Annotated in this window: 52 protein-coding genes (1 of these 52 running past the window's edge); 26 read left to right on the forward strand and 26 right to left on the reverse strand. The window is 45.6% G+C overall.

Annotated features, from left to right (window positions below):
• The first annotated feature begins 218 nt into the window (after positions 1–218).
• From B5F91_RS10410 to B5F91_RS10500, 19 genes are all read left to right on the forward strand, one after another.
• Positions 219–2,723: a Smr/MutS family protein gene (locus B5F91_RS10410; protein WP_087429033.1), complete on the forward strand. Its 2,505-nt coding sequence runs from the start codon at positions 219–221 to the stop codon at positions 2,721–2,723.
• Positions 2,724–2,863: 140 nt separating this feature from the next.
• Positions 2,864–4,072, forward strand: coding sequence for an L-serine ammonia-lyase (locus tag B5F91_RS10415; protein ID WP_087429034.1), 1,209 nt, complete (start codon positions 2,864–2,866; stop codon positions 4,070–4,072).
• 232 nt (positions 4,073–4,304) lie between these two features.
• Entirely contained in the window at positions 4,305–5,156 is an 852-nt protein-coding gene (locus B5F91_RS10420; protein ID WP_087429035.1) for a calycin-like domain-containing protein, read from the forward strand.
• Positions 5,157–5,174: 18 nt separating this feature from the next.
• Entirely contained in the window at positions 5,175–5,861 is a 687-nt protein-coding gene (locus tag B5F91_RS10425) for an HmuY family protein (protein ID WP_087429036.1), read from the forward strand.
• A gap of 10 nt (positions 5,862–5,871) precedes the next feature.
• The gene (locus B5F91_RS10430; RefSeq protein ID WP_087429037.1) at positions 5,872–8,025 is read left to right on the forward strand and encodes a TonB-dependent receptor; all 2,154 of its coding nucleotides are present in this window, start codon (positions 5,872–5,874) and stop codon (positions 8,023–8,025) included.
• Positions 8,026–8,438: 413 nt separating this feature from the next.
• On the forward strand, positions 8,439–12,812 hold the full coding sequence (locus tag B5F91_RS10435) for a cobaltochelatase subunit CobN (protein ID WP_087429038.1): 4,374 nt from the start codon (positions 8,439–8,441) through the stop codon (positions 12,810–12,812).
• A 1-nt stretch (position 12,813) separates the two neighbouring features.
• Positions 12,814–13,524, forward strand: coding sequence for a hypothetical protein (locus tag B5F91_RS10440; RefSeq protein ID WP_087429039.1), 711 nt, complete (start codon positions 12,814–12,816; stop codon positions 13,522–13,524).
• A 31-nt stretch (positions 13,525–13,555) separates the two neighbouring features.
• Positions 13,556–14,149, forward strand: a complete 594-nt coding sequence (locus B5F91_RS10445; protein WP_087429040.1) for a MotA/TolQ/ExbB proton channel family protein — start codon at positions 13,556–13,558, stop codon at positions 14,147–14,149.
• Positions 14,146–14,490 carry a DUF2149 domain-containing protein gene (locus B5F91_RS10450; protein WP_087429041.1) on the forward strand — a complete coding sequence of 115 codons (345 nt, stop codon included), beginning with the start codon at positions 14,146–14,148 and terminating at the stop codon, positions 14,488–14,490. Before B5F91_RS10445 ends, B5F91_RS10450 begins: the two co-directional genes overlap by 4 nt.
• Before the next feature lie 116 nt (positions 14,491–14,606).
• Entirely contained in the window at positions 14,607–15,218 is a 612-nt protein-coding gene (locus B5F91_RS10455; RefSeq protein ID WP_087429042.1) for a TetR/AcrR family transcriptional regulator, read from the forward strand.
• Positions 15,219–15,348: 130 nt separating this feature from the next.
• The gene (locus B5F91_RS10460; protein WP_087429043.1) at positions 15,349–16,170 is read left to right on the forward strand and encodes a class I SAM-dependent methyltransferase; all 822 of its coding nucleotides are present in this window, start codon (positions 15,349–15,351) and stop codon (positions 16,168–16,170) included.
• 10 nt (positions 16,171–16,180) lie between these two features.
• Positions 16,181–17,983 carry an ABC transporter ATP-binding protein gene (locus B5F91_RS10465; RefSeq protein ID WP_087429044.1) on the forward strand — a complete coding sequence of 601 codons (1,803 nt, stop codon included), beginning with the start codon at positions 16,181–16,183 and terminating at the stop codon, positions 17,981–17,983.
• 18 nt (positions 17,984–18,001) lie between these two features.
• Positions 18,002–19,732, forward strand: coding sequence for an ABC transporter ATP-binding protein (locus B5F91_RS10470; protein WP_087429092.1), 1,731 nt, complete (start codon positions 18,002–18,004; stop codon positions 19,730–19,732).
• A gap of 82 nt (positions 19,733–19,814) precedes the next feature.
• Positions 19,815–20,321, forward strand: a complete 507-nt coding sequence (fldA, locus tag B5F91_RS10475; protein ID WP_087429045.1) for a flavodoxin FldA — start codon at positions 19,815–19,817, stop codon at positions 20,319–20,321.
• A gap of 91 nt (positions 20,322–20,412) precedes the next feature.
• Positions 20,413–20,763, forward strand: a complete 351-nt coding sequence (locus tag B5F91_RS10480; RefSeq protein WP_087429046.1) for a DUF2023 family protein — start codon at positions 20,413–20,415, stop codon at positions 20,761–20,763.
• A gap of 58 nt (positions 20,764–20,821) precedes the next feature.
• Entirely contained in the window at positions 20,822–21,460 is a 639-nt protein-coding gene (locus tag B5F91_RS10485; RefSeq protein ID WP_087429047.1) for an HAD-IA family hydrolase, read from the forward strand.
• Between the two features lie 343 nt (positions 21,461–21,803).
• Positions 21,804–22,121 (forward strand): 50S ribosomal protein L21, encoded by a 318-nt coding sequence (gene rplU, locus B5F91_RS10490; protein ID WP_087429048.1) that lies wholly within the window; start codon positions 21,804–21,806, stop codon positions 22,119–22,121.
• 23 nt (positions 22,122–22,144) lie between these two features.
• On the forward strand, positions 22,145–22,417 hold the full coding sequence (gene rpmA / locus B5F91_RS10495) for a 50S ribosomal protein L27 (RefSeq protein ID WP_087429049.1): 273 nt from the start codon (positions 22,145–22,147) through the stop codon (positions 22,415–22,417).
• Between the two features lie 162 nt (positions 22,418–22,579).
• Positions 22,580–22,879 (forward strand): Dabb family protein, encoded by a 300-nt coding sequence (locus B5F91_RS10500; RefSeq protein WP_087429050.1) that lies wholly within the window; start codon positions 22,580–22,582, stop codon positions 22,877–22,879.
• An 86-nt stretch (positions 22,880–22,965) separates the two neighbouring features.
• On the opposite strand, the gene B5F91_RS10505 is transcribed toward B5F91_RS10500, so the two are convergent.
• The 15 genes from B5F91_RS10505 to B5F91_RS10570 form a co-directional block, all read right to left on the reverse strand.
• Positions 22,966–23,880: a DUF368 domain-containing protein gene (locus B5F91_RS10505; RefSeq protein ID WP_087429093.1), complete on the reverse strand. Its 915-nt coding sequence runs from the start codon at positions 23,878–23,880 to the stop codon at positions 22,966–22,968.
• Positions 23,881–24,018: 138 nt separating this feature from the next.
• Entirely contained in the window at positions 24,019–25,083 is a 1,065-nt protein-coding gene (locus tag B5F91_RS10510; RefSeq protein ID WP_087429051.1) for a mannose-1-phosphate guanylyltransferase, read from the reverse strand.
• Between the two features lie 178 nt (positions 25,084–25,261).
• Entirely contained in the window at positions 25,262–26,734 is a 1,473-nt protein-coding gene (xylE, locus tag B5F91_RS10515) for a D-xylose transporter XylE (RefSeq protein WP_087429052.1), read from the reverse strand.
• A gap of 120 nt (positions 26,735–26,854) precedes the next feature.
• A complete protein-coding gene (gene xylA / locus B5F91_RS10520; RefSeq protein ID WP_087429053.1) occupies positions 26,855–28,171 on the reverse strand; it encodes a xylose isomerase in 1,317 nt (438 codons plus the stop codon).
• A 43-nt stretch (positions 28,172–28,214) separates the two neighbouring features.
• Complete coding sequence (locus tag B5F91_RS10525) at positions 28,215–29,702, reverse strand: FGGY-family carbohydrate kinase (protein ID WP_087429054.1); 1,488 nt, start codon at positions 29,700–29,702, stop codon at positions 28,215–28,217.
• A gap of 16 nt (positions 29,703–29,718) precedes the next feature.
• Entirely contained in the window at positions 29,719–30,465 is a 747-nt protein-coding gene (locus B5F91_RS10530; protein ID WP_087429055.1) for an NUDIX domain-containing protein, read from the reverse strand.
• A 303-nt stretch (positions 30,466–30,768) separates the two neighbouring features.
• Complete coding sequence (locus B5F91_RS10535; RefSeq protein WP_087429056.1) at positions 30,769–30,990, reverse strand: immunity 17 family protein; 222 nt, start codon at positions 30,988–30,990, stop codon at positions 30,769–30,771.
• Positions 30,991–31,002: 12 nt separating this feature from the next.
• A complete protein-coding gene (gene tsaE / locus B5F91_RS10540) occupies positions 31,003–31,428 on the reverse strand; it encodes a tRNA (adenosine(37)-N6)-threonylcarbamoyltransferase complex ATPase subunit type 1 TsaE (RefSeq protein WP_204244679.1) in 426 nt (141 codons plus the stop codon).
• Between the two features lie 12 nt (positions 31,429–31,440).
• Entirely contained in the window at positions 31,441–32,289 is an 849-nt protein-coding gene (locus B5F91_RS10545; RefSeq protein ID WP_204244680.1) for a metal ABC transporter permease, read from the reverse strand.
• Between the two features lie 75 nt (positions 32,290–32,364).
• Complete coding sequence (locus tag B5F91_RS10550) at positions 32,365–32,796, reverse strand: phospholipase (protein WP_087429059.1); 432 nt, start codon at positions 32,794–32,796, stop codon at positions 32,365–32,367.
• A 3-nt stretch (positions 32,797–32,799) separates the two neighbouring features.
• Positions 32,800–34,035 carry a 3-phosphoshikimate 1-carboxyvinyltransferase gene (aroA, locus tag B5F91_RS10555; RefSeq protein WP_087429060.1) on the reverse strand — a complete coding sequence of 412 codons (1,236 nt, stop codon included), beginning with the start codon at positions 34,033–34,035 and terminating at the stop codon, positions 32,800–32,802.
• A 7-nt stretch (positions 34,036–34,042) separates the two neighbouring features.
• The gene (locus tag B5F91_RS15210; protein WP_158099913.1) at positions 34,043–34,207 is read right to left on the reverse strand and encodes a hypothetical protein; all 165 of its coding nucleotides are present in this window, start codon (positions 34,205–34,207) and stop codon (positions 34,043–34,045) included.
• Positions 34,201–35,163 (reverse strand): PepSY-associated TM helix domain-containing protein, encoded by a 963-nt coding sequence (locus tag B5F91_RS10560; protein WP_087429061.1) that lies wholly within the window; start codon positions 35,161–35,163, stop codon positions 34,201–34,203. The genes B5F91_RS15210 and B5F91_RS10560 overlap by 7 nt, the downstream gene beginning before the upstream one ends.
• A gap of 206 nt (positions 35,164–35,369) precedes the next feature.
• Positions 35,370–36,821, reverse strand: coding sequence for a DUF4374 domain-containing protein (locus B5F91_RS10565; protein WP_087429062.1), 1,452 nt, complete (start codon positions 36,819–36,821; stop codon positions 35,370–35,372).
• Positions 36,822–36,866: 45 nt separating this feature from the next.
• Positions 36,867–39,188, reverse strand: a complete 2,322-nt coding sequence (locus B5F91_RS10570; RefSeq protein WP_087429063.1) for a TonB-dependent receptor — start codon at positions 39,186–39,188, stop codon at positions 36,867–36,869.
• A gap of 309 nt (positions 39,189–39,497) precedes the next feature.
• On the opposite strand from B5F91_RS10570, the gene B5F91_RS10575 reads away from it, so the two are divergent.
• Together B5F91_RS10575 and B5F91_RS10580 are read left to right on the forward strand one after the other, a co-directional pair.
• Complete coding sequence (locus B5F91_RS10575; protein WP_087429064.1) at positions 39,498–40,583, forward strand: HpaII family restriction endonuclease; 1,086 nt, start codon at positions 39,498–39,500, stop codon at positions 40,581–40,583.
• 11 nt (positions 40,584–40,594) lie between these two features.
• A complete protein-coding gene (locus B5F91_RS10580; protein ID WP_087429065.1) occupies positions 40,595–42,286 on the forward strand; it encodes an alpha-amylase family glycosyl hydrolase in 1,692 nt (563 codons plus the stop codon).
• 274 nt (positions 42,287–42,560) lie between these two features.
• Here B5F91_RS10580 and B5F91_RS10585 read toward each other — a convergent pair whose 3' ends face one another.
• The 7 genes from B5F91_RS10585 to dnaE all read right to left on the reverse strand — a co-directional run bounded on the left by B5F91_RS10585 (position 42,561) and on the right by dnaE (position 51,438).
• Positions 42,561–43,946 carry a PH domain-containing protein gene (locus B5F91_RS10585; RefSeq protein WP_239416406.1) on the reverse strand — a complete coding sequence of 462 codons (1,386 nt, stop codon included), beginning with the start codon at positions 43,944–43,946 and terminating at the stop codon, positions 42,561–42,563.
• 97 nt (positions 43,947–44,043) lie between these two features.
• Positions 44,044–44,559, reverse strand: coding sequence for a PH domain-containing protein (locus tag B5F91_RS10590; protein ID WP_087429094.1), 516 nt, complete (start codon positions 44,557–44,559; stop codon positions 44,044–44,046).
• A 233-nt stretch (positions 44,560–44,792) separates the two neighbouring features.
• On the reverse strand, positions 44,793–45,677 hold the full coding sequence (gene fabD, locus B5F91_RS10595) for an ACP S-malonyltransferase (RefSeq protein ID WP_087429067.1): 885 nt from the start codon (positions 45,675–45,677) through the stop codon (positions 44,793–44,795).
• A 209-nt stretch (positions 45,678–45,886) separates the two neighbouring features.
• Entirely contained in the window at positions 45,887–46,720 is an 834-nt protein-coding gene (gene thiD, locus B5F91_RS10600; protein WP_087429095.1) for a bifunctional hydroxymethylpyrimidine kinase/phosphomethylpyrimidine kinase, read from the reverse strand.
• Positions 46,721–46,809: 89 nt separating this feature from the next.
• Positions 46,810–47,145, reverse strand: coding sequence for a hypothetical protein (locus B5F91_RS10605; RefSeq protein WP_087429068.1), 336 nt, complete (start codon positions 47,143–47,145; stop codon positions 46,810–46,812).
• Between the two features lie 133 nt (positions 47,146–47,278).
• A complete protein-coding gene (gene trxA, locus B5F91_RS10610) occupies positions 47,279–47,596 on the reverse strand; it encodes a thioredoxin (RefSeq protein WP_087429096.1) in 318 nt (105 codons plus the stop codon).
• A gap of 44 nt (positions 47,597–47,640) precedes the next feature.
• Entirely contained in the window at positions 47,641–51,438 is a 3,798-nt protein-coding gene (dnaE, locus tag B5F91_RS10615) for a DNA polymerase III subunit alpha (protein WP_087429069.1), read from the reverse strand.
• Positions 51,439–51,638: 200 nt separating this feature from the next.
• On the opposite strand from dnaE, the gene B5F91_RS10620 reads away from it, so the two are divergent.
• From B5F91_RS10620 to B5F91_RS10630, 3 genes are read left to right on the forward strand one after another with little or no spacing between them, the layout of a single operon-like run.
• Positions 51,639–52,328 carry a phosphatidylserine decarboxylase family protein gene (locus tag B5F91_RS10620; protein WP_087429070.1) on the forward strand — a complete coding sequence of 230 codons (690 nt, stop codon included), beginning with the start codon at positions 51,639–51,641 and terminating at the stop codon, positions 52,326–52,328.
• A 22-nt stretch (positions 52,329–52,350) separates the two neighbouring features.
• The gene (locus B5F91_RS10625; protein WP_087429071.1) at positions 52,351–53,055 is read left to right on the forward strand and encodes a CDP-alcohol phosphatidyltransferase family protein; all 705 of its coding nucleotides are present in this window, start codon (positions 52,351–52,353) and stop codon (positions 53,053–53,055) included.
• A 57-nt stretch (positions 53,056–53,112) separates the two neighbouring features.
• Positions 53,113–53,367: a DUF4834 family protein gene (locus tag B5F91_RS10630; RefSeq protein WP_087429072.1), complete on the forward strand. Its 255-nt coding sequence runs from the start codon at positions 53,113–53,115 to the stop codon at positions 53,365–53,367.
• A 61-nt stretch (positions 53,368–53,428) separates the two neighbouring features.
• Here the strand turns inward: B5F91_RS10630 and B5F91_RS10635 are convergent, their stop codons facing one another.
• Positions 53,429–53,911, reverse strand: coding sequence for an Lrp/AsnC ligand binding domain-containing protein (locus tag B5F91_RS10635; protein ID WP_087429073.1), 483 nt, complete (start codon positions 53,909–53,911; stop codon positions 53,429–53,431).
• Positions 53,912–54,041: 130 nt separating this feature from the next.
• Here B5F91_RS10635 and B5F91_RS10640 point away from each other — a divergent pair, with 130 nt between their 5' ends.
• Both B5F91_RS10640 and B5F91_RS10645 read left to right on the forward strand, forming a co-directional pair.
• Positions 54,042–55,331, forward strand: coding sequence for a M64 family metallopeptidase (locus tag B5F91_RS10640; RefSeq protein ID WP_087429074.1), 1,290 nt, complete (start codon positions 54,042–54,044; stop codon positions 55,329–55,331).
• 12 nt (positions 55,332–55,343) lie between these two features.
• On the forward strand, positions 55,344–55,874 hold the full coding sequence (locus B5F91_RS10645) for a GNAT family N-acetyltransferase (RefSeq protein WP_087429075.1): 531 nt from the start codon (positions 55,344–55,346) through the stop codon (positions 55,872–55,874).
• A gap of 65 nt (positions 55,875–55,939) precedes the next feature.
• On the opposite strand, the gene B5F91_RS10650 is transcribed toward B5F91_RS10645, so the two are convergent.
• The 3 genes from B5F91_RS10650 to B5F91_RS10660 all read right to left on the reverse strand — a co-directional run.
• Positions 55,940–56,374 carry a DUF5606 domain-containing protein gene (locus B5F91_RS10650; protein ID WP_087429076.1) on the reverse strand — a complete coding sequence of 145 codons (435 nt, stop codon included), beginning with the start codon at positions 56,372–56,374 and terminating at the stop codon, positions 55,940–55,942.
• Positions 56,375–56,440: 66 nt separating this feature from the next.
• Entirely contained in the window at positions 56,441–57,040 is a 600-nt protein-coding gene (gene coaE / locus B5F91_RS10655; protein WP_087429077.1) for a dephospho-CoA kinase, read from the reverse strand.
• Positions 57,034–57,671, reverse strand: partial view of a YbbR-like domain-containing protein gene (locus B5F91_RS10660; protein WP_087429078.1) — the 3' portion only. It continues 382 nt past the right edge of the window; only the last 638 of its 1,020 coding nucleotides appear in the window; its start codon lies beyond the right edge, outside the window; its stop codon occupies positions 57,034–57,036. The genes coaE and B5F91_RS10660 overlap by 7 nt, the downstream gene beginning before the upstream one ends.

Below are 57,671 nucleotides of genomic sequence, written 5' to 3' on the forward strand. Positions count from 1 at the left end.
ATTCGAACCCCGGGTACCTCGCGGTACAACGGTTTTCAAGACCGCCGCAATCGACCACTCTGCCACCTCTCCAAACTTCTTTGTCAAGTGCTTTTGTTTTTCAAAAGCGGTGCAAAGGTACGGATTATTTTTAAATAAGCAAATATTTCACTGCTTTTTTTGATTGTTTTTCTCATTATCGTAACTTTGCACACGGAAACGATATAGAAAAACAAGGCATGATATATCCGCAAAACTTTGAACTGAAAATCGGGTTCGACCAAATACGGACCCTCTTAAAAGCCAAATGCCTCAGTACATTGGGCGAAGAAAAAGTAGACGACATGGATTTTTCCACAGATTACGAAGAAATCAATTGCCGCTTGGAAGAAGTGGTGGAATTTATCCGAATCATCCAAGAGGAAGATGATGAATTTCCCTGCCAATACTTTTTCGATGTGCGCTCATCGCTGAAACGCATCCGTGTGGAAGGACTGTATATGAACGAACAGGAACTATTCGACCTGCGCCGTTCCCTGGAAACCATCCGCGACATCGTACGCTTTCTGCAAAAAGAGGATGAGGAAGACGAAGAAGTCTCTTCGCCCTACCCTGCCCTGCACGCATTGGCTTCCGACATCCTGACATTCCCGCAACTTATCGCGCGCATTGACAATATCCTCGACAAGTTCGGCAAAATAAAAGACAACGCATCCACCGAACTGTTGCGCATCCGCCGCGAGCTTTCTGCCACTACAGGAAGCATTTCACGCAGCCTGAACAGCATCCTCCGTTCGGCACAAGCCGAAGGATATGTAGACAAGGATGTCACGCCTACCGTACGCGACGGACGGTTGGTCATCCCCGTTGCTCCGGGAATGAAGCGCAAAATACGAGGCATTGTGCACGACGAGTCAGCTACCGGGAAAACGGTCTTCATCGAACCTGCCGAAGTGGTGGAAGCCAACAACCGCATCCGCGAATTAGAAGGCGAGGAACGACGCGAGATTATCCGAATCCTTACCGAGTTTTCGGCAACCATCCGCCCGCAAGTGCCTGCCATCCTGCAATCGTATGAGTTTCTTGCCGTCATCGATTTCATCCGTGCCAAGTCACTCCTTAGCATCGACATCAAAGCCGTAAAACCAGCTTTCGAAAACCAGCAAGTCATCGACTGGATAGAAGCCGTACACCCCTTGCTTCAGAAATCGCTTGCCAAGCATAATAAAAAGGTAGTGCCGCTCGACATCGAACTGAACCGCCGACAGCGCATCCTGCTCATCTCTGGTCCGAACGCAGGCGGAAAGTCTGTCTGCCTGAAAACAGTAGGACTCCTGCAATACATGCTCCAGTGCGGGATGCCGATTCCGCTGAACGAACGGAGCCATGCGGGCATCTTCGAAAGCATCTTCATCGACATCGGTGACGAACAAAGCATCGAGGACGACCTGAGTACATATTCTTCACACCTCACGAACATGAAGAATATGATGAAAAACTGCAACGACCGCAGCCTCATCCTGATAGACGAATTCGGAGGCGGAACCGAACCGCAAATCGGAGGCGCCATCGCCGAAGCGGTATTGAAACGCTTTAACCTGAAGCAGACATTTGGTGTCATCACCACCCACTACCAAAACCTAAAACATTTCGCCGAAGACCACGAAGGCGTAGTCAACGGAGCGATGCTGTACGACCGGCACGAAATGCGCGCCCTCTTCCAGTTGCAGATAGGCAATCCCGGAAGCTCGTTCGCTGTAGAGATAGCCCGCAAGATAGGGCTGCCCGAAGACGTGATAGCCGATGCTTCGGAAATCGTGGGCAGCGAATACATACAGAGCGACAAATACCTGCAAGACATCGTGCGCGACAAACGCTACTGGGAGACCAAACGCCAGAACATCCGAAAGAAAGAAAAGCAAATGGAAGATACCATTGCCCGCTATCAGCAAGAAATAGACGAACTGGAACGCAAACGGAAAGAAATCTTACAGAAAGCCAAAGAAGACGCCGAGCACCTGCTACAGGAATCGAACGCGAAAATAGAGAACACCATCCGTACCATCAAGGAAGCGCAGGCTGAAAAGGAACGCACGCGCACAGCCCGCCAAGAACTTGCCGACTTCAAGCAGGAAGTGGAAACCATCGACACGGCAGCCATCGAGGAACAAATAGCCCGCAAGATGGAGCAACTGCGCGAAAAACAGAAGCGGAAAGAAGAACGGAAAAAGAAGAAAGCGGAAGAAGCCGCCCAGCCCATCCAACCCAAAGTGAAGCCAATCCAGGCAGGAGACTATGTACGCATCAAGGGACAAACCAGCGTAGGACAGATATTGGAACTGAGCGAACGGAATGCCGTAGTGATGTTCGGCCTGATGAAAACCAACGTCAAACCCGAACGGCTGGAACGTACAGACCCGCCCAAGACTTCGAACGTCATGGCAAAAGCCACCTTTGTCAGCAGCGAGACGCAAGACCGGATGTACCAAAAGAAGCTTAACTTCAAGCAAGACATCGACGTGCGCGGCATGAGGGGCGACGAAGCGGTACAAGCGGTAACGTATTTCATCGACGATGCCATTCAGGTAGGTGTGAGCCGAGTCCGCATCCTGCACGGGACAGGAACTGGCATTCTGCGCACCCTGATACGCCAATACCTCGCCACCGTGCCCGGCGTAGCCCACTTCCAAGACGAGCACGTACAGTTCGGCGGAGCAGGAATCACAGTAGTAGACCTAAAATAAGTTTGTCTCACTAAAACGCAGATTAACGCAGATTTTCGCAGACATATTTTTTTATTATAATCAAAATTGTTTTCTGCGTTAATCTGCGAAAATCTGCGTTTCAAGAATAAAAAGAACAACATATAAGAATCTTTACGAATATGAAATCAATCAGAGAATTATACCGAATCGGCACAGGACCGTCGAGCAGTCATACAATGGGACCGCGGAAAGCTGCCGAACAATTTCTTGAACGCCACCCCGAAGCAGCCTCCTTCGAAGTGACGCTATACGGAAGCCTTGCCGCCACAGGCAAAGGACACATGACGGATGTCGCTATCCTCGACGTGCTCCAACCGCACGCACCAGTAGAAATCTTATGGAAACCTCATGTATTCTTCCCCTTCCACCCCAACGGAATGACCTTCAAATCGTTTGACGCCGAACGGCGGAAAACCGACGAGTGGACTGTGTTCAGCGTGGGCGGAGGAGCGCTTGCCGAAGAAGGACACCCGCAAGGCTCCACTCCCGACATCTACGAAATGAACACGATGAGTCAAATCCTGTACTGGTGCGAACACACGGGGCGCAGCTACTGGGAATACGTGGAACAATGCGAAGGCAAAGAAATCTGGGACTATCTTGCCGAAGTATGGAAAACCATGCAAGCGGCTATCCTGCGCGGACTGGATGCCGAAGGCGTGTTGCCCGGTCCGCTGAACTTGCGGCGCAAAGCGTCTGCCTACTACATCAAGGCGAAAGGATACAAAGACTCGCTCCGTTCGCGCGGATTGGTGTTCGCCTACGCCTTGGCAGTCAGCGAAGAGAACGCATCAGGTGGGAAAATCGTTACGGCTCCTACCTGTGGCGCATGCGGCGTAGTGCCTGCCGTACTCTATCATTTGCAGCAGACCCGTGAGTTCAGCGATGCACGCATCCTCCGTGCACTTGCCACCGCAGGACTGGTAGGAAACATCGTGAAGCACAACGCCTCCATTTCGGGTGCCGAAGCGGGATGCCAAGCAGAAGTGGGCGTAGCGTGCTCTATGGCTTCGGCGGCTGCCAGCCAACTCTTCGGCGGAAGCCCCGCACAGATTGAATATGCAGCCGAAATGGGATTGGAACATCACTTGGGCATGACGTGCGACCCTGTATGCGGGCTGGTACAGATTCCCTGCATCGAGCGCAACGCCTACGCAGCCGCCCGTGCCTTGGACGCCAACACCTATTCCGCCTTCACCGACGGACATCACCGCGTGTCGTTCGACCGTGTAGTGGAAGTAATGAAGCAGACGGGACACGACCTGCCATCGCTTTACAAGGAAACCAGCGAAGGCGGACTTGCCAAAGACTATCATCCAATGGACTGACACGGCTTAATTATCTTGTTCTAACACATTGTGACTATCCGAGACGTTGGGAACTACCCGTTCCTAACGTCTCTTTTTTATCTAAAATACCTAAAAATGCTGATTTTTTTCACGCATTATCCGCACAGAAAGCATCCTGCACCCTCCCTTCTTTTCACTGATTTTAGGTATTGACCACCCGCAGAAACCGCTCTACCTTTGCATCGTCAAACAAAATTAATATAAAAGCACTATGAAACTAAAGAATCTACTCGCGATGACTGCCATCGCCTTACTTACTGCATCGTGCAGCGATGATGACAACAACGAAAACGAAAGCATCAACCCGGCGGTAAACATAGCGGGAACCTACGCAGGCTATTCGGAAGCCGCCTTTCAGTACACCGATACCCCTCTCGTTTCGGCTGACGAATCGCTTACCATACAGACCGATGCCGATAACACGACCGCCACTATCACTTATACATCAAGTAGCTTCGGCGAATTTACCATCAGCGGAACGAAAGTGACTTACGCAAGCGGCACTTACACCCTGAGCGGAGAAGGAAGCACGATGATGGGAATGAGCGGAAACGTAAACGAATACGAATGCACGCTGAAAGGCACGCTAAACGAAGCAAAGAACGAAGGCACATTCACATTCAATGTTCCAGCCGTAATGGGCGGCATGAACATCACCTTTACTTTAGGCGAAATACCCGTATCCAAGCTATTGGCAGGTTCGTATGAAGGATGGACCGAAGCTTCGTGCGCTTACTTTGAAGGAATGCAGGCTACAGACCAAACCCTCTCGCTAACCGCCAATGCCGATGACACCTTTACGCTTGCCTACACTTCGGACAGTTGGGGTGAATTTTCATTCGAAAGCCTCAGCGTGACTTCGGCAAATGGCATATATACCCTGAGCGGTAAAGGCGTGACAATGATGGGCATGGACGGAAACGTAAGCGAATATCCTTGTACAGTCACCGGAAGTATCGACGCAAACAAAGAAAACGTCAGTTTCACATTTACCGTTCCCGGCGTAATGGGCGGCCTGACCATCACATTCACACAAGGAGAAGCACCTGCTGCCAACGAATAATCACACGAACGTACAACAATGAAACTGTTTCGTTTTTATCAAATATTGGGGCTGGGAGCGATGCTGATGTCGCTCCCTGCTTGCGACGGGATTCTTGACGGCATTTACGACACACCTCGCACTACGAACGGTTACGGATTTAACCCCAACAGCGACGGTGTGACGGGGACACTCTTTATCGATGCCACCGACTATGCCCAATGGACCTACATCAACCTGCACACCGAAGAGATAGACTCTACCCGCATCACCGATGAAAGCGGAACGGAAGTGCCGATGGGCGAAAATGCCTCGCTCCCCGAAGAATGGGATTTCGCACTCCACCGCTACGATGTGAAAACCAATGGCGGTGCCGTACTGGAAACCGAAGCCACCAGCATAAACGCCGTGCTGCTGATGAGCAGCATCCCGGCGGGCAATTACGTGGAAGATACCGAAACCGAAATCACCATTGACATGTCGGGCATGATGGACGGGAATATCCTTTATGCCACTTCTGACTATAATGCCGAACTAGCAAAATGGCTGAACGTAGACACCAGCACGATGCCTCCCGTTTATACCTTATCTAATAAGGTGTATATCGTGCGGCTGAAAGACGGTACTCATGCGGCTTTGCGGCTCAACGCTTTCCGCAACGCACAAAACACATCGGGACACCTCACTATCGAATACGCCTACCCGTTAGAGAAGGCAATGAAATAAATAAAGAACTATGCAACAACCTATACTGAAACACCTCATCGTGCTGGCGGGATGCCTCCTGCTCACTGCAACGGCTGCCGCACAACGCTATGTGTCGGGAAAAGTAGTCGGTCCGGGCAACGAACCGTTAGCAGGAGCAGCCGTTGTGGTCAAAGAAAACAAGACCATCGGAATGACCACCGATGCCGAAGGCAATTACCGGCTGCGCATCCCCGACAACAAAGAATACACCCTACAGGCTTCCTTCATCGGCTACGTAACCCAAAGCCACCCGCTTCAAACAGGACAAGACCGCATGGATTTCGCCATGGAAGAAGATGCCATCGGCATGGAAACCGTAGTGGTGACGGGTACACGCACGCCCAAGCTGCTGAAAGACGTGCCTATCGTGACACGCGTCATCACCGCCGACGACATCCGCAAGGTAGACGCCACACACATCGGCGACCTGCTGCAGGCAGAGCTGCCGGGCATCGAGTTCTCCTACTCCATGGACCAGCAGACCTCGCTCAACATGCAGGGCTTCGGAGGAAACGCCGTCCTCTTCCTTGTCGACGGCGAAAGGCTGGCGGGCGAAACGCTGGACAACATCGACTACAGCCGCCTGAACCTGGACAACGTGGAACGCATCGAAATCGTAAAAGGGGCGGCATCGTCGCTCTATGGCTCGAATGCCGTGGGCGGAGTAGTCAACCTCATCACCAAGGAAGCCACCGAACCGTGGACACTGAACCTGAACGGAAAGTACGGCGCGCACAACGACCAGCGTTACGGAGGCACCTTCACCTTCCGCGCGGGCGACTTCCAGAACAGCCTCAACGTTCAGCACACCTCCACCGACCCCATCGAAGTGGGCACCGTGGGCAAGGACGGCGAGGAGAACGACTTCAGCCGCATGTACGGCAACCGCACGTGGAACTTCAAGGAACGCCTCGTCTATACCCCTACCGACCGGCTGAAGCTGACCGGACGGCTGGGATACTTCTTTCGCGAACGTGACAAGAGCACATCGAGCAAGGACCGCTACCGCGACTTTTCGGGAGGGCTCCGGGGCAACTATACCTTCAACAAGCGGAGCGACCTGGAACTGTCGTACAGCTTCGACCAGTACGACAAGAGCGACTACGACCCTGCGCAAGACTATGACCTGCGCGACTATACCAACGTGCAGCACACCGTACGCGCCCTCTACAACTATGCGATGAACGACAAGAACACCCTTACCGTGGGAGGCGACTTCATGCGCGACTACCTGATGAGCTACCAGTTCACCGACAACGGCGACCACGAACAATACACCGCCGACGCCTTCGCCCAGTTCGACCTGAACCCCATCCGCAACCTCAACGTGATGTCGTCTATCCGCTTCGACTATTATTCCGAAGCCGACGTGAAGAACACCTCATCGAAACTCGGCATCATGTACAAATGGCGCAACTGCTCGCTCCGCGCCTCCTACGCCGGCGGATTCCGCGCCCCCACGCTGAAGGAAATGTACATGGACTTCAACATGGCGAACGTCTTCATGATATACGGCAACGAGAACCTGAAACCCGAAAGCAGCCAGAACTTCTCGCTCTCCGCCGAATACCTGAAGAGCCGCTACAATGTCACCCTGACCGGATATTTCAACCTGGTGGACAACCGCATCACTACCGTGTGGGACCAGAGCCGCAACGGAATGGTCTACTCCAACATCGCCCAGATGAACATCGCCGGGCTAAACGCCGACGTAGCCGCCAAGTATCCCTGCGGCTTGGGCGTGCGCCTCTCGTATGCCTACACCCACGTGCACATCCCCGATGGCGAGCCTTACTTCTCGTCCACCCGTCCCCATTCCGCCACCGCCAAGCTGGACTACGGCAAGCAGTGGAAAAACTACGGTTTCGATGTGACGCTGACCGGCCGCGTCCTCTCGCGCGTCACCACGGACGAATACGTGAGCTATACCGACCCCGACGCAGGCACCACCTCGACCACCTATCCGGCATACACCCTGTGGAAGCTGAACCTTGCGCAGCGCGTGTACCGGGGCATCCGCGTGAACGTAGTGGTGGACAACCTGTTCAATTACCGCCCAGACCACTATTACAACAGCACGCCCACCACCACCGGCACCACCGTTTCCGTGGGGCTTTCGCTCGACGTGAACCAGCTGTTCTGACGGAAAAGGCATCGGAACACGTGCAAAATGCAATTTAGAGGTCTGAAATCGACCTTGCAACACTTGCAAAATCAGTTTTAGAGGTCTAAAATCCATTTTGCAGACGTGCAAAATCCGAAACTGAGGTCTAAAACACATTTTGCAAGTGTCCGAAGGTCTGCGGCGAGGGGCTAAAATCCATTTTCCGGGTGTCCGAAGGTCTGCGGCGACCCCTCGCCGCACATTTTCCACCTCTCCGAAGGGCGGAGACAGACAGGATAAAACCTCTCGCCACAGAGTAAAAACACAGATCTTCGCGGATTAACGCAGATTAAAACAGATAATCAAAATGAGAATCTGCGAAAATCTGTGTTAATCTGCGTTTCTGAACAGACAAATTATAGTTTCAACATCTACTTAAAAACAAATGAGCAATGAAAAAGAAAAGAATGATTGTGTTGGGTAGCCTCCTCGTAGCCGCCCTCCTGCTGTTCGCCGTATGGAACAGCTGGTTCAGCGCCACGAAGATAGGCTTCATCAACTACCAGGCCATTACCCTGGGCGAAATTTCGAAAGCCAATGACAACCCGTTCATCCGCCTCGCCGAAATCGGCACCGACGAACTGGACAAGCTGGACGGTTGCGACATGGTTTTCATCAACGCGATGGGCATCCGCATCACCGAAGAGCAGCGCGCCCTTATCCAAAAAGCCGCTGACAGAGGGCTTCCCGTCCTCTCGACAGCGGTCACCAACCCTGCTAACGACATCTGCTCGCTCGACTCCGCCACCGCCGCTCCCCTGCGTGCCTATCTGGCTGGCGGCGGAAGGCGCAACTACTGCAGCATGCTGGAATATGTGCGCGGCACGGTGGACGGCAAGCTGATTTCCACCCGTGAGCCGGAACCTGTGCAGGAAGCGGCAAACGAAATGCTGTACCACATCGACCCCTCCCACCCCGATGGCGAGGCAAAAGGCTTCAACACCATAGCAGAATACGACCGCTTTCTGAAAGATAACGGACTGTGGAAGGAAGACGCGCCGCGCATCGTCCTCACAGGGCAAATGGGCGAACCGACCGACTTAATCCGCCGACTGGAAGAGACGGGCAATGTGGTCTACCCCGTGCGGCGGATGAAGAGCTTTATTACCCGTCACCATATCGACTCGGTGCGCCCTTCAGCCGTCATCAACATGGCGCACGGTCGTATGGGCGACTACATCACCGATTACCTGACCCAGCAGAACATCCCCCTCTTCGCCCCGCTGAATGTGAACACGCTGGTAGAAGACTGGGAGAACGACCCGATGGGCATGAACGGCGGTTTCCTCTCACAAAGCGTGGTGACACCTGAAATAGACGGCGCCATCCGTCCCTTCGCCCTCTTCGGACATTACACCGACAAGGAGGGATTGCAGCACGCTTTCGCCATTCCCGAACGGCTGGAAACCTTCGTACAGACCGTAAACAACTACATCAGCCTGCAACGCAAGCCGAACGCCGAGAAGCGCATAGCCATCGTTTACTACAAAGGGCCGGGACAGAACGCCCTCACCGCATCGGGCATGGAAGTAGTGCCCTCGCTCTACAACCTGTTAGTGCGCATGAAGCAGGAAGGCTATCGCGTGGAAGGGCTGCCCGCCAATAGCAAAGCCTTGGGACGGCTGATTCAGCAGCAAGGCACCGTATTCAGCACGTATGCCGAAGGAGCCTCCGACCAATTCATGCGCGAAGGGCATCCCGAACTGATATCGAAAGAAGACTATGAAAGCTGGATAAAGCAAAGCATCCGCCCCGAACAATATGCCGAAGTGACGGCTGCCAACGGCGAGTTTCCCGGCAGCTATATGGCTACGCCAGACGGACGCTTAGGCATCGCCCGCCTGCAGTTCGGCAACGTAGTGCTGCTTCCGCAACCCGCGGCAGGAACGGGCAGCAACTCGTTCCAAATCGTACACGGGACAGACGCAGCCCCTCCCCACAGCTACATTGCTCCTTACCTATGGACGCAATACGGCTTCCGGGCAGATGCGCTGATTCACTTCGGTACCCACGGCAGCCTGGAGTTTACGCCCCGCAAGCAAGTGGCGCTCAGCAGCAAGGACTGGCCCGACCGCTTGATAGGCGCACTTCCCCACTTCTATATCTACACCATCGGCAACGTAGGCGAAGGAGTCATCGCCAAACGCCGCTCGTATGCGGGCTTACAGTCGTATCTGACTCCGCCGTTTATGGAAAGCAACGTGCGTGGCATCTACCGCGAACTGAGCGAAGCCATCAAGAATTACAACAACCTGTCGGAAGAGACCAATCCACAGCCCGCCGCTCTTGATAAGGCGTCGCTGAAGGTAAAAGCCCTGACCGTCAAGTTAGGCATCCACCGCGATTTGGAACTGGACAGTCTGCCCGACAAGCCATACACCGGAGACGAAGTGGCACGCATCGAGAATTTCGCCGAAGAACTGGCGAACGAAAAGATTACAGGGCAACTCTATACCTTGGGCATACCCTACGAAAAGGCACGCATCGAATCGAGTGTCTATGCGATGAGCGTCGAACCCATTGCCTACAGCCTCTTGGCACTCGACAAACTGAACGGGAAAGCCGACCCGCAGACCGAGAAACACCGCACCCGGTTTACGCAACGGTATCTCACGCCTGCCCGCAACCTAGTAACCCAGTTACTCGCCCGTCCGTCAATGGCAACCGATGAACTGATATGCCGCACAGCGGGCATTACAAAAGAAGAACTGGTAGAAGCTCGCGAAACGGAAGCCTCGCGCAGCAACCCCGACGGACTGATGTCGATGATGATGGCAGCAGCCGAAGAGATGCAAGACCAACCGTCAATGAATAATAGCGCAAAAGGCAATCTGCCACATCCTTCAGGCAACATCAGCGAAGCGATGCGGAAAAAGATGCACGAAACAGCCAAAGGAATGAACCCTGACAAAGCACTCGCTATGGCAAAGAAAATGGGCGCCGACTCTACCGCCCTTCACAAAATGGAAGAAGCGATAAAACATCCTACCTCTTCTACTAAAGCTCCTGAAGGAGGCATGGCGGCGATAATGAAGCAGATGATGCACAAGAAAGAATACACCAAGGAGCAAATTGCCTGCGCCATGGCAATTTGTGAAGTGGAACGCACCATCAAAAACGTGAACAACTACCGCATCGCCTTGCTGGAAAGCCCTCAAAAGGAAATGGCAAGCTTGATGAACGCCTTGAAAGGAGGCTATACACAACCCTCACCTGGAGGCGACCCGATAGCCAACCCGAACGCCTTGCCTACAGGACGCAACCTGTATGCAATCAATGCGGAAGCTACCCCGTCGGAAGCCGCTTGGGAGAAAGGCATCCGCCTGGCAAACAACACCATCGAAATGTATAAGCAGCGGCATCACGACTCCATTCCACGCAAGGTCAGCTACACGTTGTGGAGCAGCGAGTTTATCGAAACGGAAGGAGCCACCGTCGCACAAATCCTGTATATGCTGGGCGTAGAACCCATCCGCGATGCCTTCGGGCGCGTAAACGACATCCGCCTGATTCCTTCGAAAGAATTAGGACGCCCGCGCATTGATGTCGTCGTGCAGACCAGCGGACAGTTGCGCGACTTAGCAGCATCCCGTCTGTTCCTGATAAACCGTGCCGTGGAAATGGCTGCCTCAGCTAAGGATGATTTATACGAAAACCAAGTAGCTGCAGGAATCGTCGAAACCGAACGCACGCTGATAGAAAAAGGACTTACCCCGAAAGACGCGCGTGAAATGTCTGCCTACCGTGTGTTCGGCGGAGTGAACGGCGGATACGGAACAGGCATCCAAGGAATGGTAGAAGCGGGCGACCGCTGGGACAACGAACAACAGATAGCTGACACCTATATGCATAACATGGGAGCCTACTACGGAAGCGAAAAGAATTGGGAAGCCTTCCGCCAATATGCGTTCGAAGCGGCATTGACCCGTACCGATGCAGTCGTCCAGCCCCGCCAAAGCAATACGTGGGGCGCGCTAAGCCTCGACCACGTGTACGAATTCATGGGCGGCATGAACTTAGCCGTGCGCAACGTGACAGGGAAAGACCCCGATGCCTACCTGAGCGACTACCGCAACCGCAACAACGTACGGATGCAGGAAGTGAAAGAAGCCATCGGAGTGGAAAGCCGAACCACCATCCTGAACCCCGTCTACATCAAAGAAAAGATGAAAGGCGATGCAGGTGCGGCAAGTTCCATCACCGAAATCGTGCAGAACACATACGGCTGGAACGTAATGAAGCCGAAAGCCATCGACCAGCAACTGTGGAATGACATCTACGACGTATATGTAAAAGACAAATACAACCTCGGCACACAAGGTTACTTCGAAGAAAAGAATCCTGCCGCACTGGAGAACATGACCGCCGTGATGCTGGAAACCGCACGCAAAGGCTACTGGAAAGCGACACCCGAACAGCTGAAAGCCGTAGCTGGACTACATACAGATTTAATTGCCAAGTACGGGACTTCAGGCGGAGGATTTGCCGACAACAACGCCAAACTGCAAGACTTCATCGCCGAAAACGTCAGTGCCCCGCAAGCAGCCGGTTACAAACAACGAATCAATGAAATGAAGGAAGCAGCCCTTGCCGACGGAAATGTACAAAAAGGAATGACGCTCAAGAAGAATACCATAGACACTGTCGGACAACCCGAAGAAGAAACCAACAAACTAAGCGGAACCTTGGTGGTAAGCGTCGTATTGGCAGCTTTCATCATCTTATTAATGATACTGAAAAAGAAACGTTCACAAAACCGGAAATAAAATGGAACAAATCATCCTTATCCTGATGCTGTTCATCGCCATAAACTGTGCTTTCAAGCTCAGCTTATGGCGGTGGTGGCAGGCGGGGATTTACAGCCTGATTATGGCAGTCTTCACCGTCCTTGCCTATCCGTATGCCATCCTCCAGTCGAAGACACAGATAGCCGACTACCTGCAAAACACCGAAGCATTGCAGAATATGGCGGTCATCATCACACTGGAATCGGCACTCTGCTTCGGGTTTTGCGTCACCTACCTGCGCGGACTTTACGGCAAGAAAAACCCTTGGTGGGCAAAGCTGCTGTGGTGGTATCCCAGCCTGCTTTTATTCCCTGTGGTATTCTATTGCCTCACCGAAGCCATCTTTACCTTCGTGGGAATCGCGTTCACCACCACCGCCTACATCGTGGCAGCAATCGTGCTCATTGCCATTCCTGCATTAGCCAAAGCGGTACAATACCTCGTCCCCGAAAAAGACCTGCGGCTGGAAATCCATTTCTTGGTCAGCCTCTTCGTCTGCATCTTGGGACTGCTCACTACCGTAAACGGCAAAACAGTCTATGCCGCCGTAGACGAGCCCGTCAACTGGAACGCCGTAACGCTTGCCCTTTCGCTCTTCGTTATCCTATTCATCGTAGGTTATGTATGGAGCCAAATCAAGTATCCGCTTATCCAGCGATGGAAAGAACGGAAAATGAAAAAACGTTATTAACTATTCACTATTAATTATTAATTCAAGAACAATGGAATTTATCTCAAAAATGCTTTTCTGGGTTGCCAACAGCTTGTTGATACCCGATGTTATCCTGCTGCTTTTCCTCTTTGTGCGTGCGCTTATCCTCATCGGAGGCACCTACAATATGTACATCACCAAACGTAAAAACGACAAGGCGTTCGACCATTTAATAAAAGAAGGACGCACTGACGAATTGCGCCAAGCATTGCCCGACAAGGACAATTCGCTTTACGTCAGCTACCTGCGCGATATGCTGAGCCGTCCCGTAAACGAAAACTACGCCGACTTTACGCTCTCCAAATTCGAAGTGGAAGCCGAAAAAGACGTAGCACTTTCGAAAATGCTTTCCAAGTTAGGGCCGGTACTCGGACTGATTGGCACGCTGATTGCGATGAGCCCTGCATTGGTAGGGCTTTCCACAGGCGACATCGCCGGAATGGCATACAACATGCAAGTAGTGTTCGCCACCACCGTCGTAGGCTTGGTAGTCAGTGCCGTAGGATTAGTATCGATGCAGTTCAAGCAACGCTGGTACGCCAAATGCGTGAACAACCTCGACTATGTGTCGCGCGTCTTAATTGAAAAAGGAGGACAAGCATGAGAAAACGTAACCGCCGTGTCTGTTTCTTCAAGAAAGAAGAAGACACCGATCCGTTGAGCGTAGTGGTCAATCTCTTCGATGTGGCAATGGTCTTCGCCGTGTCGCTGATGGTGGCAATGGTGATGCACATGAACATGACCGAAGTCTTCACCGACAAAGACTTCACCATCGTGAAGAATCCAGGCAAAGAAAACATGGAAATCATCACCAAGGAAGGCAAGCAAATCAACCGTTACACGCCGAGCCAAGACCAGTCGGCAAGCGGTAAGCGAGGCAAGAAAGTAGGCATCGCCTACGAACTGGAGAACGGTGAAATCATCTATGTGCCCGAAGGCGAATGATTTTCAGCGTTCCTATTATCTCCGTAGATTGCAAATCTGACCATAGAAATCCCTAAAAATAGGTATTGCCTGACAATCTCAAGCTCTATACCTTTGCAAAAGTAAAATCATTATCAATGCAAGTGCAGAAAGAGGACATACGAGGTCGCATATTGACGGTTGCCAGACAACAATTCGAGAGGAAAGGCTATTCCAAGACTTCCATGCGCGAAATAGCGGAATTGGCTGGAGTTGGTGTCGGAAACATCTATAACTACTTCACGAACAAAGATGAATTGTTCCGTGAAGTAGTCCGTCCTGTCTTGTGTGCTTTGGAAGCCATGCTGCAAGAACACCACGGCATACGGGGCGAGGATATTATGATGATGCGGTCGGAGAAATACCTGAAATCCTGCATTAACGAATATGTTTCGCTGATTGACAAGCACCGCGCACTGATGGGAATCCTGCTGTTCCGTGCACAAGGTTCTTCGTTGGAACGCTTCCGCGAGAATTATACCGACCGTTCTACGGAATTGGTTAAGGCGTGGTTCGCGTCCATGCAGCGGAAACATCCCGAAATCAATACGGCTGTGTCCGATTTTATCATTCATTTGCATACGGTATGGATGTTCACGATGTTCGAGGAGCTATTGATGCATTCCGTACCCCGGCAAGAGATGGAGGCTATTTTGCACGATTATATCCTGTTTGAAATCCAAGGTTGGAGGGCTATTATCAAGATATGAGATACAGACAACGTACATACGAACATTCAACCGCATCAGAACGGTTGGTAAGGAGGAAATCTTCACGGAGGTTTCCTCCTTTTTTTATGAACAATTCTGAATATCGTTCACTATTAAACACTCCAAAAATATGAGACAGAAATACGAGTTTAAGAGCATTGTAGCGGAAACATTGCTTATTCCGCTATATATGAGAGCCAAAGAAAGCCGCCGGAATAATCCCATTCTATATGACAAGGCTGCGGAATGGCTGGCGGACAGTTTGGAATACGATTATTCCCAGTTCGACGGGGCAAAGTTGAGCGAAGTGGGATGCGTGGTGCGCGGATGGTATTTCGACCGTGCCGTGCGGAGGTTTATTGAAGCGCATTCCCGTCCGGTCGTAGTCAATGTGGGATGTGGGTTGGATACCCGTTTCCAGCGTATCGGGGACGGGAAAGCGGTCTTTTATGATTTGGATTTGCCTGAGGTCATTGCTCTACGCCGGGAATTGATACCCGAACAGCCGGACAATGTCTATATTGAAGCGTCTTTGTTGGAGACCGACTGGATGGATGACCTGCGCCGGAAGCACCCCGAAGCAGAATTTATCTTCATCGTGGAAGGCGTGCTGATGTACTTCTACGAGAAGCAAGTAAAAGCCTTCCTGCATCACGCGGCAAGCCGTTTCGGGGGAGGTGAATTGTGGTTTGACGTGTGCGGCACGATAATGAGCCGACATGGTGTGAAGCCCGATTCGCTCCGCAAACACGAGGCTCAAATCCGTTCCGGCATAAGCAACGGGTATGTGGTGGAACAATGGGAACCGTCTTTAAAGCTCATTGAACAGGCTAACTATATGAAGTTCTTCCGTTCACGCTGGGGATTCTTCTTCGGGCAGATATTGGGGCGCATCCCTTGGCTTTGCTACAAATTCAGTTCATTGCTCGGATATAAAATCATTTCAAAATAGCGTAATAACAATGGAGAAATCAAAAAAGAAAGAAGGCTTGTCCCGTCTGTTCGAGATAGCGGGACAAAGGAAAGGTCTGCTTATATTAGCAGGTCTGCTGTCGGCTGGCAGCGCGGTGTGTATGCTTGTGCCTTATTGGGCAGTTTATGAAATTTTGAAAGAGTTGCTGTCGAATGGCTCCAATCTTTCCGCTTTGGACGGAACGGACATGATGCGTTGGGGATGGATTGCATTTGGAGGGCTTGTTGGCGGATTGATATTGCTCTATGCCGCCCTGATGTCCTCACATGTGGCTGCATTCCGTATCTTGTATGGGTTGCGTGTCCGTCTGTCTGAACATATCGGCAAACTGCCTTTGGGATATTTGAACAATACCTCTACGGGAGCCATCAAGAAAACAATGGACCAGAATATCGAGAAAATAGAGGGCTTCATCGCCCATACCATTCCGGATTTGGTCAATGTAATGGCAACGGTAGTGGTAATGCTGGTCATCTTTTTCTCGCTGGATGTGTGGCTGACAGTCGTGTGCCTGGCCGTTGTGGTACTTAGCTTATTCCTGCAATTTTCCAATTTCATGGGAAAAAGGGCAAGGGAGTTCATGGGTATCTACTACGATGCACAGGAAAAAATGAGCGCATCAGCTGTGCAGTATGTACGGGGAATGCCCGTCGTCAAGATATTCGGGCAAAGCGTCCGTTCGTTCCGTCAGTTCAATGCCGAGATTCAGGCATACAAGACATTCGCCTTGAAATGCTGTGACACCTACCAGAACGGGATGATTGCCTTTACCGTCTTGCTCAATTCGATGGTAACGTTTATTCTTCCTATGGGCATCTTGCTGATGCAAGCCAGTCCGCAATCACTCTCATTGGCTGTGGTGTGGCTGTTTTTTATCATCATGGGACCGGGTATGGCTTCGCCCGTTTACAAACTGACTTTTTTAGGAGGGAATACGCGCGACATCAACGAAGGAGTAAACCGCATTGACCGCATACTGGAAAAGAAACCTGTGCCGGAGCCGGGACATCCGCAAGTGCCTACTGCTTACGATGTAGAGTTCCGTCATGTATCATTCTTCTACGAAAACACGGAACAGGGAACACGAACGGATGCCTTGCGTGATGTCAGCTTCAAAGCTCCACAAGGAAAGATAACCGCCCTTGTCGGTCCTTCAGGAAGCGGAAAATCAACGGTTGCCAACCTAATACCCCGGTTCTGGGATGTGGAGCAAGGGGAAATTTGTATAGGAGGTATTGACATTCGTCAGATAGATACGGCAAAACTGATGGACATGGTTTCATTTGTATTTCAAGACACTTTCCTTTTTTACGACACTCTTTATGAGAACATCGCCGTAGGTTCTCCAGATGCTACAAAAGAAAAGGTAATAGCCGCTGCGAAAACTGCCCAATGCCACGATTTCATAGAGCGTTTGCCGCAAGGCTACGAAACAAGGATAGGCGATAAAGGTGTATTCCTATCCGGCGGTGAAGCCCAACGGATATGTGTGGCTCGTGCCATATTGAAGAATGCTCCGATACTGGTGTTGGACGAAGCCACTGCCTTCGCTGACCCTGAAAACGAGCATAAAATGCAGATGGCTTTGCAGTCACTGATAAAGGATAAAACGGTCATTGTGATTGCCCATCGCCTTTCTTCCATCATCTCCGCACATCAGATTGTCGTCATGAAAGAAGGACGCATTGTGCAATGCGGAAAGCATGAACAGCTGTCCGTGACGGAGGGTGTATATAAAAATATGTGGGATGCCTATACGAGCGCATACCATTGGACATTGAACAAAAACTAAATGAAAGGAGAACTGTATATGAACGCAATCAAAAACATTACCATAGGACATACCGAACGGCTTTACAAACCCGTCGGCTTCACCATGCTTGCCAATTTGGTCAATATCGTGCCGTTTTGCCTTTCCATAGAGGCGATACGCATCATTTTCAATACGTTTGACGGAAGCGGACAGCCGCTCGACACGACCCGTCTTTGGTGGATATTCGGCGTTATGGCCATTTATATGCTGGTCATGGCTTTGGCGGAACGGGCATCTTACCGTGCTAATTTCCGTGGAGCCTACGAAATGAGTGCTTCGGGACGTTTGTCACTGGCGGAACACCTGCGGAAACTTTCATTAGGCTTCCTTTCAAGGCGTGACCCCGGCGACTTGTCCTCCATGCTGATTACGGACTTCATGATGGCAGAAACCGGAATTTCGCACCACCTGCCCCAACTTATGGGTGCCATAGTCATGCCCGTACTGGCTTTTGCTTCGCTTGTATGGATAGATTGGAGGATGGCGGTCAGTATGTTTGCCGCCTTGCCGCTTGCCTTGCTCGTCCTGTGGGCAAGCACAAAGGCACAGCGGAAGTTAAGCGGCAGGCAAATTCAAGCAAAAATAAATGCTGGAAATCGGTTGGAAGAATACTTACAGGGTATTCGTGTAATGAAAGCGTACAATCTGATAGGTGACCGCTTTGTTAGGTTGCGCGATGCTTTTGCGGAACTTCGCCGTGCTTGCATCCGTCAGGAGGCCTTGTTAGGCCCATTCGTCTTGTTGAGCATCACTTTAGTACGTGCCGGGCTGACAATGATGGTGCTATGTGGAACTTACCTTCTGTTGGGAGGGCAACTTTCAATCCTTGTATTCGTGCTATTCCTTGTAGTCGGTTCTCGTGTGTTCGATCCGCTGACTTCCGCACTGACAAACTTTACCGAGTTCCGCTATTTTTCCATTGCCGGTGGACGCATCCTTTCCTTGATGAACGAGCCGGAGATGAAAGGAGAACGGCAATCCCCGGCAGCAGGCGATATCCGGTTTGAACACGTATCGTTTGCCTATCAAGACAAGGAAGTGTTGCATGATATAAACATTACGCTCCCGAAAAACTCCTTGACGGCTCTTGTCGGACCTTCTGGAAGCGGGAAAAGTACGGTGATGAAGCTTTGCGCCCGTTTCTACGACCCACAGAAAGGATGTATCTTTTTCAATGGTGTTCCGATGAATGAGATAAATCCAGAAAGTCTGATGAGCCACATCTCTATGGTATTTCAGGATGTCTATCTGTTTCAGGACACCATACGCAATAATATCCGCTTTGGTAAAACTGACGCGACGGAAGAAGAAATTATAGCCGCAGCTAAAAAAGCCTGTTGCCATGATTTCATCATGCGCTTGCCGCAGGGCTACGACACGATGGTTGGCGAAGGTGGCTGTACCTTGTCCGGAGGTGAGAAGCAGCGCATATCCATCGCCCGCGCCATATTGAAAGACGCGCCTGTTATCTTATTGGATGAAGCTACCGCCTCGCTCGACCCAGAAAATGAAGTGGAGGTGCAGAAAGCCATCGATACGCTTATCAAAGGCCGTACAGTTATTGCCATTGCTCACAGGCTCAAAACAATCAAGGATGCCGACCGGATAATCGTTTTGGACAACGGGCGGATAAAGGAAGAAGGCACGCATGATGAGCTTGTCAAAAAGGACGGACTTTATGCTCATTTGTGGAATATACAGGAAAGTATTTCGGGGTGGAAACTGTAATCATAAAATCCCTATTTTTAGGTATTTCCTATTCCAACGGAATGCGTTTACTTTGCGATATCAAATTAAAACTAAAAACGATATGAAGAAAACAGGAGTATTTTACGGTTCTACGACCGGGACGACAGAATCAGTAGCCAATCTGATAGCGGAAAAATTAGGCATTGCGCAGGCAGACGTACACGATGTCAGCAAGATGAGTACCGATGTGGCAGGGGCATACGAAGCCTTGATATTGGGCACCTCCACGTGGGGTGACGGCGAATTGCAGGATGACTGGCATGACGGCATCAAAGTGCTGAAAGGCATGGACCTGAAAGACAAAATCATCGCCTTGTTCGGATGCGGCGACTCGGAATCATACGGCGATACGTTTTGCGACGGCATGGGCATCCTTTACGAGGATTTAAAAACCAGCGGATGCCGTTTTATCGGTGCCGTTTCCGATGTGGATTACACATACAGCTCGTCTATTTCAGTCATTGACGGTAATTTCGTAGGGCTTGCCATTGATGACGTGAATGAAAGCGAAAAGACGGAAGAACGCATCGCTTCTTGGACGGATATGCTGAAAGCCGACTTAGCGTAAAAGAACCGGGTTGATAGTTGAGACTGAAGGCAAAAGATCCTCTACCTCAGCTATCAACTGATTATATCCAACCATAAACCATCAACTGAACATGGAACTGAATCCCGCCGACCTTAAAGTCTTTCTGAATCACATTTATGAATTTAAGAAAGGAGTACGCCGCATGGTGTTGTACACTACCAATAAAAAATACGAAGATTTCGCCGTCAAACGTTTGGCAAACCAACGTATCAAGTTCATTGTGCAGCAAGTGGATGACGAACGCATCAACTTGTTTTTCGGATGTGACGAATGCATCGAAGCCATCCGCCTGTTGGTCAACCGCCCGCTGAACAAACTGACACCGGAAGAGGATTTCATTTTAGGGGCTATGCTGGGATATGACATCTGCGTGCAATGCCGCCGGTATTGCGACCGAAAACAGCGAAAGATGGTATCGTAAATGTGAAGATTCGCGGATTTTCCCTACCTTTGCCCCGCAAACAGAATATACAGACAAAATGAAAACATACCGGACTTATCTTTTCGACTTCGACTATACGCTTGCCGACTCTTCGAAAGGCATCGTGATGTGCTACCGCATCGTGCTGGAACGCCACGGACATACGGGCATCAGCGACGAAGAAATCAAACGCACCATCGGGAAAACCTTGGTGGAATCGTTTTCCATCTTGAGCGGAGTGACCGATGCCGGCATCTTGGAAACTTACCGGAAAGAATATGTGAAAGAGGCTGATAAATACATGACGGCAAACACACGCCTCTTCCTCGAAACCGCCGAAGTCTTGGCGAAACTGAAAGCCCAAGGAGCGAAAATCGGCATCATCTCGACCAAATACCGCTACCGGATTATGGAACTGCTGAGTCATGCGCTTCCCGAAGGCACTATCGACCTCATCGTAGGAGGAGAAGACGTACAGACACCCAAGCCTTCGCCCGAAGGCGTATTCCTCGCACTCGAAAAACTGAACGCGGAGAAAACGTCTACACTATATATAGGAGACAGCACGGTAGACGCCGAAACCGCCCGAGCCGCCGGAACGGATTTCGCAGGCGTGCTTCACGGCACCACTACCCGCGAAGAGCTTGCCGCATATCCGCATGTAGATGTAATGAAAGACTTAACAAAACTGCTCTAAATATAGCAACCGCTTATTTTCCTCCAGCTTCTTATAATGATAAACACATACGGCTTCATCGCCCGACGAACCCATATCCATCAGCCAACGCATACGGGTTCAAAGCCTGATGAAGCCGCATGCATTTTTGTCAGCAGGAAACTGACTTTTTGGCAAATGCAGAATCTATATAAATCTGTTCTTACATACGCCCCGAAGAATTTGAGAAATATTTTGCATAAAGTATTGGTTATATGAATAGAAAGCCGTATCTTTGCAGCCGATTTAGTCCGTGGAGGTAGACAAGTAACCTAAGAGAAGGGTTCACCTTGCGGAGAAAACCCGTTTAATAGTTTAATAAAAAATGTACGTAATTGTAGAAATTAACGGTCAGCAGTTCAAGGCTGAAGAAGGCAAAAAGCTGTTCGTTCAGCACATTCAAAACGCAGAAGGCGGTGCAACTGTTGAATTTGACAAAGTTTTGTTGGTAGACAACAACGGTGCTGTAACAGTAGGTGCTCCTACCGTAGAAGGAGCTAAAGTGGTTTGTGAAGTAGTTTCTCCGCTGGTAAAAGGCAAGAAAGTATTGGTATTCCACAAAAAGAGAAGAAAAGGTTATAAGAAACTGAACGGTCACCGTCAACAGTTTACTGAACTGACAATCAAACAAGTTATTGCTTAATCATTAAAAAAACGTAGAAGAAAATGGCACATAAGAAAGGTGTAGGTAGTTCAAAGAACGGCCGTGAATCAGCAAGTAAAAGATTAGGCGTAAAGATATTCGGTGGTTCAGCTTGCAAAGCTGGTAACATCATTGTTCGTCAAAGAGGTACAGTTCATAACCCGGGCGAAAATGTAGGTATGGGAAGCGACCATACACTTTACGCATTAGTAGACGGAACTGTATGTTTCAAGAAGAAACGCGAAAACAAGAGCTATGTTTCAGTAATCCCGGCTAAGGCTGAAGCTGAAGCGTAATTCATAAGAAAAGAAGGTAAATTCAAACCTTCTTTGAAGTGGAATAAAAAAACAACCCAAGTTTACATCTGAATTTTGTAAACTTGGGTATTTTTTATCCTGAAACATTCCCTTCTTAATGGAAAGATTTATATATTTGACGAAATTAAAACCCAACGGATTATGGTTAAACACATTGTTTTATTCAAACTGAAAAAAGAGCTTACACAAACTGAGCGAGAAGATGTCATGCACCGTTTTAAAGCGGCTATTGAAGCTTTGCCTGCTACTATCCCTTTCATCCGCCACATTTTTGTGGGACTGAACATGAATCCGGATGAACAATGGGATATCTGTCTGGATAGCGAATTTGATACATTGGAAGACGTAAAAGCCTATTCTGCCCATCCCGACCATCAGGCTGCAGCAGGATTGCTAAAAGAATATAAACAAGACCGGGCTTGCGTGGACTATATGCTTTAGTTAATAATGAATAATGAACAATGAACAATTATCCATGCGGCATCGTAATTATTAATTGTTCATTGTTAATTATTAATTGTTAACTATTAATTATCTGCGCTTTTCCTAGAAGAAAGTTTTTCGAGCACATAAACCAAAAAGAAACCGACAATAGCCAACACAATGGCTTCGAAAATAGATTGGTCGGGGACCGCATTTACTTCAATTAACGGTTTAGTCACGCCATGACTATCGACAAAAGTCTCTACCGTTTCTTTCCAGGGCCATACTTTATTTAATGACCCCAACATAAAGCCTGTGAGCACTGACAATGTGATGTTGCGGAAACGCTTTAAAGCATACGACAACACACGTGAAAAACTGGTGATACCTAAAAATGCACCAGCAGCAAAGACTATGATAATCTTCATATTAAGTGTCTTCACGGCTTCCATGACAAAGAAATATTTACCCAATAAGACAAGAATAAAACTACCTGATATACCCGGAAGAATCATGGCACAAATGGCTATCGCTCCGCATAAGAAAATAAACAACAGATTGGAAGGCGTTTCGGCAGGTGTAGCTACTGTTATGTAGTATGCGATTGCCGCTCCCAACACAAATCCCGTAACGGTTTTCCAATTCCATTCCTTGATATCTTTGCCCACGAACCACGTAGAAGCAAGCACCAATCCAAAAAAGAATGCCCATACCAATATCGGATAAGCGACCAAAAGCCACGTAATCAGCTTTGCCAACGAAAAGATGCTGATGCCAATACCCAGCAAAAGAAAAAACAAGAAGTTTCCATTTATCATCCGCCAAAATGTCTTCCACCTACCCGTAAAAAACATTTTCAGACTCTCGCGGTTAATGCTTTTGATAGAATCAATCAGTTCATCATAAATTCCTACAATAAAAGCAATCGTACCTCCCGACACTCCGGGAACGACATCAGCTGCCCCCATACATATACCTTTTAGCGTCAGCAAGGCATAATCTTTCATTTTACGTTCCATTTTCATACAATTTTATTTCCGAGTGCAAAGATAAATGAAAAAGTTTAACTCCTGATTCGCATAAATAAAAAATGAAGAATGAAGAATATGTAAATATTCACTCCTTCATTCTTCATTCTTAATTCTTCATTTAATCAATCATTCTCCTGCAAACTCCTTGATGCGTTGCTCTTCGCTCAAGCGGCATATCAATAATCGATTATTCTTTTCGGCGATGATATAACCGTCTAGCCCTTGAACGATAACTTTCTTTTCTTGTGTCGTATGTACGATACAGTTCCGGCTTTCATGCAAATGGATATTCTCGCCGATGCAAACGTTATTATGTGCATCTTTCTTCATATTATCATGCAACGAACCCCATGTCCCTAAGTCGCTCCACCCGAATGAAGCAGGGAATACATAGATTTCATCGGCTTTTTCCATAATGGCATAGTCTATGGAAATATTCTCACAAGTGGGGAAAAGCTTATCAATCATTTCCTGTTCCTTATCGGTATAATAATAAGGAAGCAACCCTTCGAATATTTTCGACATAGGGGGCTGATAAACCCGTAATGCATTTACAATCGTACTGACATTCCAAATAAAGATGCCCGCATTCCAGAAATAATTCTTCCGTTGCAGATAACGTTTAGCCGTTTCCAAATCGGGTTTTTCCTTAAATGCATCTACCCGATAAATTTCCTTATTGGAAGGACATGCCATTGACAAATCGCCTTCGATATATCCATATCCTGTTTCGGGACGAGTGGCTTTCATGCCCAACGTGACGACAGCATCAGAATCTGCCGTAAACTTCAATGCAGAATTAACCACCCGCACAAACTCACGCTGGTCCACCACAATATGATCACTCGGAGTAACCACAATATTGGCTTTGGGATTTTTCGCCTTTATCTTCCAACTCACGTATGCGATGCATGGAGCCGTATTCCTTCGGCAAGGTTCCAATAAAACATGTTCAGAATCTATATCGGGCAATTGCTCTTTCACCAAATCGGCATAAGCCGCAGAGGTTACAATCCACATATTCCCTGACTCACACACTTCACGAAAACGGTCTACCGTAAGCTGAAGTAAGGTCTTTCCACATCCTAATACATCAATAAACTGCTTGGGGAAGTCAGTAGTGCTCATCGGCCAAAAACGGCTGCCTACTCCTCCCGCCATCACTACTACATGGTTATTACTCTGATTCATACTGAGCTTCTTACTATTTTACATATTGCAAATATATGTATTTTTATTGCAAATAACCAATATTAAGCAAGATTTTATCTGTTTCAAGCCAAACATGTTACAAACCTATGTCTATAAACATAAAAAAGGTATGCCAACTGAATGACATACCCTTTTGTATAAATTAATCTAACTGATATTACTTCCGGTTTCTCCAAAGATTGCTCATGTCTTCCAATGTCTTTCCTTTGGTTTCGGGCACCAATCGCCATACGAACAAAGCGGCAAGTACACAGATGAGACCATACAAACCATACGTAAACCAATGGCCGAAATTGGGGTCTCCACTTGTCTGCATATTAAACATCGGTACAAACGATGCACTTACAATCCAGTTGAATATCCATTGGAATGCAACAGCAATTGCTGTTGCAGCGCCACGGATGGTATTGGGGAATATCTCGGAAATAAGTACCCAACAGATAGGTCCCCACGACATCATAAACGAAGCGCTATAAACCATGATACTAAGCATAGTAACTACTTCCAAACCTGCATGACCGAAAGTTAACGCAACTCCGAAAGCTCCTATTGCCATACCGGTAGAACCTGTAATAAGCAAGGGTTTACGTCCCCATTTTTCTACTGTAAAAATAGCAACAAGCGTAAACAGAATGTTAACCACACCCATAATAATGGTCTGCATCATCGGATTTTCCATACCCATATCGCCGAAAATACGCGGTGCGTAATAAAGCACGGCATTGATACCTACAGCCTGTTGGAATACACTCAACATGATACCCACAAAAATGACAAGTACACCGTAAGTAAAGACTTTCTCGGTCTTTTCGGTAATGGTGTTCTTGATTTCGTTCAGAATATTGGTTCCTTCTGTCTTGCCGTTAATCTTACAAAGTACAGCAAGCGCCTTTTTGTCTTGACCTGCCATAACAAGATAACGTGGAGTTTCAGGTACGAAACAAATCAGCAAAGCGAACAAACCGGCAGGAACAGCCTCACTACCGAACATATAACGCCAACCGGTAGAAATAGTCCACGGGTCACTACCCGGAGCAACGGCATTAACACCCTGACCGATAGATTCGATAACCGGATTGGTATGATCGCCTAAGATGAAGAAATTCACCATATAAACCACCAACTGACCAAAGATAATAGCAAACTGGTTCCATGATACCAAGGTACCACGGATATTAGACGGTGCCACTTCAGCGATATACATCGGGCAAAGAGCAGAAGCCAATCCCACACCTACACCGCCAATCACACGGTACACATTAAAGGCAATAAGCAACGGATAATTGGCAACACCGTGCTCGAAGAACAAAAATTCAGGTTCCATTGAGCCCAATGCCGAAATGAAGAACATGATACCGGCAAAGATAAGCGACTTCTTACGTCCCCAATTCGAAGCCATGTATCCAGAAACGGCACTACCGATAATACACCCAATCAATGCGCTGGCACAAGTAAAGCCATGCCATCCATCTGTATATACAAAATCTTCCGCTCCTAAGAAGAAGGCTTGCAAACCTTTCTCAGCACCGGAAATAACAGCCGTATCGTATCCAAAAAGAAGACCTCCCAATACGGCTACAAGCACAATCGTAAAAAGATAAGTTTTACTTCCTTTTTCAGAATAGTCCATGATATAAACAAATAAGGTAAAGAATGAAGAACAAAAAAATGAAGAATGAAGAACGAAGAATGAAGAATCGGCAACATCCGCTTATTCTTCATTCTTCATTCTTCATTCTTCATTCAATTATTAGCAGTACATATTCAAGATTGCTTCATACAATTCTTGTTTGCCGCTAGTCTGTTTCGGTTCGCCAACTGTCTTAGCGTATGCTACTACGTCTTCCAAAGTCAACTTACCTTCTTCGAATTCCTTACCTTTACCAGCATCAAATGAAGCATAACGGTCAGCCAACATCTTCTTGTATGGAGATTCTTCCAACAATTTAGCAGCACTCAGCAATGCACGAGCCATAACGTCCATACCTGCGATGTGAGCGATAAAGATGTCTTCCAAGTCAGTAGAGTTACGACGAGGTTTAGCATCGAAGTTTGTACCACCATTGCCCAAACCACCGTTACGGATGATTTGCATCATAGCTTGAGTCAATTCATAATTGTCAATCGGGAATTGGTCTGTATCCCATCCGTTCTGATAGTCACCGCGGTTAGCGTCGATAGAACCCAACATGCCGTTATCAACAGCTACACACAATTCGTGTTCGAATGTGTGGCCAGCCAATGTAGCGTGGTTCACTTCGATATTAACCTTAAAGTCTTTATCCAAATTGTGAGCTTTCAAGAAACCTACTACTGTTTCAGTATCTACATCATATTGATGTTTAGTCGGTTCCATCGGTTTCGGTTCAATCAAGAAAGTACCAGTGAAGCCTTTTGCACGTGCATAGTCACGAGCAATAGTCAACATCTGAGCCAAGTGTTCTTTTTCACGTTTCTGATCGGTGTTCAGCAATGACATGTAGCCTTCACGTCCGCCCCAGAATACATAGTTAGAACCGCCCAATTCGATAGTAGCGTCAATAGCGTTCTTAATTTGAACAGCTGCACGAGCTACAACGTCGAAATCAGGATTGGTAGCAGCACCGTTCATATAACGTGCATGACCGAATACGTTAGCAGTACCCCACAACAATTTAATGCCTGTTTCAGCTTGTTTTTGTTTCAGGTAAGCTACGATTTCCTTCATGTTTGCTTCGTATTCTTCAATAGTGTCTGCTTCGTCACAGAGGTCTACATCGTGGAAGCAATAATATTCGATACCGATTTTCTGCATAATTTCGAAACCTGCATCTGCTTTATCTTTAGCAGCCTGAACCTTGTCAGGATTTCCTTTCCACGGGAATGTCTTTGTACCACCGCCGAATTGGTCACCGCCTTCAGCGCACAACGTGTGCCACCAAGCCAATGAGAATTTCAACCAGTCTTTCATTTTCTTTCCCATTACCACTCTTTCAGGATCATAATAACGGAAAGCCAACGGGTTCTTGCTTTCTACACCTTCGAATTTAATCTTACCGATGTTCGGAAAATACTCTTTTGTTGCCATAGTTTTTTTGTTTAAAAGTTAATGAAATATTGGTTTATTATTATTATTTTACGATTTTTTGCATGCATCCCAACCAACGTTGATAAGCATCTTCGTATGCCGACTTATTAGCGACATCCGGTTCGATAACTGCCAGCTTATCCAATGTAGCAAACGCTTCATTGTTATCCTTATAAATACCGGCACCCATACCTGCACCTTTCGCAGCACCTACCGAGCCGTCAGTATCATAAAGTTCAATGGTTGCACCTGTTACGCCAGCCAATGTATCACGGAATATCGGGCTAAGGAACATATTAGCATGTCCTGCATGGATTTTCTGTACATTCATTCCCATACCCTTCATAACGTCAATACCATACTTGAACGAGAAGACAATGCCTTCTTGTGCCGCACGGATAATATGATTACGTGTATGCAAATTGAAATTGATTCCATGAATAGAACATCCGGTTTCCTGATTCTGAAGCATACGTTCTGCACCGTTACCAAAAGGAAGAATGCTTACACCACCCGAACCGATAGGAGCCTGAGCTGCAAGTTCATTCATTTGTGCGTATGAAACGCCTTCTGGAACGACCGTACGTTTAATCCATGAATTCAGAATACCTGTACCGTTAATGCAAAGCAATACGCCCAAACGAGTTTGGTCTGCCGTATGATTCACATGAGCAAAGGTGTTGACACGTGATTTTGGATCGTAATTAACAGAACCGTTTACACCGTAAACCACGCCTGATGTACCTGCTGTAGAAGCGATTTCACCCGGATTGAATACATTGAGAGAAAGTGCATTATTGGGTTGGTCTCCCCCACGGTAAGTCACCGGAGTGCCTTCTTTCAAGCCCAATTCAGCTGCTGCAATGGCAGTCACTCTTCCCTGTTCTGAGAAAGTTGGACGGATATCGGCAATCAACGAACGGTCGAAACCATAATAATCAAGTAAGAATTGTGCGACATCATTCGCTTTGAAATCCCAGAACATACCTTCTGACAAGCCGGAAACTGTCGTACAGATTTCACCCGTCAAGCGCATGGCGATATAGTCGCCCGGAAGCATAATCTTATAGATTTGCGAGAAAATTTCCGGTTCGTTTTCTTTAATCCATGCCAACTTTGAAGCTGTAAAGTTGCCCGGAGAATTAAGCAAATGAGAAAGGCATTTTTCTTCACCCAATGTCTGGAATGCCTTTTCACCGTAAGGAACGGCACGGGAATCACACCAAATGATAGCCGGACGAAGCACACGTTGTTGTTTGTCTACACAAACCAATCCATGCATCTGATAAGAAATACCAATAGCGGCAATCTCCTCTTTCTTCACACCGCTTTCATTCATAATAGCTTCGGTAGCCAACTTCAAGTTAGCCCACCACATTTCAGGCTTCTGTTCAGCCCATCCTGGATGAACAGCGATAATCTCAGCTTCTGTTTTCGGATAGAAAGCCGAAGCAACACACTTTCCGGACTCGGCATTCACCAAACTGGCTTTCACCGAGGAACTCCCTATATCATACCCTAACAAATACATAATACTAATGTTTTAATTATTTATACTTATTATATATCTTTCTGTCAAACCGATAGTACCTCGCCGCCCGATGAGCAACACCTTTTTCTTTCTCTTCCAACGGTACAACGTATGGCATCAGAGCTATTTTCTTATGAAAGTTACGTACATCGAACTCCTTATTATAAATCAGCTGAAAAAGCACACGCAATTGAGAAGCGGTAAATTTCCGTGGCAAAAGGTCAAACATCACCGAAGGAGAACTCTCCACATAATGTCGGATCACCTCCATCGCGTCTTTCAAAATCCGGTTGTGGTCAAAAGCCAATGGACCGACTTCCGAAACCGGAGTCCAACGTGCATCGTATGTAGTCGTAAGCTGCTTGTTATGCTGGTCTATCTTCAACAATGCGAGATATGCCACCGTTACAATCCTTCCTACCCTACCTTCTTTTATCCAATGAAAATGTTCCAGCCACACCACATCACGCGGGTCAGACGTACGGTCTTTCGACCCGTATGCCTTAAACTGGTTCATCCGAATATTTTTCAATCCCGTCAGCTCGGTCAACACCCGTTTTGCCGCTTCGTCTAAATCCTCATCTACATAAATCGGACTTCCAGGCAGCTTCCAATCGTTAAACTTTCCGTCTGTTTGTTTCCCGACCTGACGAACCAAAAGCACCCGAAACCGCTCCCCGTCAAATCCGATAACTGCACAGTCTACTGACACATGCACATCGATTACAAGGTTATTTTCGGTTTGCTTTTCCATATTCAACATTCATTTGACACTGCAAATATATATAGTTTTTACATACGTTGTACCAAAAACATCCGATTATTTCTTATGTTATAAAACATTATTTCTCAAATAAATAGTTTTCATACCTGATACAATAATAAAAACAAGCATTATTGTACTAGATACGAAAAGAATCAAAAAGGCAAATTCACCCTTTTTATCTGTATTTCAGACAGGTTGAATTTGCCTTTTCACAAGCGCAAAACCCTTATGTTTAATGAAATATATTTATTACAAGAGGCAAAAGAAGAGCCGGAGACAAAAGAGCGGATTAAAAACGAACTAAACGATTCCCCTTACCGACAAAAAGAAAAAGACTCCCGTAGCAATCATCAGCACACCGATAACGGCATAAAACAAACGAGCCTGTTTTCTTCCAACATTAGCCACGACAAATTGCGTGTTCTGTGCCGTAAAGAACCAATCCCAATTGAAGAGGGCTGCCAGCAAAGCGAGCAGCCCCACAAGGACAAACAATGCCTGTATAATATAATGCACCGCCATAACAGGTACGTTTTATTCACCAGCTTCAAAACAGAGCATACGGTTCCCGTTTTCTTGCTCCTCAATGCTCACCTTGACCGCATCCCCAGGAAGCAAGTCTTCTATCAGTTCAGGCCATTCAATGAAACACAAAGCACCGCTATAGAAATAATCCTCATATCCCATATCATACACCTCTTCCAGCTTCTTGATGCGATAGAAATCGAAATGGTAAATAAGTTCGCCGGTAGTATCCGAACGATATTCGTTCACAATGGCAAATGTAGGAGAATTAATGACATCAGCCACGCCCAATTCTTCACATACCGCTTTAATGAAAGTCGTTTTCCCTGCACCCATTTTGCCATAAAAAGCAAAAACCGTATTATCACCCATAGCTGCAATAAATTCTTTTGCCGCTTCATGGATTTGTTCAAGATTCTCAATGCTTATTTTCATATTCATCCTTTTTTATGCTAACTTTTTCACAAAGGTATTAATTTTTTTCTTTTTCGCACTACAGATACGGCTTATCTTTGCAAGGGCATAAAAGAGAATGGATACAAATATGATAGAAGCTCCCGAAGGAATCTGATAGGCATAAGAAATAAACAATCCCCCTAGACAACTCGCATACCCAATGACAATAGAAAGCCCTATGATATGCCTGAACCGGTATGTAAAAAGATTGGCTGTCATTTGCGGAAGAGTCAGAAGGGATATGACAAGCACAATACCTACCATGCGCAAACATGACACAATGGTCAAAGCAATAAACATCATCAATACATATTCAAAGCATGTTACAGGCATCCGTTGCGAACGGGCAAAGTCGGCATCGAATGCAATAGCAACAATAGAACGTAAAAAAAGCGCAAAGAACAAAACCAAGACAACGCTCAGCACCCCTAATAAGATAATATCACCCTGCGTAATGGTCAAGATATTTCCAAAAAGGAAGGAAGACAAATCAGGAGTAAACCCCGGAGCCAAGAAGCTGAAAATAATGCCGATAGCCATTCCAAACGTCCAAAATACGGCAATAGCAGAATCTTCACGCATATCGCTCCGCTTGCTGAGCCATTCCACTCCAAAAGCCGATAACACCGAAAAAACAGCGGCACACAATATAGGGGAAATACCCGTATATAGTCCAATGCCAATGCCTCCGAACGAAGCATGCGTAATTCCTCCACTGATAAATACCAGTCTCCGGGTTACGATATAAGTACCGATAATCCCGCATGCGATACTGGCAAAAAGACTTCCCAACAAGGCATGTTGAAAAAATGTATACTGCAATAAGTCCATTTTATTCATGAATAATTAATAATGAATAGCCAATAGCGATAGCTTCCATATCTGCGCCCAACAACCGTTATTAACTATTAACTTTTAATTTTTAACTGCTTCGAATCGTCTTTCTCCGACAATGAGGAACAATTCATCCTTCATTTCATCTGGAAGTTCGATGCCTCGTAATTGAAGGCTCCTGCTCCACCCAGCCACATCCGTCTCCTGCATGGAGTAGAGAATATCACGGAACTCCTCAATTTCTTCATTCGTATACGTATCTGACGGATGCCCCTTAAAACGGTCCAGTTCTTCGTCATCGTAATATTCGATTTTCTTACTAACGGCTGCAAGAAGACTTTCTTTCTCGCATACAGCATGTTGCCCACAACATTCGCTATCGACCGTAATCACGGGAGGCGCTTCTTTCAATTCTCCGCCCGCAATTTTCTTTTGCACATTCCGGTTGTACAAATATCCGGCACCCATGCCGAAAAGCACCACCACTATTAATATAATAAGGAGTATCCACATAACCTAACATTCCTCCAGAATCGAAAAACCGGCACGGCTCAAATCTTCCCAATAGTGCGGATAAGATTTGCTCACGACCTGCGGATTATTTATCTGCACATTCTCCAACCGAATACAGGCTGGAGCAAAAGCCATTGCCATGCGGTGGTCCTCGTAAGTGTCAATGCAGGGGAAAGCATCGGGCGTACACCGCTCTCCGTTCCACATTAAAACAGAGCCGTCTTTTTCTTCTAATACATAGCCCAACTTACTCATCTCTGTAATCAATGCCGCCATACGGTCGGTTTCTTTAATCTTCAGACTTTGCAACCCACTGAAACAGAACGGAATGTCAAGCAAAGCACACGTAACGACAAACGTTTGAGCCAAATCGGGCTGGTTGATAAAATCATATTCCAACCGCGATGTTTTTATGCCCGATTTAGAAAGGATTACCCGATTGTCTTCATAGCGCGTTTCTACGCCCAAGGAAGCAAAAAGTGAAGCAACCTGGGCATCTCCCTGCGGACTTTGCCTGAACAAGCCGGGCAATTCAATTTCCGCATGAGGCATCAACGCACAGATTTCATACCAATACGAAGCTGCACTCCAATCGCTTTCCACATAATAAGCATCCGATGCCTGATACGGAAGAGGCTCTACGCACAACTGATTTTCTCCCGTCCAGCCTGCCTGGGCACCGAATGCCCGCATCAACTGCAACGTCAAGTCGATATACGGACGGGAAATAATATCTCCCGTCAAAGTCAGTCTTAACCCGTTTTGCAAAGCAGGACCTATCATCAGCAATGCCGAAATGTATTGTGAACTCACATTTCCCGGAAGCGCCACTTCCGCTTGGCTTAACCGATGCCCCGTAATGCATAAGGGAGGATAGCCTTCGTTCCTACTATAAACAATTTCAGCCCCTAAAGCACGCAAGGCGTCAACCAAAATGCCAATGGGACGTTGTTGCATACGTTGGGTTCCCGTCAAGCTGTGCGTACCTTCGCATACGGATAAATAAGCGGTAAGAAAACGCATGGCAGTACCCGCAGCCCCGATATCAATCGTATCCGGCATTTCTTGCAAGGCGCGAATCATAACCCGCGTATCGTCGCAATCCGACAGATTATCAAGCCGGGCACGTTTTTCCGACAGGGCATTAATAACTAAGGCACGGTTACAAATACTTTTCGAAGAGGGCAATTGTATCGTTGTATGAATCGTTTCGGGCGGAATTAATCGTATAGGTTTCATGGTGATATTAATCGTCTTGTTGGTTTGCAAAGATAATGCATTCCAGCGTATGTTGAACACATTCAAGCAAGTTTTTAATCACATATAAGTCCATCGGCTTACGAAGCCTGCTTCGTTGCCCGATGAAGCCTGCTTCGTAAGCCGATGAACCTATATGCATTTTTGTCAGCACCTAGCTGACATTTTGGCTGTAGTTTTTTTATGTGTCCGTTTCCACCACAAGTAATACCCGCTTAAAGGCAAGACACCTCCAGACAAAGCGGCTAAGAAATACACTATTTTAGTAAACATTCCTCCCCAACTCCCGGTATGGAAGGCGTAAAACCAGCCTTTCATGCTTTGCGGAGCAGAGGGTTGAGCATCTTTCCATGTGATTCGAACTTCGTCTTTGCGCGGTTTTTCCTTGCCTTTATCTACGCGGTGTACCGAAGCGGACGGGTTTTCTCCGAAGAGCGAATAAGCCGCCGTGCGATACCAGCCAAACGACCAGGTCAGTCCGGTCAATGCCATGACGAGCAAGAATATCGTACTATAGAATCCGATAGATACATGGGTATCATACCAGAACCTGCGCCAGCCTTTGGTGCACGATACACAGAGGCGGTTCTTTAGGGCTTTCCGAGTACGGGGAATCCATATTACCAAACCGCTTATCAGGATAAAGACCATAAGCAGGGTAGTTATACCCACCACAACTTTCCCTACCGACTTCTCACCTTTCGAAGGCGGAGGGTCCATAAGCCATCGGTGCAACTTACGCATGGTTTGGAAGAAGGGATACGTTTCAGTCCAGCCCAATGCTTTACCTGTATAGGGATTGATGCTGAGCCGCTTCTTTCCAGTTTCTCGAAAAGAGGCAAAAGCCGTTTCTTCGGGATTATGAGAAAGTTGGAGGGCGGTAAGGTGTAACGAGTCCGACGCTTGCTTCTGGATACATTCTATCAATGCTTCCGGCGAAAGTGCTTCCGCTCCTTTTTGGGGTGGCGTCACCCGGTAAATCGAACGTTGAAGGGCTTGCGTGATGTCCTGCTCAAATACCAAGGCTGCTCCCGAAAGGCAAATAATGCTGATGAGAATGCCCAAGGGAAGCGAGAGCCAAAGGTGTATGTTCCGGAATAGTTTCTTCATGATTGTGTTTGGAGTTTTCACCACAAATTACACAGATTAAAAATAATTATTTGAACATCCGCACTTCCCCATTGCTTATGTAGGGGCGGGGTCTGCCCGCCCGAATACATCAACTGATACATCCGCGAGCGTATTTAGGCAGGCGAACCCTGCCCCTACAAGCCAACGAAGTATAATAATTATTTTAATCTGTGGTGAGATTCATATTAGTTGGTTGCTGATAGTTTGCCCAATGCCGTAACGGAGTCCGCTTTGTCTACCACAAGTCCTGCTTTGGCTTCTCCTGTGGCAGGGTCGATGCGGTAAATGGTCGGTTTGGCTCCTGTTGTCGTTACTACAGGGATGTAAGCATATCCGTTATCGCTGCACGGTGTTCCAAAGCTGGATAAGGTAGAGGCTTCGGGCAAACCAGTCACTACGGTCAGTGTTCTTTCCTCGCCCTTGAATACTGCCAATTCGTTACGTGGCGCACTAGTTCCACTCATGTTTTCCGCTCCTCCGCTATACATTTGGAGCAAGAAATAGTCTTCGGCAATGTGCCAGCAACGGAACATCGGATTCTTGTTCCCCAACTCTTCTATATTGACATAATAAGAAGCGTCAAAATCATTCTCACCTGCCTTGATACGCACCACGCCCGATGGAAGCTGACCTTGCACACGTTCGAATTGCGTACCGTCGGGGTTCGTGACCGGAGTCGTTGTAGTACGTCCATATCCCGGAGAGAATACATAGAGGTCTCCATTATCTGCTGCCCAAATGGTCTGGTAATATTGCGAACGCATCCGCCCGCTGGCAAACCCGATTTTCCCTGTACGGGCAATCAGGGGAGTTTCATTGAAATCATCTCCGCTATAGATAGCCACGAAGGCACTATCGGGATATTGGGTAGAAGGAATCATCCCTGCGGTATATTGTCCTGAGCCGCTTCCTCCGTCGGCGTTAGCCACGTATTCAGGCTTTTGGATTCCCCACGGATAGGTATTCACGCCATAGTGGCTCATGCCCATCGGCACAACCGAAGTATAGAGTTTCCCATTCGCCTCTACGAAACCCGCAAAGCTTACACGTTCGCCATTGCCCAAGAAATTCTCGGCAATGTGGCTTCCGGTGGTAGTGCTTCCGTCCAATACACTCAGGTAATTGAATTGCAGGTAATAGGCGAAATTCCCTTCTTCGTCTTTTTCCGCCGTTCCGGCATTGGTAGAAGCCGTAATAACATTATCGCCCCACGTACCGTAAGTTGTAGTACGGTTAAACGTATATTGGCGGTCTTCGGTTATCAGCCCGTCATTTCCTAACTTGAATGAAAAACCTGTTCCATTGCTTCCGTCGTTGTATTGGAAACCGAAGAGGTAACGCTCGCCGTAATAAATCCAGTTGGATGCCGACTCGGTTTCCCATCCGTTCCCTTCTGCGGTCACCTGCCCCTCATCCAGCGATTCGGAAGTGACAAGATAAGTTGCTCCATTATCGCTTCCCGCTTGTGCCACAATGACAAAACGGGTCAGGGTTTCGGGATTCGGTTCCGGACTTGGTTCCGGATTCGGATTAGGCTCTTCGGTTTGTACTGGATTGTCATCACTACATGCGGTTGTAAACATACAGCCAAAAGAGAGGGCAGCTACAAGTGCCCAAGAGAAATGTTTTTTCTTCATATATTCTTAAATTAATAGTTAATAATTAACAGTTAATAGTGTAACTTACTTTCCGAAATAGACCCGGAATTTGCCATAGAATGCACGTCCAGCCTTCTGGAGGCTGAAATTATCATATAACTTTTCATTGGTGAAGTTCCGGCATTCCAACGAGAAGTTATAGCGTCCGTTCTTTATCGAATACCCAAGGCTTAGGTTGTGCGAGAATTGTTCGGGCACACGGCTTTTCGAACGCGGGTCTCCCAAATGTTCCCAATAAAGCGAAAACTCGTGCTGGTAATAGCTGTCGTAAGTCAAAGTCAATACATTGCCCTCCGCAAAAAGGTCGTGCCAAGTAAATGTGGCATCGAAATTGGCGAAGGTATAGGGCTGGTTCGGGATGCGTTGCCCGTAGGTAGTGCTTTCCTGTTGGGTATTTCCCGCACGATACCGCTCGTCATCACGTACATTGATGTTATTGAACGTGCCTCCCAATGAGAACCATTTCGCATACGAATAGCGTGCCGACACATTGAATCCTTTGGTCTTTACCCGCCCGTGGTTTTCGTAAATACCATAGCTCATACCTCCTATGGCATCCAGCCCGCGCTTGATATAATCTTTCGTATCACGGTAAATCAATGTCCCTTCTACATAAACGGCATGTTTCCCGAATTGGCGGTTATAACTCAGGTTGAAGTTTACATTGTCGCTCTTTTCCGGTTTCAAATCCGTCTTGCCCGCTTCTAAGTCTTCATCTCCAAAAAGCTCGTCGGTTGTAGGGAGGCGATAAGCCTTTTCATACGAAAGCTTTGCCTGAAGCCCTTCGATAATGAAATAGGTTCCAGCCGCTCCATACCCGAAAGAACTGGTCTTGCGGGTCATGTCAACATAATTGCCCACTCCGTCTTCACTTTGCGATACCGGACCCTGATTGTATTGGTTATAATATTTTCCGAATGCCGAAAGATTCCACTTGTCGGTAGGCATCAGGCGGTACGAAAGTCCAGTGATATTCTTGCGGGTAATTTTAGGGATGCTGAAATCGGACAACTTCGAACTTCCGTCCACTTTCGAGCGTGTAGTGCGCTTGAACGTGCTCAATACGTGATTCAACGTGAACGAATGAGCAGACCCAATACGGTAATTTGCCGTAAACGTGGCATTCCAGTTGGTGTTCTTCGATTCGTTATCCTGATACGATTGCTCTCCCTTGCTTCCGGTATACTTCCGGTCTCCCAGCCAGTTGTATTTATAGGATGCCGTATCAATGTTCATCGTCAGGTTATGGTTATAATTGGCGGTCAACATCACGTCCAGTCCTTTGGTGAACAAATCCCGCTTGCTGTATTCCAAAGAAGGGACGAACGAATGTCCTTTGCGGTGCTTTTCCCCAAACACGATGTATTGGTACACGCCCGTCTGTATTTCCTTGTAAAAATGTGAATAGTTGAAGCCCAACATCAGCCGGTCTGCCCAAGGCTTGTCCATAAAGCCGATTTTCCCGATAACCGCCTCGTTATGGAACCGGTCATTAAACCGTTTTACATGATAAATCTTATTGCGGTCGGTATTTTCCGTAATTCCGTCTTCCCCGAATTCGGTGATGTAATTGTCTATGTAATAATCATTGTCCGAGAAGTTTTGGAACGCGTTGATTTCATACGTCAACCCGTTTTGAAAAGTCTGTCCAAAATTGACATACGATTTATGGGTATTGAATGAACCGTAGGAATAAGAAGCGTCCAAATGCCATCCCCGGCGGCGTTTGTTGGTCACAATATTGATGACACCTCCCAAAGCATCCGTGCCGAATCCTACGGGAACTACGCCTTTATATACTTCGATGCGTTCGGCAAAGTTGACCGGAATGTTATTGATGTCGAAAGCCGTGCCGGCTCCTTCCTGTGGTACTCCGTCGATGAATACCTTTACGTGTTTACCCGAAAAACCGTCCAGCATCAGTTGCATATCCGAGCCTACGCCGCCCGATTCGCGCAATTTCAGTCCCGGAAGCTGCATCAAGGCTTCGCTCAAGCTTTTGGTAGAGTTGTGTAATTCTTTTGTATCGACCGCTACGGCATTGAATGCAGATTTTTGAATACGGCTCACCCCACTTGACACCACTTCCACCTCATCCAGTTCGTGTGCCATCGTTTTCAAGGCAATAGTCTGGCGCGTCCGTGTTCCGCTTTGCAAAGTAATCTGTTCTTCAAAAGTCTCGTACCCGATAGCAGATACAATTAAGGTATAAGTACCCGCAGGAGCTTTTAAATGATAAATACCCCGCTCATCAGTGGTACATCCATAGGCAGTGCCCTTTAGATACACCGTTGCAAAATCGATAATACTCTTATCCTCTGCCGAGATGATTTTCCCAGACAGCATTGTCCGTTTTTGTGCTGAAACAGAGAGAGAACATATTGCACAAAGCAATATGAAGAGGCAGTGTTTTGTCATTTCTTCTTTTATTTTTTAATCATTCAAATTCGATGCAAAGGTACAGAAGCTATTTCTATGCCACAATCACTAAAAGTTGGTATTCTCACCTAAAATTTCCGCTATTTTCTCCCCATTTTTTGGTAGTTTGAGACATCTACCTACAAATAAGTTTTTATATAACACACCGAATGACATTTATTTTAGTTATCTTTGTATCAAGAAATAAATGAAAATATATAGTAAGGGAAAGACAATATGGCTTTTGATGCAACAAAAAAAGAATGGAGCGAACTGTATGCATTCTTCCGTTTATTGGCAGAAGGCAATGTATATGCAGGCACGCCGGATGTAAAACGAGATGAAAATTGCTGCCTGCCAATTGCCAAAGTGCAACGGGAGGAACATGACGGCACACGTAATTATATTATAGGTAAAAATGAAGTACGGATATGGGGTGAAAACATAGACAAACGCATTCCACGGGAAGATTTTGAAACTGTAGCCAATTTAATCCTACAAGCATTACGCGAAACTTCAGGTAATAACATGACTTCACCCGATGGAGTGGAAGGATTCTTAGACGAGATAGTCATTTACAACCTAGAGGCAAAAACCGATGACCGTACAGACCTGAAAGTAGCATTTTATAATGAAAATGCCCCGCTAACAGGCCTCAGCATACATTCGCGCATTGGTCCTTTATATCCTTTACTGGACGGAGGACGTGCGGCAAACTTCAAATTCGAACAGACCGGAATAAAATTTCCAACACCTACCATAAACAAAATCAATGCGTTCGGCGAAGAAGATGATGTATTGGGACGGATGCAGATGATTGAACGGTTAGGAGGTGTGTTGAAGTATAATGACGTGGCAGATAAGATTTTCCGCAGCAATCTTTCGATGATAGACCTGCATGCCGGACGTATGTTGGGCGAAATGACCCGACTAATGTGGTTGGAAGGCATTACAAAGGTGTCAGAGCTTACAGAAGCGGTGAAACGACTGAATCCGTTGAAGATTAAAGACGAACTTATCACCAAACATGGCTATTATGATTACAAAGTGAGGGAATTCCTACTTGCTATTGCTACAGGCATGCGTCCGGCTAAAGTTTATACCGGCATTGATTCGGCTATTGACGGATGCCTGTTCGTGACAGGAGACGGTGAATTGCTATGTTATCAACGTGCTTTCAGACAAGTATTTGCCGATTTTCTGTTTCAGAATACCCGGCTTGAAAAAGGTTCGACTCAAAAAGACAAGTATGGTTATCTGGAACGGGAGAATGGTGCCTATTATTTTAAATTGAACTTGAAAGTGGGATTGATGAAACGATAAACAATACGACTATGGAAGAAAAGATGATTATTTATCAGGTATTTACCCGTTTGTTTGGAAATAAGGGGCTTCGTAATAAGATGAACGGAACTTTGGAAGAAAACGGGTGTGGCAAAATGGATGATTTTACCGAAAAGGCTTTGCACGAGATAAAAAAGTTGGGAGCTACTCATATATGGTACACTGGCATCATTGCCCATGCTTCGCAAACCGATTATTCGGCATACGGCATTCCACGCAATCATCCGGCTATCGTAAAAGGGAAGGCTGGCTCGCCTTACGCCATCCGGGATTATTATGATGTAGACCCCGACCTGGCTGTACATGTAGAGCATCGTATGGAAGAGTTTCAGGCTTTGATAGAGCGTTCGCACAAGAACGGGCTGGATGTGATTATCGATTTTGTGCCCAACCACGTGGCACGCCAGTATCATTCGATAGCCAAGCCTGAAGGAGTGAAAGATTTAGGGGAAGGCGATGATACATCGAAAGCTTTTGCTCCGGACAATAACTTTTATTACATACCGGGCGCTCATTTAGGTGGGGAAATCGATTTCTACGATGAAGAACAAGGCTTGTATGATGAAGTGCCGGCAAAGGCTACGGGAAATAACCGTTTTGACGTTTATCCGAACAAGACCGATTGGTATGAGACGGTAAAACTGAATTACGGTGTGGATTATATTGGAAATACCGGAAACCATTTTGACCCAATCCCTGATACATGGAAGAAGATGTTGGATATCCTCCTGTTTTGGGCAAGTAAAGGCATTGACGGTTTCCGTTGCGATATGGCAGAAATGGTTCCGTGCGAGTTTTGGGGCTGGGTGATTCCGCAAGTCAAGGCGCGTTATCCCAAACTCTTGTTTATAGCCGAGGTCTATAATCCGAACGAATACCGCAATTATTTGCATAACGGGCATTTCGATTACCTGTATGATAAGGTAGGTTTGTATGACACGTTGCGTGCGTTGACGTGCGGATATGCTTCAGCTACGGCGATTACCGGATGTTGGCAAAGTGTGAACGATATCCAGCCACACATGTTGAATTTCCTCGAAAACCACGACGAGCAACGCATCGCTTCCGATTTCTTTGCCGGTGATGCCCGCAAAGCTCTTCCCGCTTTATTGGTTTCGGCATGTATGAATACCAATCCGATGATGATTTATTTCGGTCAGGAGTTAGGAGAAGAAGGTATGGACTCGGAAGGCTTCAGCGGACGCGACGGACGTACTACGATATTCGATTACTGGAGTATCCCCAGCATCCGGCGTTGGAGCAATCACGGACGCTATAACCTGCATCTGTTAAATAACAAGGAAAAGGAAATCCGTCATTATTACCAACATGTGTTGAATCTCTGCAATACGGAGAAGGCAATAGCCAAAGGCGAGTTCTTCGACCTGATGTACGTGAATTGCGGAGGCTGGCTGATGAACGAACACCGCCAATACGCTTTCTTGCGTAAATACGAAAACGAAGTGTTGTTGATTATCGCCAACTTTGAGTCGATACCCGTACATATCGGTGTTAATGTTCCGCAACATGCGTTCGATTTCTTGCAGATGCCTGTAATGGAGAAATATACGGCTCAAGATTTGCTTTCGGGCAAAGAAGAAGTTCTTTCATGGATACCCGACAAGCCGATTACATTAGATCTTCCGGCATTAGGAGGGAAGATGCTGAAGATTGCTTTTTGAGTTTATTTCATTGAACACAGAGACGCAGAGGCACAGAGTTTTTTATTTTTAAAGAAGACAAAGTCCACGGAGAAAAGCACTAACTCTGTGTACTTTGTCTTCTCTTCTAATTTTATTTCTCTGTACCTCTGTGTCTCTGTGTTCAATAAAAGAATTCACACATCTTTTTGCAATTCATTTCTGGTTGACTATAGATACCGGATTTATGCAATACCCTGTACCATAACGGCACGGGCAAAAAGCGGGATATGCACCAGTGCAGCCAATCAATGATTCAGGAAGAAAGGCGGCTCGTACGGCACAGCAGCCATTCGTATATCTCCCTTGCTTCCTGCTCTTTCAGACTGCGCATAACAAACGATGTCCCATTGGTGGAAACAACCAAGTTCACGCGATGAAAGTGCGGAGTGAATGGGGTAGCAACTATTCGTACGACCTCCACATTGGCATATTTGAAATAGTTTTTCACCTCGGCAAACTTACCATTGCTGACTTCCAGATAATCTTCCTTCAGGGTGATGCGGCTTTGACGGACAGCAGAAAGCCCTTTAGCCAACGAAACCAACAGGTAAACGACAGGCACGATAATCCAAGTATAAAGCCCATAATAGCACAAAACAACCGTTGCCAAAAGCGAAAGAAGAAAGTCATACCGGATGACGTAACCCAACAAACCATAGCCAGAACTGGCTGAAGCAACAAGGTTGGAAGAGGCGTAATTCTTCCCCAACCACCAGTCCAAAAAGTTCCCCGCCTCATTGGAACCGTAAATCTTCACATCGGCACCACGTTTTTCGTCTGTGGCGTTCAATGCTTGTTTCAGCATAATGGTGCAACAATTCAACCATCTTTCAATTAAGTTCCGCTTGACGTAAACCGTGCATATTTTATCGTATGAAAACCTGATACTGTTGCGAGATACCAGTCCACTTTCGAAAAACAACTGTTTCTCGTCCATCTGTATATCCATATTGAAATATTGAAAAAAGACTTTACCTATCCACAATACCAACATAACAATATACAGAATGAAAGCAACCGAAACTAAGACAATCAATGGGAATGATGAAAAGTCGATATGCGCACTCGCATAGTCGATGACATAAACGGCGGCTTTATCGTTGACCGACATTAGCTGATTCCACAACGTCACGAAAAGCCCCGCCAATATCACCATGCCTTTCAGGTGGTTTTGGCAAAAAGCCCCTTTTATTAAATTGACATTCCTGACATCCAGCCTCCGGTTCCGATTGTTTACAGTTTCATCCTGTCCTATTTCTAGCCCTTCTTCCAATCCGTTTTCTTGCATTTCCACTTGGTTGAACAGCATATTCCAATCCTTATCGTCAAGAATAAGTTCTATTTCGGCGGTATTCGAAGCCAATGTATCAAAAGAGACCCCTCTCATATCTAAAAGGCGATACATGAACCCCCGTTTCATACGAAGCGACTGGATTTTGCACAACGGTATGCTGGTCTTTTCCTTTTGCAAGACACCATGGATAAACACCAAGTTACCGCCTTCAACGTAATACTTCTTGAAATAGTAATTGAGAAAAGCTGATATGGTTGCCAATGCCAACACGCCACCCAGAAAGGAGAGAATTATCCCGATGATTTCTCCGAAGGTGTATTCGTTATCCGGGTTGAATATCTTCATAAGCACAAGCACGAACAGAAAACCTGTATAACTCCGCAAGTACTTTAAAAAGAATATCACGAACGCGCTGAAGCTCATCCGCTGTGGTGCGGAAAAATCATTTGCCCTCATTTCTTATGCTTTCGATGATTAGAACTTTTATTTCATTGGCTTTCTCTTCTGCCAGTCCCGGAATGCTAGTATTGGCAAGCAGTTGGGCACCGTTCACAATGTCAATAGTATAAAGCCCGAACATCCGTGTGATTAAGTTTTGGCGGACACTAACCTGCTGTATTTTGCAAAAAGGGATAGTAGTTACAGAGGGGAAGAACAATCCAGAACGATAGGTGATGTCGTGTTCACGAATGGCGAATCCTTTATAGGCAAAAGCCTTAGGCAAGAGGAAGAAGTTGACCACAAGAGCTATCAGCAAAACACCTTCCATACCAACAACGGTCAGGTAACGATAGTTGAATGTATCAGCCAAAAGCAGGAAAAGCGCAAGTACCATAAAAGCCAAATAAATGAATAAGGTCTTTACATACAGCACCTTTAAGTATTTTCCTTCAAGGGGCGTATAGTGAAGGTTTTCCACGCAATCAATATTGTCAATGGTTAATTGTTTGTTTGTCATAAGGTGTGCCATGAAATAAGCTAATTATGTGAGTTGCTTTATGTTGCAACAAAGTCATTAAGAATAAAGAATGAGCGGATATTGGCTGATTATGCACATCTAGAATTAAAAACAGTTATGTTTTACAGGAGTTATCACTTCATCCAAGAGTTAAAAGCCAATATCCATGTGTCTGAAAAACAGATGAAAAGGTATTGGCATTTAACTCCTGATTGGCATTCATTCTTCATTTATTAGATTCCGTGCGCGTTCGCTTCTTTGTTAATCTTCTTGATTAATCCTTGCAATACTGCACCCGGTCCGCATTCTACGAATTCGGTTGCCCCATCGGCTATCATGTTTTGTACGGTTTGTGTCCAGCGTACCGATGCGGTCAATTGAGCAACTAAGTTCGCTTTGATTTCGGCTGGGTCGATATGCGGCTTAGCGTCTACATTCTGGTAAATCGGGCATTTCGGTGTATGGAATTCCGTAGCGTTGATAGCTGCTTCCAATTCCACTTTAGCCGGATTCATCAACGGAGAATGGAACGCACCGCCTACTTTCAGGGGCAAAGCACGCTTGGCTCCTGCCGCTTTCATCAGTTCGCAAGCCTTGTTGATGCCTTCGATAGAGCCTGAGATGACGATTTGACCCGGGCAATTGAAGTTAGCCGCTACACATACTTCACCTTCTTGTGCCACTTGCGCACAAATTTCTTCCACTTTCTCATCAGGTAAAGCGATGATAGCAGCCATGGTAGAAGGTTGCATTTCGCACGCTTTCTGCATTGCCATTGCACGTGCATAAACCAGTTTCAAACCGTCTTCGAACGATAAGGCTCCGGCAGCTACCAATGCCGAGAACTCGCCTAACGAGTGTCCGGCGGTCATTTCGGGCTTGAACTCATCACCCAAACACAATGCCGAAATAACCGAGTGAAGGAATACGGCAGGCTGGGTCACTTTGGTTTGACGCAGGTCTTCGTCCGTTCCGTTGAACATGATATCCGTAATGCGGTATCCTAAGATTTCGTTCGCTTTCTCGAATAATTCTTTTGCCAAGGGAGAGTTTTCGTAGAGGTCTTTGCCCATGCCTACGAATTGGGCTCCCTGGCCGGGAAATACAAATGCTTTCATATCGATTGTTTTTAAGTTAATGTTGCGGCAAAGGTACGAATTTTAATGAAGAATGAAGAACTTTTTGAATATATAAATCAAACGCAGAGACGCAAAAGCGCAAAGTCTTTATTTAGAGCAAGCAAAGAGCACAAAGAGTGGCATCAGGCTCCGTGTACTTTGCCTTCTTTAAAATATATTCTCTGCGCTTTTGCGCCTCTGCGTTTAGCTTATTTTTCATTTACCCGCATCGCTACAGGTGCAAAGAAATGGTTCAACGGTCCGTGGCCTTCTCCGATGTGTACGTCTTTTCCGTTCAGGATGCCCTCGTAAACGTATGTTTTGGCTTTCCGTACCGCTTCGTCGAGCGGTTCTCCTAAGGCGAGGTAAGTGGCTATGGCAGAAGAGAGGGTACAGCCAGTGCCGTGCGTATTGCGGCTCTCTATTTTAGGAGAAGAGAAACGGTGCGGGTGTTCTTCTCCTTTTATATATAACACATCGCACATTTCGTTCTCATTCAGATGCCCGCCTTTGACTAAGACGGCTTGGCTTCCGAAACCGAGCAGTTCTTTAGCGGCTATTTCCATTTCGGGGATCGTCGTGATGCGCTTTCCCGTCAGCACTTCCGCTTCGCTCAGGTTAGGGGTAATAAGGGTAGCCATAGGCATTAGCTGGGAGGTCAGAGACTCGATGGCATTGTCTTCCATCAGTTTGCATCCGCTGGTCGAGACCATGACGGGGTCGAGCACGATGTATTTATAATAAGGTGTAAATTCGTGCAGCGATTCGGCTATGGCACGGATGATTCCGGCATCGTTAATCATGCCTATTTTTACAGATACAGGTGAGATGTCTGTCATAACCGCCTGAATTTGCCCTTTTACATAAGTGGAAGGCACAGGACATATAGCTGAAACTCCACATGTGTTTTGTACGGTAATGGCGGTAATAGCACTTGCCGCATATGCTCCCAAGGCAGAGATGGTTTTGATGTCTGCCTGTATGCCGGCTCCTCCGCTGCAATCGGAGCCGGCGATGGTTAATATGCATGGATATTGTTTCACGTTTCTTGTTTTTTCAAATTTCATGCGCAAACATAGAAAAAATCCAAGGCTCCCATTTGAAAAGAAAACCTCGGATTTTACATTTCATGTTATTCCACTTCACCTAACGAATTTCCGTATTCCATTTCACCTTGTACTACAAAGAATACATCATCGGGATCGAAAGGCCCCATACCGTCTTTTTTGGCTTCACCGACTATGTAATCCACAATTTCATCTTGGTCGATGTTGATATAACCCTCTTCATCTGGTTGAGCATCCAGGCAACCGCTGGTTGTATAATAGTCCACTATCAAATCGAGCATATAATACAGCTCATCATCTGAGAACTTGCCTTTCAAATCTTGAGGCAAATAATTCTTTATGAATTCGATGGTCTTTTCATCGTCTTCATCTTCCAACAAGAAATCGTCATCCATTCCCATAGTTCAATCATTTTAAGATTAATAATATACTGTTTTAATTGGCTAGTTAACAAGATAATGAGCCTATACGGTTCTCATCCCCGTTTTAGTAAGCATGAAAAACCTTAGGCTTTATCTTGCCAACCGGAAAGGATTACTTCAACAATGCTTCCACTTTCTCTTTCAAAGCGGCTTTTGTTGTAGCCCCCACTTGCTTGTCTACCACTTCTCCATTCTTAATGAAAAGTACGGTAGGAATATTACGCACACCGAATTGTGCAGGCAGGTCTGCGCTTTCGTCAACATCGCATTTTCCGATGTTCACTTTGTCTTTATATTCTTCTGCCAGCTCTTCAATATACGGAGCAATCTGACGGCACGGTCCGCACCATGTTGCCCAAAAATCCAATACTACAGGTTTTCCTTCAGCTACAATAGCTTCAAAATTGTCATCTTTAATTGTCAGTGCCATAATCTTCTTGTTTTTGGTTTGCAATTCTAAGCGCAAATATAATACTAATTTATTTTATAGTCCAACAAAGGCTGGCTTTTTAAGTAATTTACCAAATCTTTTCGAACCGAAATCTTTAATGTATGCGACATCAGGTTCACAAACATCTGCCCGTCCTCATCCCGAATAAAGAAATATAATTCCGTATTCCCCGGATTAGTTTTCACCATTGAGCCTAATTCCATAATCATTTCATCATTAATAGCCGAAAGAGGAGCGGTAACCGTAATTTTCTCTATCAAATTGTCTTTCACTTCGGGAAGCAATTCAATCGTATTAATTTTCACTTCCCATTCATCCGGCTTCCATTGCTTAGGTTGGCATTTTCCTCTCATAAACAAAAACATTCCTTCATTGAAGAAATTCTTCTTGTCTACCCAGTCATTCCCGAAGAATGCAAATTCCGCCGTTCCAGAATAGTCTTCCACTTTTGCAATGCCGTATGGCTTTCCCGTACGCGTATATCCTTCACGCACACCTATTACAATGCCTCCTAACGTCAAATCATGGTTCTGCAAGGGGGTCAAGTCAACCAATTGGTCCATGTGAGTATTGCACACATTCTCCAATATTACGGCATATTCATCAAGCGGATGGGCTGAAAGATAAATGCCTACCAATTCCCGTTCCTTATTCAGGCGCTCCAAATCACTCCATGACGGTGCATGCACAATTTCGGGAGTCGCAATTTCCACCGCCTGTTCCCCACCGAATAACGAATTTACAGCAGCCGCCTTATCCGCTTGATAACGGTTTCCATAACGTACCAGCACCTCAACAAAACTTTCGTCTTTGGCATTCTTGACAAAGAAGTCCTCACGTTTGATACCGCCAAAACTATCAAATCCGCCAGCCAATGCCAAGTTTTCTATGTTCTTCCGATTACAAGCCGAGAGATTCACCCGTTGCACAAAATCGAATATATTCTTAAACGGACCGTTCTTTTCACGTTCTGTAAGAATATTCTGTACGGCAGATTCCCCTACTCCTTTTATAGCTCCCAAACCGAACCGGATATCCCCATGAGGGTTTACTGAAAACTTCATCCAGCTCTCGTTCACATCCGGACCTAAGACATTGATGCCTGTTGCTTTACACTCGTCCATCAGCTTGGTTATTTCAGTTATATTGGAAATATTCCGGCTCATTGTAGCTGCCATATATTCCGACGGATAATTAGCTTTCAGGTAAGCGGTCTGATAAGCCACCCAAGAATAACAGGTCGCATGCGATTTATTGAATGCGTATGATGCAAATTTTTCCCAATCTGCCCAAATCTTCTCAAGCACTTTCGGGTCATGTCCGTTCTTCTTCCCTCCTTCGATAAATTTCGGCTTCATGTGATCCAGTTTATCACGCAATTTCTTACCCATTGCCTTACGTAAAGCATCTGATTCTCCACGAGTAAAATCAGCCAGCAAACGAGAGAGCAACATCACCTGTTCCTGATAAACCGTAATGCCATAAGTATCTTTCAGGTACTTCTCCATGATTGGAATATCATATTCTATCGGCTTCCGCCCATGTTTACGGTCGATAAAATCAGGTATATAATCCATCGGTCCCGGACGGTAAAGCGCATTCATGGCAATCAAGTCTTCAAAAGTGGAGGGCTGAAGCTCACGCAAATATTTCTGCATACCAGCCGATTCAAACTGGAATGTTCCGATTGTCCGTCCATCACTATACAATTGATAAGTCGCCAAATCATCAATAGGAATTTCATCTATATTCAATTCAATTCCTTTGCTATGCCGAATGTTTTCAACCGCTTCCTTAATAATGGATAACGTTTTCAGTCCCAAAAAGTCCATTTTAATCAGGCCGGTTTCCTCAATGACTGAACCTTCATATTGAGTAACCAGCATTTTTTCCCCTGTCTCCTTATCATCAGCCGTACTTACAGGTACCCAATCTGTAATATCATCCCGGCAAATGATTGTTCCACAAGCATGTACGCCTGTATTTCGGACATTCCCTTCCAGCATTTTAGCGTATTTAATCGTATCCCGCAAAACAGGGTCAGAAGAGACTTCCGCCGCCTGAAGTTCCGGCACATAAGCAATGGCATTGGGCAAATTCAACTTCTTGTCAGGTATTTTATCCGGAATCAACTTACATAAACGGTCGGATTCTGAAAGAGGAAGTTTTTGGACTCGTGCCACATCTTTAAGAGCTAATTTGGTCGCCATAGTACCGTATGTAATAATATGCGCCACCTTTTCCTGCCCATATTTTTCAGTCACCCAGTTCAATACCCTTCCACGTCCATCATCATCAAAGTCCACATCAATATCGGGCAAAGAAATACGGTCCGGATTCAAAAAACGTTCGAAAAGCAAATCATATCGAATCGGGTCGATTTGCGTAATCCCTAAGCAATAAGCCACAGCAGAACCTGCCGCAGACCCACGCCCCGGTCCTACAGATACATCCAATTGATTGCGGGCTGCTGATATAAAGTCTTGCACAATCAAGAAGTATCCCGGAAAACCCATTGTCTTCATAATATGCAATTCAAACTTTATCCGCTCTTTTACTTCATCGCTCAAATCTTCGCCGTATCTCCGGTGAGCACCTTCATAAGCCAATTTTGCCAAATAATCCGCTTCCAACTTGATACGATACAATTTATCGTATCCACCTAAACGTTCGATTTTTGCTCTCGCATCGGCTTCACTCATGACTACATTCCCGTTTTCATCTTGCGTAAACTCGTCAAACAAGTCTTTTTCCGTATATTTCTTCCGGTATTCTGCTTCCGTACCAAAATCTTCTGGAATAGAGAACGTAGGCATAATCGGTGCATGGTCTATAGAATAAAACTCAACCTTATCGCATATTTCACAAGTATTCGCCAAAGCCTCAGGAACATCACTGAATATCGCATTCATCTCCTCCCTAGTCTTCATCCATTCCTGTTTGGAATAAAGCATACGATTAGGGTCATCCAAATCTTTTCCTGTACTTAAGCATATCAACCGGTCATGTGCTTCTGCATTTTCTTCATCAACAAAATGGACATCATTCGTACAAACCAGCTTGATATTGTATTTTTGGGCATATTCTATCAATTTCTGATTCACCACTTCCTGCAATTTGTAAATTTCATGATTTGCACGTGGCACCGTAGCTTTATGACGCTGAAGTTCTAAATAATAATCGTCTCCAAACAAATTCTTATACCATTGAACAACCTCTTCCGCTTCAGCAAACTGCCCGGCTGTAATACGCTTCGGCACCTCTCCTCCCAAACATGCCGAACAAACGATCAGACCCTCATGATATTTTTCCAATTCGACCCTGTCAGTACGCGGACGCATATAAAATCCCTGTGTCCATGCTTTCGATACCAATTTAATCAAATTATGATAGCCTGTCAAGTTTTTGGCTAATACAACCAAGTGATAACCGCTTTGGTCAAGCTTCCCGTTCTTCTCTGTCAAACGATTACGCGCCACATACATTTCACACCCGATAATCGGTTTGAACAATTTCTTTTTGGCAGCCTCTATCTGCTCTTTGCAAGCTAATATCTCTGCTTCCGGATTCTCAGACTCCTGCTTGCCGCTTTCCAAAGCCGAGAGCTTCTTCTTTAAGTCTTTTATCTCGCCATTTGTACCGCCATTCTTCTTGTTTACATAGTTGAAGAATTCCTTAATTCCAAACATATCACCATGATCGGTCACGGCAATGCCTTTCATTCCATTAGCAATTGCCTTATCCACTAAACGGGCGATTGATGCCTGGCCATCCAAAATGGAATATTGCGTATGAACATGTAAATGAACAAAATCTTGCATAATTCAGTTATGATTAAATCAGGCATCAAAGATACCGAGGTTTATGAGAAGAAACAAGGCTTTAGGCAAAAGAAAACTTGATTTTTTATGAAAAAAGGCTGAAGATATTAATTTCTAAAGCCTGTTTACTTGCAGGGTAGACAAATTAACTATATTTTTGCACGATGAAAAAATTGCAATGACCACATTATTGCCACACAATGAATAAAATTAGGAAGAAAATAAAAAAGATAAGGTTACATCAAGAAGGAACACACATTTTGATTACCGCTGCAATTCTGCTCCTCATACTTAATCTAGGATTATATTGGGGAATAGAATACAAAATCTTTTTCTACATTGTAGCACTAGCCAGTCTTATTCTGTACCTACTGATGGTGAACTTTTTTCGCTGTCCAATACGGTTATTCAACCAAGATACGGAAAAAATAGTAGTGGCACCTGCCGACGGTAAGATTGTTGTAGTCGAAGAGGTAGAGGAACATGAATATTTTCATGACCGCCGCCTAATGATTTCCATTTTTATGAGCATCACCAACGTACATGCGAACTGGTATCCTGTAGACGGAGAAATCAAACATGTATCACATCAAAACGGACGTTTCCTAAAAGCATGGCTTCCTAAAGCAAGCACCGAAAACGAACGTTCTACTATCGTGATTGAAACTCCAGAAGGACATACTGTTCTTGCACGCCAAATAGCCGGAGCCGTTGCCAGACGTATTGTAACGTATGCTGAAGTAGGAGAAGAATGCTACATCGATGAACACATGGGCTTCATCAAATTCGGTTCACGTGTAGATGTATATTTGCCCCTAGGCACTGAAGTTTGCGTACGCATGGGACAAAAGACAGTAGGCAACCAAACCATAATAGCCAAACTGAAATAAACAAAGAAGGAGGACAAGAAGCATGGCAAACGTAATTACCCGGAACATTCCAAACACACTGACTTGTTGTAACCTGTTTTCAGGTTGCATTGCTTCATATATGGCTTTTCAAGGGAAATACGGATGGGCATTCCTTTTCATCATCATTGGTGCAACCTTTGATTTTTTTGACGGAATGACCGCCCGTTTGCTTCATGTATCCTCACCGATAGGCAAGGAACTGGATTCTTTAGCAGATGATATTACATTCGGACTTGCTCCTGCAGCTATCGCTTTTGCTTTATTCAAAGAAGTACACTATCCGGCTTTCATGGAAGCCTTACGTCCCATATTACCTTATACAGCCTTCCTTATTGCTGTATTTTCCGGTCTCCGACTGGCTAAATTCAATATTGATGAACGTCAGACCAGTTCGTTTATCGGAATGCCAACTCCTGCCAATGCCTTATTTTGGGGGTCTTTAGCCACAGGAGAATATGCGTTTCTAACATCTACGCATTTCAACGCACTCTACTTACTTATTTTGGTTATCATCATGTCACTTTTATTGGTGGCAGAACTTCCGATGTTTTCTTTAAAATTCAAAGATTTATCGTGGAAACATAACCGGATCAGTTATGTGTTTTTGCTTGTTTGTATCCCCTTATTTGTGATTTTCCAACTAAGCGGATTTGCAGCTGTTATCATCTGGTACATCTTATTATCACTTATAATTCCTAAAAAATAATAACACAGCAATAAGTGGCACGATTGTTGTACTTTTCTAACTAAAAAGCCAAAGAATATGATTCAAATTTTAGGATTCGCATTTTTCTTTCTTCTGATAATCTTAATTATCGGTATAGCATTGGTATTCAAAGTCTTCCGTTCCATTTTGGGATTAGGACGTAAAATGACCCGCAATACCCAAACATCTGAAACAAAAACACAATCAGAAGATTTCTACAACAATACAAAAACCTCTGATCAGACACAAAAGAAAAAGATTTTTGATAAAGACGAAGGAGAGTATATCGATTTTGAAGAGATAAAAGAGTAAGAACAAAATGAAGAATTAAGAATATCTCTTTTAAAATCATTCTTAATTCTTCATTTTAAGCCTATTGGTCCTCCTCTTCTACCAAATCTTGTATTGGCATCTGACGCTTAATGGCCTCACGGAATGAAATAATCGTTTCTGAACGTGAAAGCCCTAACGGTTGAAGCTTATCGTGAATAATGTTCAACAAATGATGATTGTTCTTAGCATAAATCTTAATAAACAAATCATACTGCCCCGTAGTGAAATGACATTCCACCACTTCAGGAATAAGCTTCAAAGCCTCCGTCACCGAATCGAATTGTTCAGGGTCTTTCAAATACAAACCTATATAAGCACATGTCTCATAGCCAATTTTCTCAGGATCAATAATAAATTCAGAACCTTTCAAAATCCCCAAGTTAGTCAGCTTTTGAATACGCTGGTGAATTGCAGCACCCGATACATTACATGCACGCGCAACTTCCAAGAACGGAATACGTGCATTATCTGCAATCAAACGCAGAATCTGTTCGTCTAATTTGTCCAATTGATGATGTCCCATTTATTCTATTTTAATTTGATACAAATATAACGAAATTTGTTCCATATCCATATATAATCAAGAACTTTTATTCACTTTTTTGCATGAATTAGATAGATAATCTTATCTTTGCACTTAAAAATATACTATCATGAGAAAAAAGATTATATCCGCATTAACAGTGCTCCTCCTTATCTCAGGAGGAATGAAAGCCCAAAATTTCGATGAATACTTCTCCGAAAAAACACTTCGTGTCGATTATTTATTTAACGGAAACGCTCAGCAACAAACCATTAGCCTAGATGAATTGGTATCACTTCCAGGCTGGGCAGGACGCCGGCATTCTCTCAATCAATTTCCATTAGCCGGCAATGGAAACATTGTCATGAAAGACAAGGAAAGCGGCAAAGTAATTTACCGTACTTCATTTTCCAGCCTATTCCAAGAATGGTTAGGAGAAGATGAAGCAAAACACGTAACACGCGGCTTTGAGAACTCTTTTTTATTACCCTATCCGAAACATCCTGCTATTGTCACTATCCAACTAATGGACGCTTATCACAAGCCATGCGCATCCCTTACACATGAGATTAACCCCAAAGATATCCTTATCCACCAACGGGGGACAACCCGAATCACCCCACACCGCTACCTGCTCCAAAGTGGCCCGTCTGATAAATGTATTGACATTGCCATTATGGCAGAAGGCTATACAGCCGATGAAATGAATCTTTTCTACAAAGATGCACAAGAGGCTTGTGATGCAATATTTGCACACGAACCATTTAAACACATGAAAAATAAATTCAATATAGTTGCAGTAGAATCTGTTTCACAAGATAGCGGAGTGAGCATTCCCCGGAATAACGAGTGGAAAAGCACTGCCGTAAATTCACATTTCGATACGTTTTATTCAGACCGCTATCTGACAACACGTTCAGTAAAAGCCATGCACAATTGGCTGGCAGGCATTCCCTACGAACACATCATTATATTAGCCAACACTGATACGTATGGAGGAGGAGGCATATTCAATGCCTATCTGCTGACAACTGCACACCATGCAATGTTTAAACCTGTAGTCGTACACGAATTCGGACATAGTTTTGGAGGATTGGCAGACGAATATGCATACGATACAGCACCAAGCCCGCTTTACCCATATACAGTAGAACCATGGGAACCTAATATTACCACATTAGTTGATTTCAAAAGCAAATGGGAAGATTTAATCCCTGAAAATACTCCCATTCCAACTCCGATTGAGACCGATTCGACAACAATCTATACAAAAGTAGGCGTATATGAAGGCGGAGGGTATACCCTGAAAGGCATATATCGCCCTACTACTGAATGCCGGATGAAGATAAACGAAGCTCCTTGTTTTTGTCCTGTATGCGAAAGAGCCCTCGAAAAATTAATATTATTTTATACTGAATAAAAAACAATCATTATGCTGACATTTACACACATTACCACCCAACATCCCCAATATCCATTCATAGAAGAATTGCTTCACTCGTCTTTCCCTTTGGAAGAACGGAGAGATGATGACGCACAACGCTATAATACAGACCACAACCCCGCTTTTTCCTGCTACCTGATTTGCGAAAAAGAAAAGCCCATCGGATTCATTACAATATGGAAACTGAAAGGTTTCTACTATGCAGAACATTTGGCAACTTCGCCTGATGTCCGTAATAAAGGGTATGGCAAACATATTATGGAAGAACTAAAAAAACAATTCACAGACCAACCCATCATATTAGAAGTAGAAAGACCAGAAGATGAAATGAGCAAACGACGGATTGGTTTCTATCAACGCTGCGGATTTTCTCTTTGTACACAAGACTATATTCAGCCTGCCTACCGGAAAGGAGGCAAAGAAATCCCTCTCTACCTTATGTATCTAGGGACACCTGAAATTGATACCTGCTATCCGCAAATACGTGATGAGATCTATCAGCACATATATGGCAAATAATAAAATAAGGGTGTGCCAAAATAGAAATTGATTTTCATTTTGACACACCCTCATTTTTAATACACTTATTCCGCTTCTGCTGCTGTTTCTACTGTTTCAGTCTGGATTCCTTCCACAAAATCAGATTCACCGCTTGAGATAAGCAAGTTATACCATTGAATCAATTTCTTGATATCACTGGAATGAACACGGTCGCGGTCATACTGCGGCAATACTTCTGCCATAAAAGCATGCAATTCCGTACCTGAAGCTTTTTTATAATCCAACTTTACCTCTTCACCGTTTTCTTTTTGTTTTACAGATTCAAGCACATTTGCCAAAGGAACTTCATTAGCATCTGTATACATAGCAATGTCGCCCAATGAAATTACTTTATCACTTGCATAAATCGGCATTCTTTTTTTATCGGCTATGTTTTCAACAATCAACATATTTTTAGCCTGAGAAATCAATTTATACAATCCCGGTTTACCCGAGATAGCCAAAATAGTCTTCAACATACAAATTTATAAGTTTAGTTATTTAATTAAACAAAAAATACAATTCACATCTGACATATACAAACTTTAGCCATTTCCTTTTTCTATCATCTCCAAAGTTTGCAACAAATTGTCGACTTGTACTTCCAACGATTTGCTTCCGTCATTTATAATCACAAAATCCGAACGATTACATTTCGTCTCATCATCCAATTGGGCAGCCATACGCTTACATACTTGTGACTCTGTCACTCCATCACGCTCCTGCACCCGTTTCAGCCTTATCTCTACAGGTGCATATACTGCCACTACAAAATCGACAACATCTTCAAAACCAGATTCAAACAGAATCGCACTTTCCAATGCAACCCAACGTTTGTCTTGTTTCATTGCCCAACGGTTGAAATCTGCCTTTACCTGCGGATGTACAACCGAATTTATCCGTTCAGCATTTTGCTTGTCTGCAAACAAATACCCCGCAACCAAAGGCTTATTCAATTCTCCATTCTCTTGATAAACATCATTTCCTAATAATTTTATCAAGCCTTTACGAATTTCCGCATTTTCCAACATCAGCCGTTTGGCTTCTGAATCAGTATCATAAACAGGTACACTTCGCTCCATCAGCAGCCGGGAGACATACGATTTTCCGCTTCCAATTCCGCCTGTTATTCCTATTTTTACCATCCGTTTCCCTCCCCTTCCGTTTGTTCTATCAAATAATCAACAGAAGCCGGAATGATACGAGCATGGCTCACGTAATCAGGTACAGACTTCAATGTCAACAGCAACTTATCACCATTTGCCTTCAGTATATCTTCGTAGGTTACGCCAATAAAGAAATCTTCCGAAGAAATTTCCTTAAAATGCATTAATCCAACTTGAAAAGTCACCTGCACTTTGGAGGGGAAAGTACGTAATACTTTATTTGCCGGGAAATTGATGCCTACAATCGGCACTTCCACCGTCTTTTCCGAATACATGTCTACATATACCGACAAATCGTTATAAGCAGGAACAAATTTCACTCCTTTCAATTTCTGGAGCGATACCCGTTTGTGCAAAGTATCCGCCACATTCTCCAAATCCACCCGCTCTGTATAGGCTGCCGTCAAGGTATCCAATACTTCCTGAGGGGCATAAGCAATTACTGAATCCGGAACAAAACCGATATGTGAAACATAATACTGAAGCCCCGCACGAACCTCTCCGTTCAAACGGACAGGAACCTTTTTTGCTTTCCCCATCGTATAAATGAAATCGAGCGTATCTGGACGTACCGATATCAGATGAGTAGAGACATTCAGTTGTGCAGCAA

Source organism: Bacteroides sp. An322 (assembly GCF_002161765.1).
GTDB classification, from domain to species: domain Bacteria; phylum Bacteroidota; class Bacteroidia; order Bacteroidales; family Bacteroidaceae; genus Phocaeicola; species Phocaeicola merdavium.

Excerpts from the sequence above, each read along its gene's own strand:
- B5F91_RS10460 (WP_087429043.1), top strand. The coding sequence starts at position 15,349 with ATGAGACAGAAATACGAGTTTAAGAGCATTGTAGCGGAAACATTGCTT.
- B5F91_RS10410 (WP_087429033.1), top strand. The coding sequence starts at position 219 with ATGATATATCCGCAAAACTTTGAACTGAAAATCGGGTTCGACCAAATA.
- B5F91_RS10435 (WP_087429038.1), top strand. The coding sequence starts at position 8,439 with ATGAAAAAGAAAAGAATGATTGTGTTGGGTAGCCTCCTCGTAGCCGCC.
- xylE (WP_087429052.1), bottom strand. The coding sequence starts at position 26,734 with ATGGACTATTCTGAAAAAGGAAGTAAAACTTATCTTTTTACGATTGTG.
- B5F91_RS10630 (WP_087429072.1), top strand. The coding sequence starts at position 53,113 with ATGATTCAAATTTTAGGATTCGCATTTTTCTTTCTTCTGATAATCTTA.
- B5F91_RS10425 (WP_087429036.1), top strand. The coding sequence starts at position 5,175 with ATGAAACTGTTTCGTTTTTATCAAATATTGGGGCTGGGAGCGATGCTG.
- B5F91_RS10620 (WP_087429070.1), top strand. The coding sequence starts at position 51,639 with ATGAATAAAATTAGGAAGAAAATAAAAAAGATAAGGTTACATCAAGAA.
- B5F91_RS10480 (WP_087429046.1), top strand. The coding sequence starts at position 20,413 with ATGGAACTGAATCCCGCCGACCTTAAAGTCTTTCTGAATCACATTTAT.
- B5F91_RS10530 (WP_087429055.1), bottom strand. The coding sequence starts at position 30,465 with ATGTTGAATATGGAAAAGCAAACCGAAAATAACCTTGTAATCGATGTG.
- fabD (WP_087429067.1), bottom strand. The coding sequence starts at position 45,677 with ATGAAAGCATTTGTATTTCCCGGCCAGGGAGCCCAATTCGTAGGCATG.
- dnaE (WP_087429069.1), bottom strand. The coding sequence starts at position 51,438 with ATGCAAGATTTTGTTCATTTACATGTTCATACGCAATATTCCATTTTG.
- B5F91_RS10560 (WP_087429061.1), bottom strand. The coding sequence starts at position 35,163 with ATGAAGAAACTATTCCGGAACATACACCTTTGGCTCTCGCTTCCCTTG.
- B5F91_RS10440 (WP_087429039.1), top strand. The coding sequence starts at position 12,814 with ATGGAACAAATCATCCTTATCCTGATGCTGTTCATCGCCATAAACTGT.
- B5F91_RS10565 (WP_087429062.1), bottom strand. The coding sequence starts at position 36,821 with ATGAAGAAAAAACATTTCTCTTGGGCACTTGTAGCTGCCCTCTCTTTT.
- B5F91_RS10510 (WP_087429051.1), bottom strand. The coding sequence starts at position 25,083 with ATGAATCAGAGTAATAACCATGTAGTAGTGATGGCGGGAGGAGTAGGC.
- B5F91_RS10580 (WP_087429065.1), top strand. The coding sequence starts at position 40,595 with ATGGAAGAAAAGATGATTATTTATCAGGTATTTACCCGTTTGTTTGGA.
- B5F91_RS10625 (WP_087429071.1), top strand. The coding sequence starts at position 52,351 with ATGGCAAACGTAATTACCCGGAACATTCCAAACACACTGACTTGTTGT.
- coaE (WP_087429077.1), bottom strand. The coding sequence starts at position 57,040 with ATGGTAAAAATAGGAATAACAGGCGGAATTGGAAGCGGAAAATCGTAT.
- xylA (WP_087429053.1), bottom strand. The coding sequence starts at position 28,171 with ATGGCAACAAAAGAGTATTTTCCGAACATCGGTAAGATTAAATTCGAA.
- rplU (WP_087429048.1), top strand. The coding sequence starts at position 21,804 with ATGTACGTAATTGTAGAAATTAACGGTCAGCAGTTCAAGGCTGAAGAA.
- rpmA (WP_087429049.1), top strand. The coding sequence starts at position 22,145 with ATGGCACATAAGAAAGGTGTAGGTAGTTCAAAGAACGGCCGTGAATCA.
- B5F91_RS10470 (WP_087429092.1), top strand. The coding sequence starts at position 18,002 with ATGAACGCAATCAAAAACATTACCATAGGACATACCGAACGGCTTTAC.
- B5F91_RS10545 (WP_204244680.1), bottom strand. The coding sequence starts at position 32,289 with ATGAATAAAATGGACTTATTGCAGTATACATTTTTTCAACATGCCTTG.
- B5F91_RS10650 (WP_087429076.1), bottom strand. The coding sequence starts at position 56,374 with ATGTTGAAGACTATTTTGGCTATCTCGGGTAAACCGGGATTGTATAAA.
- B5F91_RS10465 (WP_087429044.1), top strand. The coding sequence starts at position 16,181 with ATGGAGAAATCAAAAAAGAAAGAAGGCTTGTCCCGTCTGTTCGAGATA.
- B5F91_RS10570 (WP_087429063.1), bottom strand. The coding sequence starts at position 39,188 with ATGCTGTCTGGGAAAATCATCTCGGCAGAGGATAAGAGTATTATCGAT.
- B5F91_RS10590 (WP_087429094.1), bottom strand. The coding sequence starts at position 44,559 with ATGACAAACAAACAATTAACCATTGACAATATTGATTGCGTGGAAAAC.
- B5F91_RS10640 (WP_087429074.1), top strand. The coding sequence starts at position 54,042 with ATGAGAAAAAAGATTATATCCGCATTAACAGTGCTCCTCCTTATCTCA.
- B5F91_RS10415 (WP_087429034.1), top strand. The coding sequence starts at position 2,864 with ATGAAATCAATCAGAGAATTATACCGAATCGGCACAGGACCGTCGAGC.
- B5F91_RS10645 (WP_087429075.1), top strand. The coding sequence starts at position 55,344 with ATGCTGACATTTACACACATTACCACCCAACATCCCCAATATCCATTC.
- B5F91_RS10535 (WP_087429056.1), bottom strand. The coding sequence starts at position 30,990 with ATGGCGGTGCATTATATTATACAGGCATTGTTTGTCCTTGTGGGGCTG.
- B5F91_RS10500 (WP_087429050.1), top strand. The coding sequence starts at position 22,580 with ATGGTTAAACACATTGTTTTATTCAAACTGAAAAAAGAGCTTACACAA.
- B5F91_RS10450 (WP_087429041.1), top strand. The coding sequence starts at position 14,146 with ATGAGAAAACGTAACCGCCGTGTCTGTTTCTTCAAGAAAGAAGAAGAC.
- trxA (WP_087429096.1), bottom strand. The coding sequence starts at position 47,596 with ATGGCACTGACAATTAAAGATGACAATTTTGAAGCTATTGTAGCTGAA.
- B5F91_RS10455 (WP_087429042.1), top strand. The coding sequence starts at position 14,607 with ATGCAAGTGCAGAAAGAGGACATACGAGGTCGCATATTGACGGTTGCC.
- aroA (WP_087429060.1), bottom strand. The coding sequence starts at position 34,035 with ATGAAACCTATACGATTAATTCCGCCCGAAACGATTCATACAACGATA.
- B5F91_RS10485 (WP_087429047.1), top strand. The coding sequence starts at position 20,822 with ATGAAAACATACCGGACTTATCTTTTCGACTTCGACTATACGCTTGCC.
- B5F91_RS10550 (WP_087429059.1), bottom strand. The coding sequence starts at position 32,796 with ATGTGGATACTCCTTATTATATTAATAGTGGTGGTGCTTTTCGGCATG.
- B5F91_RS10605 (WP_087429068.1), bottom strand. The coding sequence starts at position 47,145 with ATGGGAATGGATGACGATTTCTTGTTGGAAGATGAAGACGATGAAAAG.
- B5F91_RS10445 (WP_087429040.1), top strand. The coding sequence starts at position 13,556 with ATGGAATTTATCTCAAAAATGCTTTTCTGGGTTGCCAACAGCTTGTTG.
- fldA (WP_087429045.1), top strand. The coding sequence starts at position 19,815 with ATGAAGAAAACAGGAGTATTTTACGGTTCTACGACCGGGACGACAGAA.
- B5F91_RS10420 (WP_087429035.1), top strand. The coding sequence starts at position 4,305 with ATGAAACTAAAGAATCTACTCGCGATGACTGCCATCGCCTTACTTACT.
- B5F91_RS10525 (WP_087429054.1), bottom strand. The coding sequence starts at position 29,702 with ATGTATTTGTTAGGGTATGATATAGGGAGTTCCTCGGTGAAAGCCAGT.
- tsaE (WP_204244679.1), bottom strand. The coding sequence starts at position 31,428 with ATGAAAATAAGCATTGAGAATCTTGAACAAATCCATGAAGCGGCAAAA.
- B5F91_RS10505 (WP_087429093.1), bottom strand. The coding sequence starts at position 23,880 with ATGGAACGTAAAATGAAAGATTATGCCTTGCTGACGCTAAAAGGTATA.
- B5F91_RS10585 (WP_239416406.1), bottom strand. The coding sequence starts at position 43,946 with ATGAAGATATTCAACCCGGATAACGAATACACCTTCGGAGAAATCATC.
- B5F91_RS10575 (WP_087429064.1), top strand. The coding sequence starts at position 39,498 with ATGGCTTTTGATGCAACAAAAAAAGAATGGAGCGAACTGTATGCATTC.
- B5F91_RS10430 (WP_087429037.1), top strand. The coding sequence starts at position 5,872 with ATGCAACAACCTATACTGAAACACCTCATCGTGCTGGCGGGATGCCTC.
- B5F91_RS10635 (WP_087429073.1), bottom strand. The coding sequence starts at position 53,911 with ATGGGACATCATCAATTGGACAAATTAGACGAACAGATTCTGCGTTTG.